Here is a 57,671-nt window from a genome sequence, read left to right as displayed (position 1 = left end):
GCCAGGAATTTAAAATTATTAAAAACTAATGCAGAATAGAATCACACAACTCTTTAAGATTAAATATCCCATCATACAGGCTGGAATGGTATGGACCAGTGGCTGGCGTTTGGCATCTGCTGTTTCAAACGCTGGCGGATTGGGGGTTATTGGCGCAGGATCTATGTATCCAACAGTGCTCTTGGAACATATTCAGAAATGTAAGTCGGCCACCAATAAGCCTTTCGCGGTTAATGTGCCCATGTTATATCCAGACTTAAAGGAGTTGATGAATATTATTATAGAGCAAGGAGTAAAAATAGTCTTTACCTCTGCTGGGAATCCGAAAACCTGGACGTCCTATCTAAAAAACAATGGTATAACTGTAGTCCATGTGGTAAGCAGTGTAAAGTTTGCCCAAAAAGCCGAAGAGGCTGGGGTAGATGCCATTGTTGCGGAAGGCTTTGAGGCAGGCGGACATAATGGAAGGGATGAGACCACCACGCTCACCTTAATTCCGGCTGTTAAGGAAAAAGTTTCCATTCCGCTTATTGCGGCGGGGGGTATTGCAACTGGTAGCGCTATGTTGGCCACGATGGTCTTGGGAGCCGATGGCGTACAGGTGGGGAGTCGTTTTGTAGCAAGTCATGAGGCTTCATCCCACCCTTTATTTAAACAGAAAGTAGTAGAGGCCGGTGAAGGGGCTACCCAACTCACATTAAAGGAATTGGCTCCCGTGAGGTTGATTAAAAATAAATTTTTTCAGGATATACAACAGGCATATGCCAAAGGTGCGGACGTGGAAGAATTAAGGAGGTTGCTAGGCCGTGCGCGAGCCAAAAAAGGTATGTTCGAAGGAGACCTGGAAGAGGGCGAATTGGAAATAGGGCAGGTAGCCGCTATTATCCACGAAATAAAACCCGCAGCCAAAATTGTGAGTGATATGGTAATGGAGTTCGAGAAGGCCAAAAAGGATATCCCGTCTTTTTAAACTAATGGAAGTTAGCTATCATTTGGCCACTCTTGGCTATTTTAAAATTAAAGGAAGTGCCTTCTCCAATATTTGATTGTACATGAATGGTACCGCCCATATGCTCTACCATTTTTTTAACCGTAGCCAATCCTATGCCATGGCCTTTTTTTCCATCCTTATCCTGACCTTGAAGTACCGTAAAAATTTCAAAAATCTTTTTTTGGTCGTCCAGGGCTATACCCGGCCCATTGTCCTGGACACGAAATTCATAAAATTCATCATCCTCCAAGATGTGTAGTTCTATGTATGTCTTTTCCTTGTCGTTGTATTTAATGGCGTTGGCAATAAGATTGATCAAAATTTGATCTATGGCGGTCCTATTGGCAAAAATACTTTCCAAACTAGAACGGACCTTAAATTCCAATGTATGCTGATAGGAAAAAAGGCTTAAAATCTCCTCTTTAATATCGTTTACACCTATCTCTGTTATTTCCTCATCAAGTATTGAAGCACTTTTACTGTATTCAAGTAAGCCGTCTACAAGTCCTTTAAGCGTTTCTGATGAACTGTTGATATATCCCAGCATGGTTTGCCCTTCATTATCCAATTGCTCCCCATAGGAGTCTTGAAGTAACATAGACAATGCGGATATGTTGTTCAATGGAGATTTTAGGTCGTGCGCGGCAATATATGCAAAGCTTTCCAGTTCCTTGTTTTTGTCCTCCAAAGCTACCATTGAATCTTTCAATAGCTCATTTTTTTTCCGGAGTTCAAGTAAGTTCATAACCTGGGAAGCAAGGGCCTTCAAGGATGTAATTTGGCTTTTGCTCAAATCCTTCGGTTTGTTGTCCGCAACACATATAGTTCCCAGGGGAGACCTTTTGGACTAACTAATGGTACCCCGGCATAAAAAACTACTCCGGGGTCACCCGTAACAAAAGGATTCTCGTTAAAGCGATCGTCGCATCTGGAATCCTGAACAATCAAAATATCCTTATCTTCTACAATGGTATGCGAGCAAAAACTAACTTCTATGGGTGTCTCTGAAATGGATAGTCCATGATGTGATTTAAACCACTGGCGATTATCATCCAGTAAGGTGACCAAGGAGATTGGGGTTTCACAGATTTCTGCAGCAATTGCAGTTAGATTGTCGTAATCTTTTTCCGGAAGACTGTCCAATATGGAATAGGATCGTAATTCCTTTAAACGTAAGGCTTCTTGAGGATGTTTGTTAGCGATTTTCATTTGGGGGGATTTTACTTCCTTTCAAAAATAGTAAATTTTTGTAAGATATTTATTACTTTTAAGCAATATAACTACTTAAGCTTGATGTTTTTTGCTCAATCAAAAACTTTATTGAAATTATCAATTTTAGGTTTAAATGCTTTGCTAATAACGTTTCAAAAAGGTATTTCGTATCAACAACTTTAAAGGACCGAAGTACTTATTTCTAAATCGGCATGTTGCCAAGCGTTTTGGAATACTTCTATGACTTCTTTGGCTTCTTCTGTTTTTCCTTGCTCCATTAAGCTTTTATGAAGCCCCATAAGCGACCAACCGTTTTGCCGGAGCGTGGCTAAATCTTCACGATATACTCTTTCGGCTTCTTTATATTTTTGTGCTTTTAGCAAAATGGCACCCATGGTTTGCCTAACGGGGATATGCCATGCACTGGGTTCACTATAGATTAAATTATCTTCCAGAGCGATCCCTTTTTCGAGGTGTTCCAAGGATTTTGGAAAATTGCCCTCGGCCGCAGCCAATTCCCCTGCAATTACCTCATGGGCCACTTTGGCAATATTGGAAGATGGATTGGTGTAATTGGCGATGAGTGTTTCCAGTTCCGTATCTTCTGTCATGAGGGCTATGGCTTCCAGTTCTTCTTTGGCTTCCTTAATGTTGTCTTTTCTTAAAAAGGCAATCCCGCGGGCATAGTGCCATATAAGTTTAAGGTGTTTATAATCGTCTCCCGGATAGGGAATGGTCAATATTTCATTCCATTTCCCAAATCTAGTGTAAGCCAGTAATGGGGTTGAGGCAAAATCTTGCAGGAAGGGGAGATTTATCATTTCGCCAATGGGTACTTTTTCCGCAGTTTTTTTGGCAGCATCAATGGCCATGTCACTGGCGCCCAACAAGCTGGAAGCAGACCATAGGAAGTGAAGGTTATGAGGGTAATAACCCAATGGGTACATACCTTGGGAGTAACATTGTGAAATATAATCCTCATCGGCCAAAATGGCTGCTTGATTGGTTTTTACGGCATCTTCATATCGCCCTACCCTAATATATATATGTGAGGGCATATGCACCAAATGGCCCGCTGCCGGCATAAGTCCAGCCAGTCTGTCCGCACTGGCAACAGCAAGGTCTGGCTTGGGCAGCTCTACCATATGAATATAATAATGGTGCGCTCCGGGATGATCTGGGTTAAGTTTCATAGCCTGTTCCAAGGCTGTTTTTCCATTGAGCGTATTGGGAGCGGGATTCCCGTTATTGTCCCAATAATTCCATGGTGTGGTATTCATTACTGCTTCGGCATATAGGGTTTGGATATCGGCATCCTCCGGATATTTTTTTACAACATCGGCCATGGCATGCATATAGTTCTTGTTTAATTCATCTATTTCAACTGAAAGGTTACTACTGTACCGCGTACTTAAAGCGTTAATGAGCGCCCGTTCCTTGGACGATATATTGGATGTTAACTTCTTGGCTTTTTCAATGGCCTCATAGGACTTTGTTTTACGTTCATCGTCTGGAAAGGGATCGTTAATATTGGGCCCCAAGGTGTAAGCTTGCCCCCAAAAAGCCATTGCTGCATTTGGATCTAAGCGAGCAGCTTCCATAAAAGACCTGTGTGCCTCGGCATGGTTAAAGGCATAACTGAGCTTTAAGCCTTGGTCGAAAAATTGTTGCGCCCTTTTATTGGTTGTACTTATGGGGTAATGATGATTTCCAAGATTTTTGAATAAGGGGGCAATTTGTTGGGTGGTGTCCACATTGGAGAGTAGATATTTTGCCACCGTACACTTAATGGAAGAAAAGCCTGCATTTTGCGGAACCTCTATTACTGTGGGCCTTTCAGATCTGTTAAAATTGTAGATCACTATCAGAAGTAGGGCTGTAAGTGCCGTAAGAATCATTTTTGTTTTCATGATGCCAAAATTTAATGCGAGGCCCCCCCAAGCTATTGCTTTCAGGAACAGGTCCTCTTGATTAAAGAATACTAGTGTTCAATTTGTACGTTGTAGGCCTCCAAGGCCCATATTTTCCAACCTGTTTTAAAACAGTTTAATGCTGTAACGGGTTGCTAGGATCCTTAAAAAACAGCATGCCTCTAAAAAAAGGTCACAACAACTTTAAAATAACATGGGGGGTAATACAGTAAACTGTGAAGTAAGCACGTTTGCAATGCCTAGTACAATTTCAATGTAAAAGTAGAAAATTTTAATGAGATATAGTGTTTAGGGAGAGGGTAAAATACTGTAGACGAGTGGTTTGTGTTTTGGTGGTAAGCGGGCTGTTTGATATACAGCAGTGAAGGTCTAATGTTAAGTACCGTAGCTTCTGCAAGCCTAAATAAGTCCTCTAGCCTTAATTTCCAGATATTTGTTAATGGTATTGATGGTCAAATTTTCGGGTTTGGTAAGAATGGTCTGTATACCGTGCTTTCTTAATTCGTTTACTATCAGTTTCTTTTCATAGACAAACTTTTCGGCAATGGTCTTTTCAAATATCCCTAGGGTGGTATTTGGAATATCCTTGGTAAATTTGATCAATTCGGTATTTTCAAAAAATATGACTACCAACAAATGTTGTTTGGCAAGTGCCTGCAAATAGGGGAGCTGTCGTTGTAAGGCGTCCAAGGTCTCAAAATTGGTATAAAGTAATAAGAGACTTCTGTGGTTTAAGTTTCGTTTTATATCAACGTACAATCGGGAAAAATCACTTTCCACAAAATTGGTTTCAATATTGTAGAGTGTTTCCAAAATAAGGTTCATTTGAGAACTTCTTCGTTCCGCAACCACCCGGTTCTCTATTTTGTTACTAAAGGTAAACATACCGGCTTTGTCTTGTTTTTTTAGGGCGATATTGGATATCACCAAACTGGAGTTAATAGCGTAATCCAATAGGCTTAGGCCATTAAATGGCATTTTCATGACCCGCCCCTTATCTATAATAGAGTAGATGGGTTGCGATTTTTCATCCTGATATTGATTTACCATCAATTGGCCTTTTTTGGCGGTTGCCTTCCAATTAATGTTTCTAATATCATCGCCTTGAACATAATCTTTAATTTGTTCAAATTCCATGGTATGACCTATGCGACGTATTTTCTTTAGACCGTATTCAAACAATCTATCGGAAAAAGCCATAAGGTCATATTTCCGAAGTTGTAGGAATGAGGGGTAAACAGGGACCGACTTATTATGGTCAAAGCTGTACTTTTTGGAAATAAACCCTATGGGAGACTTGGAGAAGACTATTAGATCCCCAAATGAATACAGGCCTCTTGTTGTGGGTCTAAGTTGATAGGTATATTGTTTTTCCATACCCTTTCCTAAGGTGGTGTTAATTACAAAGTCGCGTTTTTGAAATTGGTGTGGAATTTCGTCCAAAACTTTTAATTGCACCGGAAACAAATAGGAGTTGGAAAGGATTATTTTAATCTGGTTTTCATCCCCATTGGATAGTTTTTCGGGCAATAGGCGACTGGCATGGACACCACCCTTGGAGGCAAACATCAGAATAATATCAACCAAAAAAAACAATAAAAAGAAATATAATAATAGCTTCATTACCCCTAAAACATGGGGATACATGTATGATATTAAAAACCCAATAACCAAGCATGTTAGAACGAAGAAGAATCGCTTTGCCAAAAAGATATTGAACAGGAACTTTTTCATTATTAAAATTTAAACACTTTTAATTTTGGTCACTGGGATTGGGTGCTGGGTTATATTGGCAGCTATTTGCTGAATAGGGATATTGCCTATCGCGGTATTTCAATGGCCTCTAAAATTTGTTTTATCACTTTTTCCGTAGTAAAGCCCTCCATTTCCCTTTCTGGAGTTAGTAATACCCTATGGCCAATGATGGGGACTGCTACTTTTTTTATGTCGTCCGGGGTAACAAAATCACGACTGTTTATAGCTGCCAATGCCTTGGAAGCATCCATTATGGCGATAGAGGCCCTTGGTGAGGCTCCTAGATAAAGATTGGCATTGCTGCGGGTATTGTTTACGATGCCGGCAATGTATCGCATCAAATTATCTTCGATGACTATTTCTTTTACGATGTCCTGATAGGTAGCTATTTCTTGGGCATTGAGTACGGTGCTTACCAAGCCTTCTGCATCTTTGTTCTTTTGGTGATGCTTGTTTTCCAATATCCGTATTTCCTCTTCCAATGAGGGGTATTCTACCTTAATTTTAAATAGGAAACGATCTAATTGTGCTTCGGGCAAACGATAGGTACCTTCTTGTTCTATGGGATTTTGGGTGGCAAAGACCAAAAAAGGAGGTTGCATGGCGTAGGCAACTCCATCTATAGTGATTTGTTGCTCTGCCATAGCCTCAAAAAGTGCGGCCTGTGTCTTGGCAGGGGCACGGTTTATTTCATCAATTAAGATAATGTTTGAAAACAATGGCCCTTTTTTAAATTCAAATTCCGAAGTCTTCACATTAAAAATAGAGGTGCCTAGAATATCGCTGGGCATAAGGTCTGGGGTGAACTGTATCCTACTAAATTCAACGCTCATCGTTTTGGCAAGGAGTTTTGCGGTTACCGTTTTAGCCACTCCGGGTACCCCTTCTATTAAAGAATGTCCGTTGGCAAGGATAGAAATAATAAGTAGTTCTATCATATCTTCCTGGCCTATGATAACCTTTCCCAGTTCTTCTTTTATTCTATTTACTGAATTCTGCAGCTTGTTTAGGTCTATTCTACTTTTAAATTCCACCGGCTTGTTGCCTTCCCCTTTCTGAATATCTTCCATTCGTTAGTGTTTAAGTTTATTCAATTTTTTTTCAAGATTTATTAGATCCTGTTCACTGTGTTGTTTCTTGTTTTTAAGCTGTATCAAGAGATCTATAAGGGCTTTGGTCTCGGCTATTGGTTTTCCGGTTTTGGCCGATAGATCCCTCACGGTCTTATCGTCTAAGATTACAGTATTAATATGATAATTACTTCTAATATGCTCTAGAAAGAAGTTAATTTTTTTATAGATCAGATCGGTATAATCCCTATACTCATAATAGAGTCCACCAACTGTCTTGGCAAATTCAATGGAACTATTTTGCAAGGGTCGGATAATGGGAATGATACGTTGTTCCCTTTTGGCCTTAAATATCACAAAAAGCAAAATACCACTAATGCCGAGGTAATAGGCCCATTTTAAAGACGTTTGATTTAGTACAAAGCGCATTGGGGAGTCTATTATTTTGCGGCCCGATTTTTTGTAATTATCCCAATAGAGATCCACATTCCTTAAATAGGATAGACTGCTGCTTACATAATTCTCATTTCCTCTAAGCATATAATAGTTGGTAAAGGTCTGTGGGGTGCTATTGAGATAAAAATTTCCTTTTCCAAACTTAACTTTGATAAAATTTGGGCTTGTAATGGTATGCTGTTTTTCTGATTTTAAGGGCTGGTCTTCCGAGCTATAGGTAATATTCCCTAAAATGGTGGTGTTTAACGAGTCTACTGATGTAAAATGTGCGTTGTATGCTCCACGGGCCAAGGGATAGGTTTTGTTGGATAGTCTAGGGTTGCTAAGACGTATTTGCAGGGTGTCCTCCGAAAGTGTATACATTGTCTCCACCCTTAGATTCAAAGTGTCCGATAAAATACTCCCAAAGTTGGTGGCCGCTATAAAGCTGTCATTGCCCTGGTATACATAGTTCAGTAACTGATTGGATTCTTGCTTGTCAAGGTCCAAAATATCATTGATTATTAAATAACTGGAAGCTTTGCTACTATCCCGATGGGTTAAAACATTGTATAAACTTTGGTTTGTAGAAAATATTTTCTGATTGGGAAACAGCTCTTTAAGCTCTTGATGCAATACATAGCACCCAAACGGTATTTTGTCCGAGGAGGTATAGGACGGACTCCAATTTAGGGGTTTGGGGCGTACAATTTCTGTGGCCATGATCCCAACGAGAACGGCTATAAATATCCCTAGGATTATTTTGGAACGCTTATCCATTGGCCTTCATCTTATAGAGGCTGGTAAAGGAATGCTGAACAGCCTTGTATCTTTCTTCGTCAATCTCTTTTTCTCCGTACCAGATATGATCATACACATAGGAAACATCCCTAAAGAGTACTTTAACTTTGGGAAGGTCTATTTCCTTCTGGTAATCCAAATTTGTTTTTTCATAATCCCATGCAATAAGCTGTTGTTGAGCCAGTGTTTTCAATACTTTTAGGTATTGATAGCGTATGGCCAATCGGTAATTCCTATGTGTTTGGGCTTCGCTTATTAACGAGTCCAGATCCAAATCAGCTATATGTTCCTCTTCCAAATTTATATCCATGGAGGAGGTGGCTTTTTTTCTAAAAATGGCGGAGGCGTTTTCCCCGCTAAAGAATTTTACCAAAAGGTATATGGCCACTAGAACCAAAGCAAAGTACACTATGTATTCCAATACCTGTATGGTCCCTGGGGGAAGGTCTATTCCAAATACGTTATTTAGGACATCCAAAAGCCACGAAATTAAACGCGATAGTAAATTTTTAGACTCCCCATCCTTTAGGTTGTAATTAAATTCTTTGCCTTGGTACTTTTCCACCAAGTTTCCTTGAAAAGTACGCAACGCCATATTGGTCCTAGTGTCTACGGGCATGGCTAAGGAATCCCGTACCCCTTGCGATATACCGGAGTAGTGGACCAAAAAACAGAATATGGTGGCGTATTGGAACTTTATCACTGGTCTTGCAATCCTATTTGATCAATTTTGCTTCTGGAATTTAGGTTGTACATTTTCTCGTGCAGTGAAAAATACAGTAATCCATTAATAAATTGGGAAAGACACTGTGAATACACTGCTATTATTAGAAACATACATGTTCCCAAAGTATAGATGATGGTTGGTACTATGGAGGACCCTAGAGCAACATCGTTCTGTACCACATGAAAAGTATAGATACCTACCAAAATTCCAGGAATTATCATTACAACCATAATAAGTAGACCAATGAGAAGTCCCAGTATAAAATTGACTCCTACTGCTGTCCAAAAGTTTTTGGTAACCAGGTTCCATCCCTCCCCTAAAGCCTCTATTATCCCTCGCTTTTCCTTCAACATTACAAAAAAGGACACGCCAACCCAGGCCATGATGAAATACTGCAGAACATATTGCGCCAACATACCCACTAAGGGAATAAAGGCAAGTATAAAGGCCACTACCATTAGAAGGACAAAAAGCAGTAATATCAATAGTATAAAAAGAACTATGTTTCCTAGATTACTTTTTATTTGCTGCCATACCTCCTCTTTGTTAAAGCCCTGCCCCTTGTATTCCTCATATTTTATCATATAGGAGGTACTTAAACTATAATTTAGAATGGCAACCATTAAGAAGATAAAGAAGAAGAGTACTCCTCCCAGGCCAAAGTATATTAGATATGCATCTGTTCCAAAGCCCACCCCATCCAAGAAGGTGTTTTGTTCGTTGCTAATAAGACCTATGACCCCAGAAACCAGTAAATAGCTAACAAGTAAAAGTCCAATCAGAAAAATACCGTTGTAACCAATAAAGATATTGGTGAATTTTTTTAGGTTTTGTTTAAAAAAATCAAAGTAAAGAGTGATCATATCACCAAAGTCCCTGTTTACTCTCAGTTCTATATAATTGTCCTTATTTTCTCTTTGCATAAGATTGGTTTAATAATATGGGATAAACAACATAGTAGTATACGATCAGGGTCAGTGAACTGCCAATGATAAGAAATGCCAACCAGGGCGGCATATTGGAATATCGTGTGATAAATCCTTCTATAAAACCAGCGAGTATGAAAAATGGGATAGTGCTTACCACTACCTTTAACCCTGCTTTGGCCCCTTTCATAAATGATACCCTCCTGGAATAGGTTTTGGGGAATAATATGCTATTTCCCATAATTAATCCTGCACACCCAGCAATTATTATTACCGATATTTCAATGGTACCGTGGAGCCATATCTGTTTATTTGCCTGATAGAAAACATCCTGGGTATAAAAAAAGGTAATAAAGGCCCCCAGCATAACGCCATTACTGAACAAAATATAGGCAGTGCCAATACTGCTGATTACTCCAAAAGAAAAGGCTAAAAAGGCTACTCTGATGTTGTTTATGGTAATGCCCAAAAAGGATCCAATTTCACTGCCTCCCTTGTATATGGCAGTTGGGTCTCCCTTGGCAATATTGTTTAGGGTCTCGTTTACATAGGCATCCCCAAGAATCAACCTTACAAAGGTACTGTCGTTCAATACCGATAGGCTTCCTATAGCAGCTGCAATGGCAAAGGTCAGGAACGCTACGCCCAGAGTGCTGTGGTATTGTTTAAAGAACAGTGGAAATTCAACTTTCCAAAAATCAATAATTCTGTTCCGCTGTTCTTTTTTGTTCTTATATATTTTTTGATGTGCCTGTGAGGCCAAGGAATTTAGGTACAACAGCGTTTTACTGTCCGGGTAGTAAGTTTGGGCATAAGACAGATCATTGGTCATCTGAATATAGCCATTGGCAAGTTCATCCGGATCAATGTGTGGATTAAAGTTAATAGCCTTTTCAAATGCTATCCATTTTTCTTTATTTTGCTTCACAAAAGCTGCCTCACGCATACGGGGATAATCCTTTAAAAAATAAAAGTAGTGCTAATATGTCCAATCTTCAAATCAATACCACGCAAAATGTTAACCTAGATTATAAAATTGCTGGTATTGGCGAAAGAATCCTGGCATTTTTAATTGATGGGTTTATTTTATATCTCTACGCCGTCCTCGTACAAGTAATAGGTAGTGCCTTGGGATATGTGTTTGATGATAATTGGACTACAATAGGCTTGGTAAGTCTTATTTTTTTGCCGGCCATGTTGTATAGTTTGCTTATGCATAGTCTGTTCAACGGAAGAACGGTAGGTAAAATGATTTTGAAATTACGAGTGGTAAAATTGGATGGTTCTCCTGTGCATTGGTCCAATTTTTTGGTTCGTTGGATGTTGAGATTGGTAGATATTTGGCTGTTCTTCGGGTCCGTGGGGCTATTGACAATTTTGTTTACGGACAAAAAGCAGCGTTTGGGAGATGCTGCGGCCGGAACAGTGGTGATCAGTACTAAAAATAAGGTAAATATATCCCATACCATTTTGGAAGAGGTAGCACAGACCCATGTCCCGATTTTCACCAATGTTACGATACTGAGCGATAAAGACGTGAGGCTTATAAAGGAAACCTACCAAATTGCCAATAAAAGTGGGGATTATAGGACCATGAAGGCCTTACGCGATAAGGTGGAAAGCCTTCTAAATTCAAAGTCGGAACTATATGACCGGCAGTATATAGAAACAGTATTGAAAGATTATAATTTTTACACCCAAAACTCATAGCCCATGTTTTATTTTGTAATCGACATTTTAGGAGTCATTGCCTTTGCTATCTCGGGGGTTTTGGTAGCAATGGATAAGAAACTGGACCTTTTTGGGGTTTTCATTATAGCCTTTGTTACGGGGGTTGGTGGGGGTACCCTTAGGGATTTGTTGATTGGGAACACTCCGGTATTATGGATGCAGCAACCCTTTTATATCTATACCGTAATTGTCACGGTTATTTTCGCTATAGTATTTAGGGATAAATTAAAATATCTTAGAACATCATTATTCTTATTTGATACCATTGGAATTGGATTGTATACCATGGTAGGTATAGAAAAGGGACTCAATATTGGCTTACTACCCATAATGTGTATATCCCTAGGTACCATTACCGCCTGTTTTGGAGGGGTTATCAGGGATATTCTCTGTAATGAGATCCCTGTTATTTTTAGTAGAAAGGAAATCTATGCCACTGCCTGTATTGCTGGAGGAGTGAGTTATTTTTTAATAAGGAAATTGCCCTTGGACAATGCGTATGCCTATGTCGCCGCCATTCTTATAATTATTGGCATCCGAATTTTGGCCGTTAAGTTTAAGATTGCCCTCCCAAATATATATGGCTCCGAATCCAATAAGTAACAGTAGTGATTATTAGCGGTTAACCCCTGACTATAGGGCTGCCGTTGGCTTGTAAATTAAGATCAGTCTGGGGATTCAAAAAATGCCCTTGAAGTATAAATGATAAAAAGGGACCATCCGCCATACCCTTTGGCCTAATATGGTTACTTAACTACCTCGGCCTTGAGAATATAGATGTTTTGTGAGGGCCAGTCTCCACTGTCTACAGGTTGCTGATTAATTTCGTCCACCACGTCCATGCCGTCTATAACTTTACCGAAGGCAGTATAGCTTCCATCCAAATGATAGGAGCCGGGGTTGGTAACCACTATAAAAAACTCGTAAGGAGAGGCCAGCATATGTGGATTGTTTATTTCACTGCTGGGCATGGATATGGTACCCCTATGGTGTTTATAACCTTTTTTTGTGTCTGGCGGAAGAAGATAGCGCCCAATTTTACTTCTTTTTTTTGCGGTCTCCAAATTATCGGCATTCCCTCCCTGGATAATAAAATTCTTTACCACTCTGTGAAAGTAGGTGTTGTTAAAGTAGCCCATTCTGGTGAGGTATATAAAGTTGGCCTTGTGGTAAGGAACATTGTCATACAGCTGAATGGTTATCTCTCCAAATGTTGTAGTTAATTTAACCTTGTTCTCCTTTAGGGTTTTGTTGTAGTTGTAGAAGAACTCAATGGCGTTATCCTCGGTCAATTCAAATGCCTCTTCCTCTTTTTCCTCGGTTTCCTGTTGTTTGGGGACAGAATCGGTGATTGTGGTATCTACTTGCGTTACAATCTCAGTCCCGGTATTGTTGTTGGTGGCCTGGCGGTCTTTGCAGCCCATCAATATAAAAAAAACAAATAGTCCCAAAAATGAAATTTCTCTTACTGCCATGTACTTTTATTAAATTTAATCCTTTGTTAAAAGACCGTTCAGCCTAATAAGGTTGGTGGTTTTTAATTAATTTGCCGAAAATTACAAAAAAATCGAGTTTGTGGATTTTGATGATTTTTCCAAACGAATTTCAAAAATAGACAATCTGGAACTTCCGGGCAGGGCTTCACATTATAAAATGGTCCCGGCATTTAGGGCGCAGGAATTGGAATCGGGCAAGATTTTGAAAAAGAATCCCAGGCTCGCAGCAGTAATGGCCCTTTTTTATCCCGGCTTGGCAAATAATACTAACCTTTTGCTTATACTAAGAAATACTTACAAAGGAATTCATAGTAACCAGATAGCATTGCCAGGTGGGAAAATGGAAAAAACCGATGCTGATTTGTTGGATACAGCCTTGCGCGAAACCTATGAGGAGGTTGGGGCGGTTAGCGATCATATCACTGTGATCCGTTCCCTGAGCGAGGTGTATATTCCACCCAGTAATTTTGAGGTAACTCCATACTTGGGGCTATATAAAAAGGAAAGACCTTTTTTAATGGAATCCGATGAAGTAGCCGCTATTATTGAGGTTCCGCTATTGGATTTTATGGATGACCGGAAAATATTTCATCAAATTTTATCCACCTCATATGCTAATAATGTTGAGGTACCCGCCTTTAAATTAAATGGTTATACGGTTTGGGGGGCTACTGCAATGATGCTAAATGAAATTAAGGAACTGTTTAGACAAGTGTTATAAGGCACTTATTTTGTAATTTTGGGCATTAACCAAAAAATATGGGCTTGTTTAAGAAAAATCCGTTTGGACATAATTTGTTTTTAAAAAAGTGGCTTATTCGTATTTTGGCCGTAATTACCCATAAAAGATACCGGGGCTTTAATACTATAGAAATAGAGGGTTCCGATATAATTAGAAAATTGCCACCCGAAAATGTACTTTTTGTAAGTAATCATCAAACCTATTTTGCAGATGTTGTGGCCATGTTCCATGTTTTTAACGCCAGTTTGAGCGGTAGGGAAGATTCTATAAAAAATTTGGGGTATATATGGCAGCCAAAACTAAATATGTATTATGTGGCGGCAGCGGAAACCATGAAAAAGAGTTTGTTGACCAAGGTTTTGGCCTATGCCGGATCAATCAGCGTGGAGCGGACCTGGAGGTCCGAGGGCAAGGACGTAAAGAGGCAGGTTAAAATGAGCGATATCTCCAATATAGGCACAGCGCTTAAGGATGGCTGGGTCATTACTTTTCCGCAGGGTACTACAACACCTTGGAAACCCTTGCGAAAAGGGACCTCCCATATTATAAAAAAATATAAGCCGGTGGTTGTACCAGTGGTCATAGACGGTTTTCGTCGCTCTTTCGACAAAAAGGGATTGCGGATAAAAAAGAAAGGGATATTGCAATCCATGGTTATTAAGGAACCGTTGGATATAGACTATGAGAACGAGTCCTTTGATTCCATTATAGAAAAATTGGAATATGCCATAGAGCAACACCCTTCTTTTTTAAAGGTTATTCCTAAAAGTGAACTAATGGCCTACGAAGAGGAAAACAAAAAAAGAAAGTTCAGGGTCTAAACATCCATGTCTTTAAGCTCACGGTAATTCCTTTTTAGTTTCTTAAGTAATATTCCATACAACAAAAAGTAGATACATCCCATAACCAGGGTTATCACAACTCCTAGTATAACCACCGTGGCAAGCAAAGTGGTCTTTAATTTTTCCGGATTGATGTTTTCTACTTGGTTACCATACCCCAATGCCAACATTGGGTCATCATTAAGATAGATGCCAACGGCCATTACCATGAAGGATATAAAAATTAAGGACAAACAGAAAATCACGTAGTATTTCACTGTTTTTCTTGTCTTTAGGATGTTGGCCAGTAGTTGTTTGGCATTGTCCAAGGAGGAAATTTCCCGATATCTTTTATAAAACTGAAAAATAAAGAAGAGTACAACGGAATATTGGACCACATTGGACAACAAGAGAAAATTGCCCAACCCCAAGTCTTTCCAGACCGCCATGTTTTTACTCATGGAAGGGAGTAGGTACAAAAGGTGGGGGAGTAGAAACTCAATAATACTGATGAAAAAAATCCATTTAACAATGGAAGATGACTTTTTCCATATCATCTTATAAATCTCATCATAGGAGAGCTTTGGCAAATCCTTGCCTTTCTTTTGCCAATCCCTTTTTAATAATTCCAGTTCATCCATCATATTCTTAGGGATTTAATATCGTTTTTAATCTATTTTTTATTCTGTTCATCTTCACTCTTGCATTTACTTCAGAAATACCTAGTGTTTCCGCTATTTCTCTGTAGTCTTTGTTTTCTAGATAAAGAAAGATCAGGGCCTTGTCTATATCTCCCAATTGCCTAATGGCATTGTACATTAATTTAAGCTGTTGCTCTTGGGTAGGATCATATTCATCAGCCTTTATTTTAAAAATAACCGATTCATAGTCTTGGGTCGGGACACTTCTTTTTGATTTTCTATAAAGTGTAATAGCCGTGTTTAAAGCTACCCGGTACATCCAAGTGCTAAATTTGGAATCACCTCTAAACTTTGGATAGGCTTTCCATAACTGAATGGTTATTTCCTGGAACAAATCGTTGTGGGAATCCCTGTCACTGGTATACAAAGTACATATCTTATGCACAATGTTCTGATTGCATTCTAATTCCTTTACGAATTGATGTTCCAAATCTTTGGTCACTCGGCTCTAATAGTTAGTTATTGGTTAGTAGTCACACTTTGCGTTTTGTTACAATATAAAAATCAAAATTAATTATTTGGCATGTTTTAAACGAACGCCATCTATTGCCAGGCAATAAGCCAACGTACAGGACAGCATTAAAGATGTCTGCCAAAGGAGGTTTTTGGCTAAATGCAGTAAATCTTAGATTGCGTTTTACGGTTATATTGCGAATGGTTAATTTTACCCATATTTGTATATATGAACATTCCAAAGACCAGTTTTCCAAGAATAGTTATAATCGGCGGTGGATTTGCGGGAATATCCCTCGCTAAAAAGTTAAATAACAAGGAGGTGCAGGTAGTACTTCTGGATAAACACAACTACCATACTTTTCAACCGCTGCTGTACCAGGTTTCCACCGGCGGACTTGAACCGGATTCCATAGCCTATCCCATCAGGAAAATTTTAAAGGATTTCCCTAATTTTTTCTTCAGGTTGGCACAAGTAAAGGAAATAAAAACTGGGGATAATACCTTAGTGACCAATATTGGCAATTTGGAATATGACTATTTGGTGATGGCCACGGGTTCTACAACAAATTATTACGGGAATAGGGAGATTCAACTGAACAGTATGGCCATGAAATCCATTCCCCAATCCTTAAACCTGCGCAGTCTTATACTGGAGAATTTTGAGCAGGCTCTTTTAACAGATCAATATCATGAACGGGAAGCCCTGATGAATTTCGTTATTGTAGGGGGTGGACCCACTGGGGTGGAATTGGCCGGGGCCTTGGCCGAAATAAAAAAAGGTATCCTGCCCAAAGATTACCCCGACCTGGATACGAGAAAGGTGCAGATACACCTTATACAATCGGGTGACCGTATCCTCAAGGAAATGAGTGAAAAGGCATCTTCAAAGGCCGAGGATTTTTTAGAGGGACTTGGGGTGCAAATATGGAAACATACACGGGTTACCGGCTATGACGGTAAAACGGTGAAAACAGATACGGATACTATTTTTGAAACGGCAACCTTGGTCTGGGCAGCAGGCGTTAAGGGAGCTGGCATCAGAGGATTGGATGCCAAGGATGTTTTGGCAAGGGGAAATAGAATACGGGTAAACGAGTTTAACCAGGTAATGGACCATGATAATATATTTGCCGTTGGGGATGTGGCCTGTATGCAGACCAAAGATACGCCAAGGGGTCACCCTATGATGGCACAACCGGCCATACAGCAAGGAAAGAACCTCGGTGAGAATCTACTGCGTTTGTTGGATAACAAGCCCCTAAAGCCGTTTGTTTATAAAGACAAGGGCAGTATGGCCACCGTAGGCAGGAACAAGGCTGTTGTAGATTTGAAGAATATAAAATTCCAAGGTGTTTTTGCATGGTTCGTATGGATGTTTGTACACCTCTTCTTTTTAATAGGATTTAGAAATCGAATGGTGGTTTTTGTGAATTGGGTGTATAATTACATAAGGTTTGATAGGGAAGCCCGATTAATTATTAGGCCCTTTAACAGGAATTACAGCGCTTTTAAGGATTAGCACCTAAGTAGTTGAAGGATGCTTAATCTGGTGATATAGTACTGTTTCTGGGGTGGTAAGTATTCATTACTTCGGCCAAATGCTTTCTGTCTAAATGCATATACACCTCCGTAGTGGTAATGCTTTCATGTCCCAACATTTGTTGTATGGCCCTGAGATCTGCACCATTTTGTAATAGGTGGGTGGCAAATGAATGTCTAAAGGTATGCGGACTTATACTTTTATTAAGCCCTATTTCTTCGGCCAATTGTTTTATAATGGTGAAAATCATGGCTCGGGTAAGTTGTCCGCCCCTACGATTTAAGAAAAGAATATCTTCATGCCCTTTTTTAATGGGCAAATGCACCCGCTTTTCCTTTCTGTAAATGTTTATATATTTTTTGTTTATTTCACTAATGGGGACAAAACGCTGTTTATTGCCCTTTCCGGTAACTTTAATAAAGTCCTCCTCAAAATAAAGGTCTGATAGCCGTAAATCCAATAATTCGCTAACCCTAAGTCCACAGCCGTAAAGGGTTTCCAATATGGCACGGTTGCGCTCACCTTCGGGTTTGGAGAGGTCAATAGCTCCAATTAGGGTATTGATCTCCTTTTCTGATAAGGTGTCTGGCAGTTTTCTGCCTACTTTAGGGGATTCAATCAAATCCATGGGGTTGTCCCTCCTGTAATCCTCAAAGAGTAGATAATTAAAAAAGCTTTTTAAACCAGAGATTATCCGGGCCTGGGATCTAGGGTTAACTTTTTTGGGAAGTTCGTAAACAAAGCGCTGAATACTAGCTCTGTCTATGTTTATGGGGTTTTCCTTTAGCTTGTTGGTTTCTATAAAGACAATTAGTTTTTTAATGTCCAGAATGTAACTGTTAATGGAGTTTTGTGACAGTCCCCGCTCCAGCTTAAGGTAATGTTGATAATCCTGAAGGGCTTGATTCCAGTTCATGAGGTAAATATACAATTAGAATCAACACCATAAAAAACACCTTGACCATAAAAACATGGAATTCTACAATCATAAATATGGCAATAAACGGTTGTTCCTTGGTTTGATGAATATTTTATACGAGTAATAAATTTAGACGAAAAAGGAGGGTATTGCAGTATACGGCTTTGTTGCCTTTTATTGTGCTCCAATAAGGCATCGGTTTCACTTTTTTAATGAATTACAATTCATTACTTTTATCGCATGAAGATTATAATTGTCAACGGACCTAACTTAAACCTTTTGGGGAAGCGAGAACCCGAGGTTTACGGAAAGACTACTTTTGAGGAGTATTTTGCCAACCTACAATTTAAGTTTAAGGATGTGCAATTGGAATATTACCAATCCAATGTAGAAGGTGAGATTATTAACAAACTACATGACTGCGGTTTTGAGGGATATGATGGGATAATCCTGAATGCTGGGGCGTATACCCATACTTCCATTGGAATAGGGGATGCTATAAAGGGAATTACTGCACCGGTAGTAGAGGTGCATATAAGTAACACCTTTGGGCGCGAAGAGTTTAGGCATACTTCCTATATTTCACCAGTGGCCAAAGGGGTGATCCTAGGTTTCGGACTAAAGAGTTACGACCTTGCCATTCAAAGCTTTTTGAACAAGGACTAAGAAACTATATTGTCCATCTGCCTTATAATGACCTTTGGTTAGCGTTTACTTCCTATGCCATCTGCGGCTTTAAATACTTTTTGTCTATATAAAAAGTACCAAATGGTAGCAAGGAAGCAATAAAAAGGATAATAAATGTTTTAAGGCTCCATTTTCTTTCAACGCACACCATTACTGCCAAGGCTACATAAGCAATAAATAGAAACCCATGTGCGTACCCAATGTATATGTTGGGTTCTGGTATTTGGGCCACATATTTTAATGGCATACCAATGCCAAATAACAATAAATAGGATATTCCTTCCAAGAGAGCGGTTAAACTAAAGATTTTTAACATGTGAACTGGGGTATTTAATAAAGGTGTTTGTTTTATAAGTAGACCTGTCAGGTAATACTACCTAACAGGTCTATTGTATTTATACGAAAATGCAGTATCCTATAAGTGGATAACCTCTCCGTAGGCATCTGCAACGGCCTCCATCACGGCCTCACTCATAGTAGGGTGAGGGTGAACGGCTTTAAGGATTTCATGCCCTGTAGTTTCCAATTTACGGGCAACAACTGCTTCCGCTATCATGTCTGTAACACCTGCACCGATCATATGACAACCTAGCCATTCGCCGTATTTGGCGTCAAATATAACCTTTACAAAACCGTCTTTGGCGCCGGATGCACTTGCTTTTCCACTAGCGGAAAAAGGGAATTTCCCTACTTTGATATCGTATCCTTTTTCTTTGGCCTGTTTTTCGGTAAGACCTACAGAGGCTATTTCTGGGGAACAGTAGGTACATCCCGGAATATTTCCATAGTCCAACGGTTCAACATGCATATCAGCTAATTTTTCCACACAAAGTATCCCTTCTGCCGAAGCAACGTGGGCCAATGCCTGTCCTGGGGTAACATCACCTATGGCGTAGTATCCGGGAATATTGGTTTGGTAATAATCGTTCACCAATATTTTATCCCTGTCCGTGGCGATACCAACCGCTTCCAAACCAATATTCTCTATATTGGTCTTTATACCTACCGCAGAAAGTACTATATCGGCTTCAAGAACCTGTTCTCCTTTGGCGGTTTTTACGGTGGCCTTGACCCCTTCTCCAGAGGTATCCACTTTGGTTACTTCCGAGGAGGTCATAATTTTTATTCCGGTTTTCTTAAGGCTGCGCTCCAATTGCTTTGAAACTTCTTCATCCTCTACCGGTACTACATTTGGCAAAAATTCCACAACCGTAACTTCGGTACCCATGGCATTATAGAAATAAGCAAATTCTATGCCTATGGCACCACTACCTACAACAAGCATTTTCTTGGGCTGTTTTGGTAAGCTCATGGCTTCGCGGTAGCCAATTATTTTTTTGCCATCCTGGGGCAGGCTGGGTAATTCCCTGCTACGTGCCCCTGTAGCTATGATAATATTATTGGCGGTGTATTCGGTTTCTTTGCCATCCGCATCCTTGACACTTACCTTTTTGCCCGGCTTTAGGGTTCCAAAACCTTTTATGACCTCAATTTTATTTTTTTTCATCAAAAATTGAACGCCCTTGCTCATACCGTCCGCGACACTTCGACTTCTTTTTACCACGGCGCCAAAATCCTTGTCAACACCTTCGGCTTTTAATCCGTAATCGCTGGCATGCTGCAGATATTCAAATACCTGAGCCGATTTCAATAGTGCCTTGGTAGGTATACACCCCCAATTTAAACACACACCACCTAGATTCTCCTTTTCTATAATGGCAGTCTTGAATCCTAATTGGGAAGCTCTGATTGCAGTTACATAACCTCCTGGGCCACTACCTAATACAATAATATCGAAATTGCTCATTTATAATTTTTTTTGATAAATAAATCATGAAGTCGCAAAGTTACAAAACCAGACGGAATTCCTACCGCTGGCATTTTAAATTAATTGAATAATTGAAGCCCGTACTTGCACGGCACTGACCTACCATTGTTTAGGGAATTTTGGTGTGCGGCAGGGAAGTAGCTCACTTTTTAGGGACAAATTTTAGGGCGGCACCGTTAATACAATGTCTTTTTCCAGTAGTATTTCTGGGACCGTCATTAAATACATGTCCTAGGTGGCCCCCGCAGGTAGCGCAGTGCTCCTCGGTTCGGGCATATCCCAAAACATAATCTACATCAAAGGCCACATTGCCTTTTATTTCCCTGTCAAAACTGGGCCAGCCCGTTCCGGAATCAAACTTGTGCTCACTCTTAAAAAGTTCCGTTCCACAGCCTGCACAGGTATATACGCCTTTTTCTTTGTTGTGCAACAATGGGCTGCTTCCCGCATTTTCGGTACCCGCTTTTCTAAGTACATAGAATTGCATGTCTGTAAGCTGTTTTCGCCATTCGGCCTCCGTTTTGGAAACTTTAAAATGTTCTTTCTTATCCTGGGCTCCCGCCTTGGATTCTGCCTTTTCCTGTGATGTGCCTTTGCAACCAATCAATACAACGCAAAGGATAAATAATAATTTTTTCATGTCAATAGTTTTGTGGTTAGACGTCTCGTAATGGGCTTACTTTCAACTTATCCTGCCTTACATGCCGAACCAGCTAGTAATAATATACCAAGTAGCCCCTATTGTCTTGTTGGGAATAGGGGCTGCTTTGTCCAAGGGTTAATCTTAGTCAATTTTATATCGAGGCACCTCCTTTTCTTCTACTCCAATGCTGTTCATGACGGCCTTGAGGTTTGATTTGTCCAATTTAGATTGTGCAAATTCACTGGGAAGGATGACAATTCTAAATAACTGATCGTCTGTAAAAGCAGGGTCCAAATTGGATAAATCAAAATTCCCGTCAATAAAGATTTCCACATCTATAAAATTATGTGCATTGGTATATTGAATAGTACCTTCCGGTAAAAAGAAATTTTGCGGTATTAAGCTCCAGGCGTCTGCCGTGGTGTTGTCATCGTATTCCACGGTGCCATCAAACCTGTAGACCAAAACGGCATCCGATTCAAAAACTTCAAAACTGGTGAAGTCCGAAAAGGTAATAATGTAGGAGTAAATGTCACCGCCGGCATCGTAGTTAAAGTCAATGTTTTCCACTTCAAATACTTGGCCTTGAATGCCATCTGCACCGTCTAGGCCATCCAGACCATCCAAACCATCAAATCCAGGAGGGCCCGCCGGTCCTTCACAGGAGATAAAGAATATAGCTATTAATGCGCCGAACAATAAGGTTACTTTTTTCATATTATTTATTTTAGAGATTAGCAGTATGTAATGAATAAATGTTATTGTATTTTTATAGAGGTTTCAAAAAGCGTTCCAATTTTTATATCTATACTTGCAAAGTTAGGTTTTAACTGGAACTTCGGTTTTCAATAATACAATCACCGGAGCAAAGTTGGCCTAATAGCACAATAAATAACATAATCATGACCAAAGTAATTGCCCATAGTTTATTTTCAGATTTTGATATCGACCTTTTTAAGGCAGGTAAACATTTTAAGTTGTACGAAAAATTAGGGTCACATGTAATTGAAGTCGATGGGGTAAAAGGTACTTATTTTGCTGTCTGGGCCCCAGCGGCAAGATCGGTATCCGTAGTAGGCGATTTTAATAACTGGTACGAAGGGGAACACCATTTAAATGTAAGATGGGACGGAAGCGGTATCTGGGAAGGATTTGTTCCGGAGTTAGGTGCGGGCACCTTGTACAAATATCTAATCCATTCTACCAATCACGGGGTAGTAACAGAGAAAGCCGATCCTTTTGCCCGATGTTGTGAGCACCCTCCTATGACGGCTTCCATTGTTTGGGAAGCAGATTACAAGTGGAAAGATGCAGAGTGGATGCAGACAAGAAAGGATAAAAATGCTTTGGACAAGCCCTATGCTGTCTATGAAGTGCATTTAGGATCATGGAAACGCACAAATAACAACGATTATTTAAGCTACGCAGAATTTGCTAAGGATCTGGTACAATACGTAAAGGAAATGAATTTTACCCATGTAGAATTTATGCCTATTATGGAATACCCATACGACCCTTCTTGGGGATACCAATTAACGGGTTATTTTGCTCCTACTTCCAGATTTGGAAAGCCCGAAGAGTTTAAACTATTGGTAGATGCCCTTCATCAAAATGGAATAGGGGTTATACTGGATTGGGTACCCTCGCATTTTCCCGAGGACGCCCACGGACTTGGCTTTTTTGACGGTTCGCACCTATATGAGCACCCAGATAGTAGACGGGGGTATCACCCAGACTGGAAGAGTCTAATTTTTAATTATGGTAGAAACGAGGTTCGTGCATTTCTGATCAGTAATGCCATGTTTTGGCTAGATCAATTTCATGCCGATGCCCTGCGTGTAGATGCCGTGGCCTCTATGTTGTACTTGGATTATTCCAGGGAAGACGGCCAGTGGGAACCCAATATTTACGGGAATAATGAAAACTTGGAGGCGATATCCTTTATTAGGGAACTGAACGAAACCGTTTATTCCAACTTTGAGGGAATACAGATGATCGCCGAGGAATCTACTTCCTTTTCAATGGTTTCCAAGCCAGTAAATATGGGGGGGCTTGGTTTTGGAATGAAATGGATGATGGGCTGGATGCATGATACCTTGGAGTATTTTAAAAAAGAACCCATATATAGAAAACATCATCAAAACGATCTGACCTTTAGTGCAACCTATGCCTTTACAGAGAATTTTATGTTGCCCTTTTCCCATGATGAGGTGGTGTATGGAAAACAATCCCTGCTATATAGAATGCCCGGTGATGAATGGCAGCGTTTTGCAAATCTTAGATTGTTATTTGGGTATATGTACACCCACCCAGGGACAAACTTAATTTTTATGGGAGGCGAATTTGGCCAATCTTCCGAATGGAATTTTCAAAAAAGCCTGGATTGGCATTTGTTGGAATATGATTTTCATAGCGGGATCCAAAAATTGGTCAAGGATTTAAATAAACTATACCAAAGCCACCCGGCATTATACGAGAGACAATTTAGCGCTGACGGATTTCAGTGGATAGACTACGGGGATGCCGAAAATTCTGTTCTAACCTATATTAGAAAGGGACACGATAGTAAGAAAGACTTGTATATAGCCTGTAATTTTACGCCTGTGCCCAGGGAGAAATATAGAATGGGCATACCCAAAACCGGACAATTAAAAGAGGTTTTTAATAGTGATGATGTAAAATATGGCGGAAGTGGGATGAAAAATGGAGTGCTAAAAACAACCAAAAAGACCTGGCACGGGTATGAGAGGTCTGTTGAAATTACTATTCCGCCACTGGGAATAGTGGTTTTTAAATAATTTTATAGGGTTTAAACGTAATTGTTGGTAATTGCATGAATATCATTTTATTATTTGGATTGAAAGTAGTTTTTTTGTATTCCCTAAAATAACACAGCATGATTACCAATACTGAGCTTGAGTATAAAGGAAATTTATATCCCAACACCATAGTAGATTTCTACCGGGATACCGATAAACTTTATTTTACCACTTCCAATGGCGTTATTTTGGAAATCACCATATTGCGCGATAGTATTATACGGTTTAGATATGCCACTGAGAATATATTTGAACCGGACTTCTCTTATGCTATAAGCGAGGACGTTAGTCTGGGATATAACGAACTGGAAGTAAATGAGACGCCTACCGAGTATTTGGTGGAGACAGCCAAACTTCGATTGCTTGTAGATAAAAAGACCATGAGGACCCAGATTTCGGATTTGGACGGAAAGATTATTAATGAGGATGAACTTGGTTTTCACTGGGAAGAGAATTACGAGCACGGGGGCAATACGGTAAAAATGAGTAAAATAACCCAAAGTGCCGAAAGTTTCTATGGTATGGGGGATAAGGCTACCCATTCTAACCTAAAAGGAAAGCGCGTTAGCAATTGGGTAACCGATCAATATGCATATGGCAAGGATCAGGATCCGTTATACAAGGCAATTCCATTTTTTATAGGATTGCACAACAATAAGTCCTACGGTATTTTCTTTGATAATTCCTTTAGGACTTATTTTGATTTTGCACATGAGCGTAGAAATATTACAAGCTTTTGGGCAGATGGGGGAGAGATGAACTATTATTTTATCTACGGTCCCCAAATGGACCAAGTGGTGAAATCTTATACCAACTTAACCGGTACTCCTGAACTGCCTCCAATGTGGGCCATGGGGTACCATCAATCCAAATGGAGTTATTATCCGGAAAGTAACGTACGGGAGATAGCGGCCAATTTTAGAAAGTTAAGAATACCCTGCGATGCCCTTTACCTTGATATAGATTATATGGACGGCTTTCGCTGTTTTACTTGGGATAAGTCGCGTTTTCCGGATCCTAAAAAAATGATATCTGATCTGGAAGACGATGGATTTAAGACTGTGGTCATGATAGATCCGGGTATCAAGATAGATAAGGATTATTGGGTGTATCAGGAAGCGGTAGAGAATGATTACTTCTGTAAGCGTGCTGATGGCCCTTACATGAAAGGAAAAGTCTGGCCAGGGGAGTGTAACTTCCCTGATTTTACCAATCCTCAGGTAAGGGAGTGGTGGGCAGAGCTATATAAGGAAATGATGTCCGAGACCGGGGTGCACGCCGTATGGAATGATATGAACGAGCCAGCGGTTATGGAGGTGCCTACCAAAACGGCCCCTTTGGATACCAGACATGACTATGACGGACACCCCTGTTCGCATAGGAAGGCGCATAACATATACGGTATGCAGATGGTAAGGGCAACCTATGACGGAATAAAAAAATACGTATACCCAAAAAGACCATTTGTTATAACTAGGGCCGCCTTTGCCGGAACCCAGCGGTTTGCTTCTACCTGGACAGGTGATAATGTGGCAACATGGGAGCATTTATGGATAGCCAATGTACAGGCCCAGCGCATGTGTATGAGCGGATATTCGTTTGTAGGGTCTGATATAGGTGGATTTGCAGAACAGCCCAATGGGGAATTGTTTGCCAGATGGATACAACTTGGTGTTTTTCATCCCTTCTGTAGGGTGCATTCCAGTGGTGATCACGGAGATCAGGAGCCTTGGTCTTTTGACAATGAGGTGACTGATATTGTGCGGAAATTTATAGAGATTCGGTATCAATTGCTTCCCTACCTCTACACCATGTTCTACAGGTATTCCAAGGACGGGATCCCAATGTTAAAATCATTGGTACATTATGATCAGGAGGATCATCAGACCCATTTTAGGACTGATGAGTTTATTTTTGGGGAACAAATATTGATATGCCCAGTGCAGGAACCAAATGCCCAAGGTAGGAGGATGTATATTCCTAGGGGAACTTGGTACAATTATTGGACCGATGAGGTAGTTAGTGGGGGTATGGAGAAATGGGTTGTGGCCAGTTTGGACAAAATACCCTTCTTTGTAAAGGAAGGTGCTATAATCCCCAAATACCCTATTCAACAGTATGTAGGGGAATTGGATATAGAAGAACTGCAATTGGATGTCTATTATAAGAACGGCGTGGAGACCTCTACTGTTTATGAGGATGCCCAGGACGGTTATGATTATAAAAAGGGTAGGTACAGTCTTAGGAACTTTAATTTTAAGGGGAAAGAGAAGGAGTTGGTAATCAATCAATTTAAGGATGGTAGCTTTATAACTTCCTATAAAACCTTTAGGTTAAACTTTCATGGATTGCCCTTTAAAATGAAAAAAATACAGGTAGACAACGAAACGGTTGACTTGAAAGATGTGAAGTTAAACGGTTCCAATAATATTCAAATAAGCAAGGATTTTACCGTTTTGCACATTATTGGAGCGTAATTTTTTTGTAATTTTCGTTGAACAAACACAAAATGAAAAGATGAAAAAAGTTGTAATGATATTGCTGGTTTTTATGGGGGTTATAGCCTGTAAGACCAATCCTTTCACGGGGCAGAAAGTATTGAACTTCTATCCCAATAGTCAAATTTTCCCAACTGCTTTTGCCCAATATGATCAATTTCTTGAAGAGAATAAGGTCATTACCGGTACAGAAGATGCCAGGATGATTACCAAGACAGGCCAACGCATTGCGGCGGCTGCTGAACGTTGGTTAACGGCCAATGGCTATCCGGGCTACCTACAAGATTATAAATGGGAATACAACCTTGTGAACGATGAAACGGTCAACGCTTGGTGTATGCCAGGGGGTAAGATTGTCTTTTATACCGGAATCCTTCCCATTTGTCAGGGAGAAACTGGTGTTGCCGTGGTAATGGGCCATGAGGTGGCGCATGCTTTGGCCGATCATGGGGCCCAGAGAATGAGCGCAGGTACCTTACAGCAATTGGGGGCCGTGGCGGGCAACGTGGCCATTCAGGATGAGCAAAAAAGAAATATCTTCAATCAGGCCTATGGTATTGGATCACAGGTAGGGGTAATGTTGCCCTTTAGCCGTAGCCATGAAACAGAAGCGGACAGAATAGGCTTGCAGATCATGGCTATTGCAGGATATAATCCTGATGAGGCTGCGGAACTATGGAAAAGAATGAAGGCCAATAGTGGCGGTGCAGCTCCTCCTGAGTTTTTAAGTACCCACCCTTCCAACGATACCCGTATAGCCAATCTTAGCCAATGGGCGCCCTTGGCGAAAGAGGAAGCGGCCAAATTTGGTGTTACTTCTTTTGAGTAATGATCCATACGTGTAACTAATAGCATTAAAAGCAATGGGGAAGCTGTCCTAAAAAGACAGCTTCCTTATTTATATATGGCCAAAGCATTTTTAAATAAGGGTAGCAAGAAATTATTAAATGCCTGGGCATTTTATGACTGGGCCAATTCTGTGTACAGCTTGGTAATTACCTCTGCTATATTCCCCATTTTTTATGGAGCCCTTTTTAGGGTGGCCAAGATAGAGAAGGTGGTGGTTTTTGGAGGAGAAATTGCTAGGGCGCCACTCATTAGTTACGTTACCTCGGCAGCCTTTTTGTTGGTGGCTCTTATTACGCCACTTTTGTCTGGTATAGCCGATTATTTAGGAAATAAAAAGGTCTTTATGAAACTGTTCTGCTATCTGGGGGCCATATCCTGTATTGGGCATTATTGGTTTTCTTTGGAGCATATTTACTATAGCCTTATTTGTTACTTTCTTGGATTGGTAGGGTTTTGGGTCAGTATGGCTTTTTATAATTCCTATTTGCCCGATGTGGCCAATTATGAACAACAAGATGCCATTAGCGCCAAGGGGTTTTCCCTTGGGTATATTGGAAGCGTTATTTTACTGCTTTTTAATTTGGCAATGGTTATGAAACCTGGAATATTTGGTTTGGAATCCGATGCTGATGGGGTGGCCGAAATAAAGGCAATGAAATACTCCTTTATAACGGTTGGTATTTGGTGGATAGGGTTTGCCCAATACACTTTTTATATACTGCCCAAAGGCTATAAAAAGGAGGGGGCCAGAAAGAATATTATTCTCAATGGTTTTAAGGAATTGTACAGCGTATGGCAAGAGCTGGGGGAACAAAGACGTTTAAAGCGTTATTTAGGGGCGTTTTTTGTATATAGTATGGCACTGCAAACCGTTATGCTCATAGCCACTTATTTTGGGGAGGAAGAAATAAAATGGAATTCGGATTCAGAAAGGACTACTGGACTTATTGTTAGTATTTTGCTTATACAGTTGGTGGCTATTTTGGGAGCAACCCTTACGGCAAAAGCCTCCAAGTCCTTTGGTAATATTGGGACGCTGATTGTCATCAATATACTTTGGGTGTTTATCTGTGTCTATGCCTATTTTTTAATTACACCTTTGGATTTCTATATAGCCGCTGGTTGTGTGGGCATGGTAATGGGAGGTATACAGGCACTTTCACGCTCTACTTATTCCAAATTTTTGCCAGAAACCACCGATACGGCCACTTTTTTTAGTTTTTATGATGTGGCCGAAAAAATAGGTATTGTCATTGGTACTTTTCTCTATGGATTTGTGGCGCAATATTCAGGTAGTATGCGATACGCTATCATCTTATTGGGCCTGTTTTTTTTGATTGGAGCCTTTTTGTTGACGCGAGTGAACAAAGGAAACTCTATTTGAATACCTAAAAATTAAAAGCCAATAAATGGCGTAATTTTTTATATTGAAACTAAGAACAACGGTTTCCTAACTGTGCTTTTGAGCATCTATTCGCATGTTTGTATGCCGGTTTCCATGAAGATCGCGCTAAGCATGGTCAATAGTATTTTTCCTGCCCAAAAAGGCCTTCATGCTACCTAAGATTAACAGGGCAGGGGTTTATAATTTTGTTTCCATGGTTTAATATTGTTTCTTGCTAAACGATATGCCACCATATTCACTGTTCAGGTATACCATATTTTGACTGTCCCTGTTGCCATGGTAGCCTTTATAATAGTTTTCGTTGGATTCTTCCTTGTTTACCAGTATGTTAAAATGATCTTTACCGTTAACTCCGGCATATTCGGTCTGTATTTCAAAATTAAAATGATACTCTGGTGAATAGCCAATCTTTATACCGGTATATTCTGTTTTAATCTGTAGGTTTTTGGCATCATAAGCCATTTCATCAATTTTTACAGATCCGTAGCTGGCCTTGATATCTACATTGCCGTGTATTATTCCCAGCCTTACGTTAATATAGTCGCCATTACCTTCTACATTTCTGGCCTCGCCAATTTCCAATTTTCCATAATCACTAACGTAGGACAGATTTTGCATTTTCATGACAGTGGCATCGGTGTAATCGGCATTGATATCCAAATTCCCGGCCTCTTCTACGGTAAAACCGGAATAGTCTGCAGTGATACGTCCGCTATTGATGTAGGCTATGGTAGATTTGGAGGTATAGTCAAATGATAGTTGGTTATTTCTGCCGTGAAGCTCCCCTATGTTTAACCTACCATAATCACAACTAATATTTGCATGTCCGTCTATTCTGTCCAAGAAGATGCCTCCGTAGTCGTTGCTTAGGTTTACACTATTCTTTATGGGGAGTTTTACGGTGTAGTTCACCTGCATGTTTACCTTACCGCTTCGGCCCCAATTCCAACCCCAGCTGCTTTTGTCCTTGCTGAAGATTGTGGTGGCGGAAACTAGGTGGCTACTCCCTTCAAAATCTACTGTAATACCCTCTAATTTACGTGCCACCTTTTCTTCATTATCACCAGTGGTTTTAATATGGACCTCTATGCTTATCTTATTTTGGTCCCAGGAAGATATGTTTAGGTTGCCATAGCTATTTTTGATTTTTAATAAGGCATCGGCATTTACCATGAACTCCTTTTTAATGGTCTTTTCCTTAGTGTGTTTTCCACGAGGTAGCGTATTGGTGGCCCATGACATTACAGGTATAAGCAATATAAGGGCGATAATATATTTAAATGGTACTATTTTCATTTTCGTAGTTTTTTAAAATTTTAATTTCTTCTATATCTTCCAATACTTCGTTTAATAGGTCAATTCTTGTTTGGAAATTTGTGATCATGGCACTTAGAATAAGTTTGCTATTGCCGCCCTCCAGTAGGTCCTGCTGCATTTTTTTGTAGTCCTTGTCCAGTGTTTCTAGCTGAAGCATGGTGTCAGCGATTATTTTTTCAGTTTCGGGAGTGCTTTCATTGTGCAATTTTTTCACCTGCTCTTCAATGATATTTGCAAAATAATACTCGGTGTTGGCCGCTTCCGGGGATATATTGGATAATTGCTCATTAATATTGGCGGGCGCACTTAAAAAATAAAGGGCTATGGAGCAAAACAATAACAGGCAAGCGGCAACAGCCAGCGATTTCCACCAAATGAAACTTTTGCTAGCGTAGGATTTGGTGGGGCTGCGGGACTCCAATTTGGCCAAGAACCTTGATTCATGTCCATCCTTTGGTTCTTCAAAGTCAAAATTGCCTTCCAGCTGTTTAAATAAATTTTCTATCGGGTCATTATGCATTGTACACCATATTTAATTTTTTCCTTAAACTTTCTTTTGCCCTGGATATCATGGTTCTGCAATTGGCATAGCTAATATTCATAATCTGGCTTATTTCTTCATAATCATAGCCTTCAATAAGATGTAGGGTCAAAGAAATTCTATAATTGTCCTTTAGCTGCTTCATAGTATCCATTACCTTTTGAGCCTTTAATTGGGCTTCACCATTATCTGCGACATATGCTTTGTTGTCCTCTACCTTATACATAATGTTCTGTATGTCCACTTCCTGTCGTTTTTTTTGTTTTCGGTATTCTTGGATGCTATTGTTTACCACAATTCGCTTTAGCCATGCACCAAACGATACTTCTCCCTTAAAGGAATCCAATTTGGTAAGGGCGCTCAAAAAGGATTCTTGCATTACATCTTCGGCTATGGCACTATCTTTTACAATCCTATGGGAAACATTGTACATTCCCCGGTAATAGCGGTTGTAAAGTTCCAGTTGTGCGTTTCTATTGCCCTCTAGACACAGCGGTATCAATGCGTTGGTATGTAATTTCTTTTGACTCAAAAAAGGGATTACTTTGCTTAATAGATACAGTAATTTAGGGAATGTTACAGTTTATTTATAATAAGTTTTTCCTGGTTGGCATAGGAATTGCCCATTAAAAGGTGAATAGGAAGTAGTAGAATCCATAAATTCCTGAATTTAAAGGGGAAACAAAGGATTTCAACAATAAAAATAAACATAGTTTCTGTTTTTAAATGACAGAATGACCGAAATTAGAATATGAGTAAAATAAAAAACATACAATTTGACACTATGTCACTGCATGGAATTGATGAGGATGCAGAGTTAATTCCGTTGATGACCCCTGAGGATGAGGAGGAAATTAACAATGAAAAGTTGCCCAATACGCTGCCTATATTGCCATTGAGGAATACGGTGCTCTTTCCGGGCGTGGTGATTCCCATCACTGCGGGTAGGGACAAGTCCATTAATCTTATCAAGGATGCCAATAATGGCACCAAAGTAATTGGGGTGGTGTCGCAGAAGGATGAAGAAACCGAAAATCCCGGTGTGAAAGATATCAATACTCTGGGAACCGTAGCTAGGATACTAAGGGTTCTTCAAATGCCAGATGGTAACACCACGGTGATTATTCAGGGTAAAAAGCGTTTTGAGGTTGCTGAGGTACTAACGGAAAAACCTTATATCACTGCAACAGTGAGGGAGACCAATGAGGTAAGGCCACCAAGGGACGATAAGGAATTTAGGGCCATTATAGACTCTATAAAAGAGCTGTCACTTCAGATTATTAGGGATAATCCAAATATTCCCAGCGAGGCCTCCTTTGCCATAAAAAATATTCAGAGCGATTCTTTTTTGATAAACTTTGTTTGTTCCAATCTCAATTTAGGTGTTCATGACAAACAGGAACTCCTGGAGATAGAAAGTCTTCAGGATAGGGCCTTGGCTACCCTGAAATATATGAATATTGAGCTTCAGAAATTGGAGTTGAAAAATGATATTCAGTCCAAGGTGCGTAGTGATATGGACCAGCAGCAAAGGGAATACTATCTTCATCAGCAGATGAAAACTATCCAAGAGGAATTGGGTGGCCTGTCCTATGAGGAAGAGGTGGATGAGATGAGGGCAAAGGCCAAAAAGAAAAAGTGGAGCAAGAACGTTGCAGAGCACTTTGAAAAGGAATTGGCAAAAATGCAACGAATGAACCCTCAGGTTGCGGAGTATTCTATTCAGCGCAATTATTTGGACCTTTTTATAGATCTTCCCTGGAACGAATTCTCCAAGGATAAGTTCGACTTAAAGAGGGCTCAAAGAATATTGGATAGGGATCACTATGGCTTGGAGGATGTTAAAAGGAGGATAATAGAGTATTTGGCCGTTCTAAAATTGAGAAATGACATGAAATCGCCCATCCTTTGTCTATATGGACCTCCAGGGGTAGGTAAGACTTCCTTGGGCCGTTCGGTGGCAGAAGCGCTGGGAAGAGAGTATGTTCGTATTTCCCTAGGTGGATTACGCGATGAGGCGGAGATACGGGGGCACCGTAAAACGTATATTGGCGCCATGCCGGGAAGGATAGTCCAAAGCCTTAAAAAGGCCGGTAAGTCTAACCCCGTTTTTATACTTGATGAAATTGATAAGCTTTCCAATAGCCACCAGGGAGACCCCTCTTCGGCTATGTTGGAGGTTTTGGATCCGGAACAGAACAATGAGTTCCACGATAACTTTTTGGAGGTAGGTTACGATCTGTCTAAAGTAATGTTTATTGCCACAGCAAATAACCTGTCCCAAATACAGCCGGCATTAAGGGATAGGATGGAGATCATAAATGTTACGGGCTACACTATTGAGGAAAAGGTGGAAATAGCCAAAAGACACCTTTTGCCAAAACAATTGAAGGAGCATGGTTTAACCGTGAAGGATCTTAAGATAGCCAAGCCACAATTGGAGAAAATTGTAGAAGGCTATACCAGGGAGTCCGGTGTTAGATCACTTGAGAAACAAATAGCCAAAATGGTCCGTCATGCCGCCAAATCCATTGCCATGGAGGAAGAGTATAATTTAAAAGTATCCTTTGATGATGTGGAGAAGGTGTTGGGGCCTGCCCGTATGGAAAGGGATAAGTATGAGAACAACGAAGTGGCAGGAGTAGTAACGGGATTGGCCTGGACCAGTGTTGGGGGTGATATTCTCTTTATAGAGTCTATCCTATCCAAGGGAAAAGGGAACCTTACTATTACGGGTAACCTAGGTAAGGTAATGAAAGAATCGGCCACCATTGCCATGGAGTATATTAAATCCAATTCGGATAGGTACGGTATTGAATCTGAGGTTTTTGATAAATATAATGTGCATATCCACGTACCGGAAGGCGCTACACCAAAGGATGGTCCCAGTGCGGGAATTACTATGTTGACCTCCTTGGTATCACTATTTACACAGAGAAAGATTAAAAAGAGTTTGGCCATGACCGGAGAGATCACCCTAAGGGGCAAGGTGCTGCCTGTTGGAGGGATAAAAGAAAAGATACTGGCTGCCAAACGGGCTAAAATAAAAGAGATTATTCTTTGTGAGGATAATAGAAAGGATATTTTGGAAATTAAAGAAGACTATTTAAAAGGTCTTACCTTCCATTATGTTACAGATATGCAGGAGGTGATAGATATTGCTATTACCGATGAGGCGGTTAAAAACCCTAAAGAGTTGTAACGGATTTTTTTAATATGTAGAACCAAAATACCCACAGCATTCAGGCGTGGGTATTTTTTTTTGTGCTTTAATTAACAGCTATTGGTTATTGTATCAAAGGGAAGCTATTTCAAATCCTTTATATTTGTGCTTTTAAATTTGTAATTATAGATTGGTAGTGAAGCTGTTGCGGAAGGCCAATTTTTATCAATTTAAGCCCATGGGAAAGATTATTATTGCAATTGATGGCTACTCATCAACAGGAAAGAGTACCATTGCCAAACAATTGGCAAAAGCCTTGAATTATATTTATGTAGATACCGGAGCCATGTATAGGGCGGTTACCCTTTTTGCCATGCGCCATGGGTTTATAGGGGGCGAGAAGGATGATTTGGAAAAATTGGTCCAAAGCTTGCCGCAGGTAGACCTAAAGTTTGTCTATAATAAGTCCTTAGGCTTTTCGGAGATGTATCTTAATGGGGAGAATGTAGAGAATGAAATTAGGGCCCTGCCCGTTTCGCGACAGGTGAGCAAGATTGCCACCTTGGAGCAGGTACGTATAAAATTAGTACAAATGCAACAGAAAATGGGTGAGGATAAAGGCATTGTCATGGATGGCAGGGATATAGGTACCGTGGTTTTTCCGGAGGCCGAATTTAAGATCTTTATGACGGCATCTCCTGAAACGCGGGCCTTTAGACGTTATAAGGAACTTTTGGACAGAGGGGAGAAAGTAAGTTATGAAGAGGTGCTAAAGAATGTGCAGACCAGGGACTATGTAGATTCGCACCGGGAATTTTCTCCTTTGAGAAAAGCACCGGATGCTATTGAGTTTGACAATAGTGATATGGGGCTAAAGGAGCAGTTGGAGCGAATTCATAATTTTGCACTTCGTAAAATAGAAGGGTAGCAAATTGATTCCCTAAAAAACTAAAGCCTATGGAGTATCCATAGGCTTTAGTGTTTAATTTTGGTAAAAATGTGATTGTTCAAGGGAAATACAGTAGGGAAATTAAAATGGCCCTTTGCCTATATGAACAGTTTGTTTCAATCATTAATTAGGTATTACCAAAACCTGATCCGGATGAATAATATCAGGATTTTTTAGGATATTGGTATTGGCTTCAAAAATTTTCTTGTATTTCATAGGGTCTCCGTAATATTTCTTGGCAATCTTACTAAGCGATTCTCCACTTTTAACAGTGTGTCTGTGGTATACACTTTGGTCAGCAACCGTGATATTCGCCATGATATCCGAAGGATTTTCGCCACCTATTTCCTTTATTTTATCCCACAATATATTCTTTTCATATTGGGTTTTGGCTTCGCCTTTTACTTTTAGGACGCCATTTTCTTCCTTGACATCGCCATTTTGTATGGCCAATTCCTCGCCAAGATCCAAGACAGGTTGATATTTTGCTTTAACACTCATGCTTATTTTTTTTTAAACGGTTAATATTTATCACTTGAATATAGGGAATATTGGGGTGATTCTCCTTAATTTTTACAAAATACTTAAGTAATTGGCACTCATGTCATTTTTAGGTTTGTAAAACCATTTTTAAGTTGTATTTTTGCACTCCTTTTTTAGCAAAGCATCAAGAGGAAAAAGGGAATAGAAAGAAAATCAATATAACTTCTTCTATGTTAATTGTTAACTCTTGTAATTCATAGAATACAAATAATAATCAGCAAATGGCTGAAGAAAAAACAACAGCTCAGGTAGAAGAAACTGCCGAAGCTAAACAAGAAACAAAAGTAGAGGCCCAAGTACAGGATCCAAAAGAGTTTTTGGAGAATTTTGATTGGGACAAGTACGAGCAAGGTATTGAGCGTGTAGAGGATTCCAAACTAAAGGAATTTGAAGACTTGGTAGCTGAAAACTTTGTAGATACAGCAGACGAAGAGGTTGTTCAGGGAACTGTAGTTTACCTAACTGAGCGTGAGGCCATCATTGATATCAATGCCAAATCTGAAGGTGTTATTTCATTGAACGAATTCCGTTACAATCCAGATTTAAAAGTTGGTGACAAGGTAGAGGTGTTGATCGATATCCGTGAGGATAAAAGTGGTCAATTGGTTCTTTCGCACAGAAAGGCAAGAACAATCATGGCTTGGGATCGTGTTAATGCGGCCCATGATAAAGAAGAGATTGTTAGTGGTTTTGTGAAATGCAGAACCAAAGGTGGTATGATTGTGGATGTCTTTGGAATTGAGGCATTCTTACCAGGTTCTCAGATAGACGTTAAGCCTATCCGTGACTACGATCAGTATGTGAACAAGACTATGGAATTCAAGGTGGTTAAGATAAACCACGAATTTAAGAACGTAGTAGTTTCCCATAAAGCGTTGATCGAAGCTGATATTGAAGAGCAGAAGAAAGAGATCATCGGTCAATTGGAAAAAGGACAAGTATTGGAAGGTGTTGTTAAAAACATTACTTCTTATGGTGTCTTTATTGATCTTGGTGGTGTTGATGGATTGGTACACATTACCGATCTTTCTTGGAGCAGGATCAACCATCCAAATGAAGTGGTGGAATTGGATCAGAAATTGAATGTTGTTATCCTTGATTTTGATGAGAACAAATCTAGGATCCAATTAGGTCTTAAGCAGTTGGAGAAACATCCTTGGGATGCTCTTAGCGAGGACATTAAAATTGGAGACAAAGTTAAAGGTAAGGTAGTTGTTATTGCAGACTACGGTGCATTTATCGAAGTTGCCGAAGGTGTTGAAGGATTAATTCACGTATCCGAAATGTCTTGGTCTACCCACTTGCGTTCTGCACAGGACTTTGTAAAAGTTGGGGATGAGGTAGAGGCAGTAGTATTGACCTTGGATAGGGAAGATCGTAAAATGTCCCTTGGTATCAAGCAATTGACTCCAGACCCATGGACAGATATTACTACCAAATATCCTGTTGGATCCAAGCATAAAGGTATTGTACGTAACTTCACTAATTTTGGTGTGTTTGTAGAATTGGAAGAAGGAATAGACGGATTGATCTATATCTCCGATCTTTCTTGGACCAAGAAAATTAAACATCCATCAGAATTTGTGACTGTTGGTGATACTTTGGAAGTAGAGGTATTGGAATTGGATGTTGATGGTCGTAAACTAAGTTTGGGACACAAGCAGACTACCGAGAATCCTTGGGATAAGTATGAGACTGAATTTGCTTTAGGTACCGTTCATAAAGGAGCTATAGCAGAAATAGTGGATAAAGGAGCAACTATCGATTTCAATGAGGATATCGTTGCCTTTGTACCATCTCGTCATTTGGAAAAAGAAGATGGCAAGAAGTTGGCAAAAGGTGAAGAGGCCGAATTCAAAATCATTGAGTTCAACAAAGAATTCAAGAGAGTAGTGGCCAGTCATACTGCTATCTTCAGAGAAGAAGAGCAACGTAATGTAAAAGCTGCCGTTAAAAAGGCTGCAGCATCTGCAGATGAAGCTAAGCCTACCTTAGGTGATGCCAACGAAGCTTTGCAAGCGTTGAAAGATAAAATGGAAGCTAACGATAAGAAGAAGAAATAAGCTTCTTTCGTATAGAGTATATTGGAGCCCTGACCTTTGTGTCAGGGCTTTTTTTGTTTAAGAATATTCACCTTAAGGGCAGTGGGAAGACTTGGAGAATTTATAAATAGTGTGAGTTGTTCTGTTTCAGTGAATTGCATTCCAAGTAGGGTGTAGGACAAGTAGTCTAAACTGGTCTTTTGTATTTATGGCATTATTATTAAATAGAAATCCCTACTTTTGTAATTCAAAAGCATGGGCCAAATTAATCTATGAGTCAAAAAGTATTACTTTCTTCCAAAGAAATCAATATTATCCTGCATCGCCTGGCTTGTCAATTATTAGAAAATCATCTGGATTTTAAGAATACCGTCCTCATTGGCATTCAGCCAAGAGGGATATTTTTGGCATCGCGCCTAGCCAAAATTCTTGGCGAGGAATATGGTGTAAAGGATATAAATCTAGGGTTTTTGGATATTACATTTTATAGGGATGATTTCAGGAGAGGAGAAAAACCCTTGGAAGCCAACAAAACCAAGATAGATTTTTTGGTAGAGGATAAAAAGGTTGTTTTTATAGATGACGTCTTGTATACGGGAAGAAGTATCAGGGCTGCTTTAACGGCCATTCAGTCTTTTGGACGACCAATGGAGATTGAGTTGTTAACCTTGATAGATCGTCGCTTTAGTAGGCATTTGCCTATACAGCCCAACTACAGGGGGAGGCAGGTTGATGCCATTAATGGAGAAAAAGTAAAGGTAATGTGGGAGGAGAATGATGGTGAGGATGTTATATATTTAGTAAAGACATAGCGCATGGGCGAATTAAGTGTAAATCACTTGTTGGGGATAAAATATCTGAATGAGTCGGATATTGAGCTCATTTTTGAAACTGCAGATCATTTTAAGGAGGTAATTAACAGATCCATCAAAAAGGTACCTTCTTTACGTGATATTACCATCGCAAACATCTTTTTTGAAAATAGTACCCGTACAAGGTTGTCATTTGAATTGGCAGAAAAACGATTGTCGGCAGATGTAATAAACTTTTCAGCAGGTCAATCATCGGTTAAAAAAGGGGAAACCCTTATAGATACGGTAAACAATATACTTTCCATGAAGGTAGATATGGTGGTTATGCGCCATCCAAATCCCGGTGCCGGGATATTCCTTTCCAAACATGTTAAGGCGGCTATTGTAAATGCAGGTGATGGGGCGCATGAACACCCTACCCAAGCCTTGTTGGATTCGTATTCCATAAGGGAAAAACTGGGTGACGTAGCAGGTAAGAACGTTGTAATAGTGGGTGATATTCTGCACTCAAGGGTTGCCTTATCCAATATTTTTGCCCTAAAATTGCAGGGCGCCAATGTAAAGGTATGTGGACCAAAAACCCTATTGCCAAAATATATAGAATCACTTGGTGTTGGTGTGGAGACCAACTTGAAAAAGGCTTTAAATTGGTGCGATGTAGCCAATATGCTCCGCATTCAGAACGAACGTTTGGATATTAGCTATTTTCCAACTACTAGGGAGTATACACAACAGTTTGGGGTAAATAAGGCCATGTTGAACAGTTTGGATAAGGAGATCGTGATAATGCACCCAGGACCAATTAATAGAGGCGTGGAGATTACCAGTGACGTGGCCGATTCAAAACAATCCATTATTTTGAACCAAGTAGAGAATGGGGTCGCCATACGTATGGCGGTGATATATTTATTGGCATCAAAAATTAAATAACGAGCGTATGATTTTGGACAAAGAAGGGAACGTAACTACTGTATTACAAGAAAATATTTCATTGGAGAAATTTGTTTCCAACCTAAAAGAAGTATATCCTAAAATAGAAAAAGATCATATAATTCTAAATCTTTTTTCTTTTACAAAACTCACTTCGGACGATATATTGGAATTTTTACAGCTTTCCGATGCGCACCGTAAGGCCAACAAATCATTTGTATTGGTAACCAATAAGGTTTCTTATGCCGATGTGCCGGAAACTATCTGTGTGGTGCCAACAATACAAGAGGCAAAGGATATTGTAGAAATGGAGGAGATAGAGCGGGATTTGGGAATATAAATATTCTACTGTGGTAGGAATATAACTGTAGAGGGGCTTGTTTTATAAGAGCTTAACTATGTAATGTCCACAACTGTTGTTGCTCGCTATAAGGATATATATATGAAAAGGAAGGTTTTAGGTCCTATTGAGGTTTTTTTATAGGGTTAAATAGCCAGTATAACGTATAAATAGTACCCAGGAATTAGAATAAATAAGGCGTGTTTTTCCATTTTTTTTATTTCCATTGTCAATATTAGCCATTTATGAAACTAACCGTATTGGGTTGTTATGCCGCAACACCTAGATCACTTAACAATCCTACTTCCCAGGTACTGGAGATGAAAAACCGTTTGTTTTTGATAGACTGTGGAGAGGGTACTCAAGTGCAGTTGCGAAAAAGCAAGATTAAGTTCTCTAGGATCAATCATATTTTTATTTCGCATTTACACGGGGACCATTTTTTTGGGCTACCCGGTTTAATATCTACTTTTCGATTACTGGGACGGCAAACTGAACTGCATATTTATGGACCTAAAGGTATTAAGGAAGCCATTACCCTTTTTTTGAAATTAGGAGATTCTTGGACCAATTATCCACTCCTATTTCACGAATTGAGTGCTAACGAGCCTCAGGTGATATATGGGGATGAAAAGGTAACCGTTAGTACTATTCCCCTGGAGCATCGTATATATACCAATGGCTTTTTGTTTAAAGAACGATTGGGGGAACGTAAGCTGAACATCGCTGCAGTAGAAGGCTACAAGATAGATAGGTGCTATTATCAAAATATAAAAAATGGGAAAGATATTACTTTGGAGAGTGGCAAGGTAGTTTCAAATAGCGAATTGACATTTGACCCCCCTGCGCCAAAAAGTTACGCATTTTGTAGTGATACGGCCTTTAGTGAAGCTATTATTCCTTGGGTATGCGGGGTAGATGTACTATATCACGAAGCTACTTTTTTGGAATCCGAAAAAAAACTGGCTCCCAAAACAAAACATGCCACAGCCAAAGAGGCCGCGACAATCGCCAAAGAAGCCAATGTAGGGAAACTTATTTTAGGGCATTTTTCTACCAGATATAAATCCTTGGAACTTTTTAAGGAAGAGGCCCAAACCATATTTGACAATGTGGACCTTGCCGACGATGGTAAGGAATTTGATTTCAGTTGATTTTTTTGCATAGGGGTAAATGTATGGCTTGCCATATGAATTTACCTAAAAGAAACAGTTCTGTGCTTTTATCGGGAAGTCGTTAACAAAGCCGCGGCAGTTTTCAATTTATTTTGTTGAACAAGGTTATTGTGTACTTACGGTTATTACTGTCCATTGCCACGCTTTGAACAGCTAAAAGAAATTATAAAAAATTATACTTAGTTTTCGTGTTTATGTTTGTTTTGTGCAATTTTGTATAGTAACTTTTCAAGGTATTAATATCCAAGCTTGGGCATGCAAAAAGATTTAGGGAATTACAGGAAATCATACGAAAAAAGTTCGCTTACAGAGGATGTTATCCCTGAAAATCCTATGGAATTGTTCCAGAAGTGGTTTTATGAGGTAGAAGCTTCCGATGGTTTGGACGAACCTAATGCCATGACAGTTTCTACCATTGGTCTGGATGGCTTTCCCAAGAATAGGGTGGTACTTTTAAAAAAGTACACCTATGAGGGTTTTATTTTTTATACCAATTATGAAAGTGAAAAGGGTAAGGCTATTGCCAATAACCCCAAAGTCTGTATTTCTTTCTTTTGGCACAATATGGAAAGGCAGATCATAATCAAAGGGAGTGCGGAGAAAATAGCGGAAAACTTATCGGACGGCTATTTTGAATCCAGGCCTGAAGGCAGTAAACTGGGGGCAGTAGTTTCCAATCAGAGCCAGGTGATTCCGAATAGGGAATATTTGGAGGGTAAGTTGCAGAAACTGGAAAAGGAATATGAAAGTAAGGAGATTGAACGACCTGCTTACTGGGGAGGATTTATCGTAAAACCGGTATCTATGGAATTTTGGCAGGGAAGGCCAAACAGGCTGCACGATCGTATCCGCTATAGTTTACAGTCTAATTACGAATGGAAGATAGAAAGATTGGCCCCCTAAAAAAGTAGTTCCTATTTGAATAGCAGAACGTTATCAATAATTAACAGCAAGGAAATGAAAACGATAATCTTGGTAAGGCACGGAAAATCGTCCTGGGAATACAGTGTTTCCGATAAGGATAGACCCTTAAAGGAAAAGGGTATAAAGGATGTACATAAGGTGGTAAAGGCCTTTATGGCCAATTCAATTCATTTGGACGCAGCCTATTCCAGTCCGGCCAATAGGGCGCTGCATACGGCCATGATTTTTTTGAGGACCCTAAACTTTCCTTTGGATAATTTTGAGCTTTCAAATAAACTGTATGATTTTTCAGGGGAGGCTGTAGGCAGCTTTATTAAACAATTGAACAATAATTATGATACTGTTGTGATTTTTGGCCATAACGAGGCCTTTACCCATATTGCTAATTCCTTGGGAAACCTGTATATTGACAACGTTCCCACAAGTGGATTGGTACAAATAGATTTTGACACAAACGATTGGAGTGCTGTAGTTAAAGGAACAACAGTACGGACACTTTTTCCAAAACAAATAAAAGAATGATTAAAAATAAAAATCAATATGTAAATAGAGAAATAAGTTGGTTAAGTTTTAATGAAAGGGTCTTGCAGGAAAGTGCGGACAAGAATGTTCCTTTAATAGAGCGACTGCGATTTTTGGGTATTTTCTCCAATAATCTAGATGAATTCTTCAAAGTTAGATATGCTACGGTAAAGCGTATAGTAGAAGCCGGTAGAACAGGTAAAAGTGTTTTGGGAGGTGAGACTGCAAAAGATCTGCTCGAAGAAATTACTGATATAGTTATTAAGCAGCAGACCAAAAGTTTAAAAATACTGAGTGATATTGAAAAGGAATTGGAGACCCAGAATATTTTCTTGGTCAACGAATCTAAAATAACGGAATCCCAGTGTGCCTTTATCAAGAATTATTTTATAGAAAAGGTTAGCCCGGTCCTTATGACCATAATTTTAAATGATCTTGTGGGCTTTCCCATGTTAAAGGATACGGCCGCTTATTTGGCCGTAAAATTAATTTTAAAGAAGCAACCAGGTGACGCCTCGGCCGAAACCGAAAAGCGCTATGCCCTGATAGAGATACCCAAAGGGATAGATCGGTTTGTTGTTCTGCCCAAGGAGGGTGATAAAAATTATATAATCATATTGGATGACCTCATTAGATACAATTTGGGGAGCATATTCAATATGTTCGATTATGAGTCTGTCTCGGCCCATATGATCAAAATAACAAGGGATGCGGAGTTGGACATGGATAACGATCTTAGTAAAAGTTTTATTGAGAAAATATCCTCTAGTGTAGAGCACCGTAAGATCAGTGATCCAGTTAGGTTTGTCTATGATAAAAGTATAGGTAAGGATACGTTGGACTTCCTAAAGGAAAAAATGGACATAGAGGATACCGATAGCGTTATTCCTGGAGGAAGGTATCATAATCGAAGGGATTATATGGGCTTTCCCAGTTTAGGAAGAAATGATTTAATGTACGATAAGATAACCCCTTTGCCTATAAAAGGCATTTCTAAGGAGGGGAGCCTTATTGAAAAGGTTTCCGAAAAGGACTTTTTGCAGTATACTCCGTATCAAACTTTCTCTTATATAATTAGGTTCTTAAGGGAGGCGGCCTTGGACCCCAAAGTAAGAAGTATCAAGATTACCGTATATAGATTGGCAGATAATTCGCAGGTGGCGGCCTCCTTGATCAACGCCGTAAAAAACGGAAAGCAGGTAACGGTACAAATAGAATTACAGGCCAGATTTGATGAACAGGCCAATATTGAATATGCAGAATTATTGCAGTCCGAAGGGGTGAAACTTATTTTTGGAGTGCGCGGGTTAAAGGTACACAGCAAAATATGTCTGATAGAAAGGGAAGAGGATAACCAAATTAAACGCTACGGTTTTGTTAGTACGGGGAACTTTAACGAAGCTACCGCCCGAATATATACAGATTATACTTTGTTCACGGCCCATGATGGTATTTTAAAGGAGCTTAATAAGGTTTTCGATTTCTTTGAAACAACTTATAAGATCAATAAGTACAAGCATCTCATTGTATCTCCCCATTATACCAAAAATGTATTTAAAAAATTGATAGATAAGGAGATTCAAAATGCCAAAGCTGGTAAAGAGGCGTTTATAAAAATAAAAATGAACAGTTTTACCTCCTATAAAATGGTAGATAAACTGTATGAAGCCAGTAATGCAGGGGTCAAGATCCAACTGATAATAAGAGGTGTCTGTTGTTTGATACCCGGAGTGAAAGGGATGAGTGAAAATATTGAGGCCATAAGTGTGGTAGATAAATTTCTGGAGCATCCACGGGTATTTATTTTTGGTAATGACGGAGACACCAAAGTGTATATTTCCTCTGCGGATTGGATGACCAGAAACTTGGACTATAGGGTAGAGGTTGGTGTGCCCATATACGATGAGGATGTGAAGCAGGAATTGTTGGATACCTTTGAAATTTCCTGGCGTGATAATATAAAGGCACGGGTCTTTTCCGATAAGCAGGATAATGCCTATAGGAAAAATAATAACACCAAGGTGAGATCGCAATTTGCCACTTATGATTACTACCTTAATAAATTGAATTCATAAACTTGCCCTGATTTGAAAGTTAGGAAATATGCTGCAATAGATATTGGATCCAATGCCATAAGGCTGTTGACACACAATGTTATAGAAGAAGAGGGCAAAGAGACCCTTTTTAGAAAAAGTGCATTGGTCAGGTTGCCCATACGCCTGGGAGAGGATGTTTTTAAGAACGGAGGTATTTCACAGCGCAATGAGGAACGCCTATTAAGTGCCATGAAGGCTTTTAAGCTGCTTATGGAAGTGCATGGTGTTGAAAAATATATGGCCTGTGCCACTTCGGCCATGCGAGAGGCCCAAAATGGTCTTGAGGTGATACATAATCTATACGAAGCTTCCGGAGTAGAAATACAGTTGATAGATGGGAAGCGGGAGGCTTCCATTATAGCTTCTACAGATCTTAAGAAGCTTATTCGGAAAGAGGAGTCCTATCTTTATATAGACGTAGGTGGAGGCAGTACGGAATTTACTGTTTTTACGGAAGGAAAAATAAAAATATCACAATCCTTTAAGATTGGAACGGTAAGGCTTTTGAACGATATGGTGAGTGAGGAGCTTTGGCAAGAATTGGAGAACTGGTTAAAGAAGAACGTAAAAGGTCTGCCCAACCTGTCCATTATAGGTTCTGGGGGAAATATCAATAAATTGCATAAGATGTCCGGGAGAAAAGAAGGTGAGTCCCTGTCTTATATATGGCTAAAGGCCCAATATCATTTTTTAACCAGTCTCACCTATGAGGAGCGGATCTCTGAACTGGGACTTAATCCGGATAGGGCAGATGTTATTATTCCGGCAACCCAGATATTTGTTTCCTCCGCAAAATGGATAGGGGCCAAGAAAATCCATGTTCCCAAAATTGGCTTGTCCGATGGCATCATAAAAACCCTCTACCAATCAGATAATTGAGAAATTTGGTTTTATAAACCCTGTTTCCAAGCTATGACCAAATTACTTTATCCGTGTACAGTTTCCTTGTTGCCCAAATCCTCCATAATAGAGGCTTCATAGGTCAGCAATTCATCCCATTTTTTGTCCACTTCCTGTCGGTCTCCATATTTACGGGCAAAATTTAAGAACATGGTGTAATGGCCGGCTTCGCTTACCATTAATTTATGATAGAATTCCGCAAGTTCTTTGTCTTGCAATTGTTCCGATAAAAGTCTAAAACGTTCACAGCTACGGGCTTCTATCAAAGCGGCATATAAAAGTCTGTGTATCAATTGTGTTGTTCTACTGCCCCCTTTTGGAAAGAATTTTAACAGGGCAACCACATATTCATCCTTTCTATCCCTACCAAGGGTTTTTCCCCTTGCTAAAATACGGTCGTGTACCATCTTAAAATGGCCCATTTCCTCACGGGATAGTGCTATCATTTCTTGAGTGAGTTCTGTGTATTCAGGAAAACTTACGATCAAGGAAATAGCAGTACTCGCCGCCTTTTGTTCACAATAGGCGTGATCTGTCAATATTTCGTCAATATTCTTTTCTACAATATTGACCCATCTAGGGTCTGTGGGCAATTTTAAACCTAACATAGTATTTATCTTAATAATACCCCTCCGGCAGCGTATACATTTTAAGGGGTAGGCCGCATTAAAAAGGGCTAATAGTATTTTTTCCACTTCAAAAATAGAAAGAATAGTATAAACCCACATAAGATATTAATGATATAGTTTTATATTTAGGGCGTGGCGCGGGAGGCATAGGTTTTTTTAAGGACCTGAGGAACTGCTCTGCTGTCATTAAATATTGGCTAACAATAAATAAATTAATAGTAATATGTTATTTCAAAATGTAGGTTCCAAACTGTTAAAAATTTTGGAGGATAATGTAAGTGAGGAAAATAAGGCTTGGTTGTTGTCTAAAATTAAGAGCATTGTGGAAACCGAATCCACTAAGGATTTGTATCTAACCTATAGTCTAGTACCTACTAAAATCAATACAACGGCCAAACTGTCCCTTCCAGAGGACAGTGATAGCTTAAGGAATTACCTGGGTATTCAGGAGGCCAATTTACAGCAGATAGGTAGAATTTATTTGCTCTTTAAGGTATTGAAAGCCAAGGAGGAATTTTTTAAGCCCAAGGTGGCCAATATAATTGAGGTTGCGGACAAAAGTGAGATGGAGACTTTTTTAAAGTTTTTGGTCTTGCTTCCCAACCCTGAAAATTATAAGGCCCAGGCGGTAGAGGCCCTAAGAACAAATATTTCAACTGTTTTTGATGCCATTGCCTTGAATAATCCTTATCCGGCATTGTATTTTAACGAACAACAATGGAATCAAATGTACCTTAAGGCGGCCTTTATGCAGCAAGATCTTACCGCTATTGAGCAGGTAGATAAAAGGGCGAACAAGGAGTTGGCGCGTATCATCTCGGATTATGCCCATGAGCGCTGGGCGGCATCACGGGAAATCGACCCACATTTTTGGAGGCCGGTGAGCAATTATATGGACCAAGGTCTTTTACAGGATATGAAAAAGCTACTGGCAAGTGATAATATGGCCGAAAAAAAGGCAGCGGCATTATGTTGTTATAATTCCAATTTGTCCGAGGCAAAGGATTTGCTACAGCAATTTCCAGAACTGGAAAAGGGAATTCAGGAAGGTTCCATTACTTGGGAGCAAATAAAAGAATAGGTTTTATGCCTTTACATAGAAAAAGCGGTTCAATAGATAAAATCTTGTTGAACCGCTTTTTTTATACATATTAGGTAAGTGTTACTTTAAGGAGTTGATCCAGCCTGCAATTTTTAAGGCTTCTTCCTTGGGTACATGGGGCATAGGCGCCATGGGGGTGGCATACTCCGGCCAGTTTTTCGGCTGGGGATTATATATAAGGGATACTATTTCCTCATTGCTATAGCCCCGTTTTGCAACTTCGGTAAAGGAAGGCCCTACAACCCTTTTGTTTTTATGGTGACAGGCAACGCAGGTGTTGGTCATCAATAAAGGCTGTACTTCCGCATCGGATAATACCGTTTTGGTCTTACTTGCTTTTTTAGGGGCTGCTTTTTTTACAGCTACGGCTTTCTTAAGCAGGCTGCTGCGTTTGGTAGAAAGTTCGGAAACCGGTACTGTGGCCCCTTCAGGAATATTGTTGAGTGTATAATATAATGTTGGGTGCAGGATGGTATTTCCAGATTCCTTGGCCTTTACTCCGGGCAATATTATTTCGTGTACGTAGTATTGTCTAAGATTGTCTATTACAACCCTTACTTTCATTCCGTCTTCACTAACCTTGACCCCTTTTATCTTTATTTCTTCAATATTGGTCTGTGGGCTGCCGTAGGCGGCATGGTATTTATAAATGTAACTTTTGCCAAAATAGGAATCCAGATCTTCGGCAGATGCCTTATCTACTGGAAGGGTGAATTCTATTTCAAAGCCATCTGGCATGGCGCTTACCGTTTTCATTTCAAATGGCGTTTTACCTGTCCAGCTTAAGTATTCCAAACCAGAATTGGTGGTTCCGGCAGATCCCCAGCCCCTATTGGTTTCACCAACAAAAAGCCTTCCTTCGTTGTCAAAATCCATACGCATTACCCCAGATTGGAAACCGGTACGGAAATCGAAGGCTACACCTTGGTATTCTCCTTTTACTTTTTCGAGAACAACTCGCATAATCTTGCTCTGTCCCATATCCCCAACCAGTAATTGGCCGCTAAAAGGTCCAAATTTACCTTGGGTCTTGTCTACCTTAATTTCTGAATTGGATATACCTAAGATACCATGCGGTAATATTACGGCCGGTAATTGTAATTCGGGAAAAGATTTTTTTAGTTCATAAGCAAAATCGGGGTTCTCCTCGTCCCTGATATTTTCGGGTTTTACATATCGGCCATTTTTCTTGACTTGCCTTTTGTCTAATTTGCTATAAAACACCTCCTCTGTTAATTGGATGGGGGAATCTTTATGGCCTGTCCATCTTAGGCCGGCGGGATGCCCGGTAAAGGCGCCTTTGGGAAGGTGCCAAATAGCTCCGGAACCTACCCAGTCGCCTTGGTTGTCCGTATAGAAAAGTTCGTCTCCAACCATACCATAGCCAGCAGGGGAACGCATCCCGGTAGCCCACGGTTCCATTTTTCCATCCTCTGTGATCTTCATGGTCCACGCTCTCCATGGCACTCTACTTTCACCTCTCCACCATTCTTCGTTTCCAAAGGCAACATTGGCCGTTACAAAAAATGAATTGTCAGGGGCCAATATGGGGCCAAAGGAATATTCGTGATAATGGGTAGAAAGTGGCCAGGCGTATATGGTTTTATATTCGTCTGCAATGCCGTCGCCATTGTTGTCCTTTAGTTTGGTCAACTCCCCCCTTTGGGCGGTATATAAGGCTTGGTCATGGAACACAAGACCTAAAGGTTCATGTAATCCCGAGGCGAATTTTGTAAAGGTGGGCTGTAGGCCGTTGGACATGGCTGGGTTTTCAATGATCCAAACATCGCCCCTTCTGGTGCATACTGCCAATTTCCCATTGGGAAGAGATAATACCCCTCCTCCTTCTAACTTAATTCCTTCCGGAGTGGGTATAGTGGTTAATCTGTAGTAGTCGTCCTCTGTTACGGTTTGTTGTGCCGTTAAAAGGGTTGATAGGAACATACATGTGATGAACACAAATGTTTTTACCGATATGATTGTATTGTTGTGTATGCTTTTCATTTTATTACCAAATTATTTCGTATTTAATAGTGCTTCCATCTACTGGAATCAAAAGCTCGGATTCGTCATTGACCCTTCGCATAATAGGCTCTTGTCCTGAAAGTACATTTATGTAGAACTGGTGATCGTTTATGTCAAAAGACCCATCTGCCAATTTAGTGGCCTTGCCCGAAGCAATTTTATAATACCCGGAAGGCACCATGTTGTTTGAAAAATTAATTTCATTGACTAAATGGGTGTTTTTGTCATTTGGATAGACTTTGTTGCTGACCTCTACGCCATTGTAGGTGTATTTAAAGACAGGTAGTTTGTCTACAGGGTCTATGGAATAGCCTAGTGTTTTAAAATCTTCCTTATCACTACTTTTCGGGAAAGGGGTGTTAAGGTCTTTGAGACTTGCCAATGGTTGGTTTAAAAAGGTCCATTGTACCGATCCATTGGGTTTAAATGACCCGTTGCCCCGGCTATGCCACATAGGGGTAGCATCAACAAACTGTCCGCGCCACATGCCCAAGAGATTTCCTGCTCCCAGATCATAGACATAATTCAGCCCTTGAGGTGTACCTACTCCAATGGTGTGGGATAAACGCTCTTGGTCACCTTTAAAATTTACAAATCCCCTTAACAAACGAGGAGTGGCTTCGGCCTTCACCAAAATAGGGGACACCCTACTAATACTTGGAGGGTAGGAATCGTAGGTATGAAAGGTTTTTGGGTTGGTGCTAGAGGTTGCTATTGATAAACCTAGCCTTGGTGCCCTCCAACCAGCGTTTTTTATGTTGGCTAAGGTAAAAGAATGGTCGCCCGGTGTTAGGCTTATGGTTTTTTCCATGTTCCCTTGGGCACTGGAAGAATTGTTCTCGGCAATCACTTTACCATCTAGGGTAAATTTAATGCCACCGGTATACCCAACGGAAAAGGTGTATTCATCTGCCGTAGGAATATTGATCTTACCGCTATATACAATGCCATAACGGTCTTCTTCGTTGGTAGCATTGATATCAATTAACTTGGCATTTTTTCTTTCACTGCCTTCTGCAGTTTCCAAATCTTCCAAGCCTTTAAAATCCCCTTTATAGCTAATGTAGTCTAACTGCTTCAAGGCAACATCGGAATCCTTTAATAGTTGATATTTTATGTTCCTAAAAGCCATTGGACCATGGTCTCCTTGGATCATTAAAGGACCCATTGCGGTCTCAACCTTGGAAATGGGGCCGCCGGTAGGCAAGGGAACCTCTACATTGGTGTGTATCAATTCTCCGTTTAATTCAACCGTTACAAATTTGGCATTGGCAATTTTTTGTCCGGCCCCATCAAATTTTGGGGCCTCAAAATGAATTTTTAGTTTTTGCCATAATCCCGGGGCCTTGGCGGGATTGCTTAGAGGGGTGATACCCAAAAATACTTGGGAAGGTTCTTCTTCCCAGTTTCTGTGAATACCTCCAAAATCACTGGAAGTAGGGTGCAATGTTCCCCAGCTGTCCTTAATTTGTAATTCGTATCTGCCCTGTAAATAAATACCGGAATTGGAGCCTTTAGGAATTAGAACCTCCAATTCCAATTTGATATCCCCATGTTCCCATTTGGTCAACAAATGGTCTTTTTGTGTAGGGGAATAATTGTTGAACAAAATACCGGTGCCGGCTTGGATACTTACCGGATGCGGTATTTCCTTAGCCTTTCTGCGTTTTTTTCTTTTGGATTTTTTTTCGGGCTCCGTTTCATGATGTATGTGGACCGCGGTGTTGCGGTCCGCAACAACTTCGCCAACAATTTGCCAGTTTCCGACCTGCTCTTGAAAGTCGTTTAAATTTTTCAGGGATAACTGTTCTTGAGCGAACAGGCTACATCCGAAAAAAAGTAATAGAATAGATAGTTTGAGTTTCATTGAATTTATAATATTTCAGAATTAATTTGAGGCTAAAAATATCACATTAATAAATTATGGGAGATCATACTTTTGATATTTAACATTTTGGGATGTTAAGATTATAATGTGGACAAACAATCACAACTTTTTGTTTTTTTTAGAGAAAATAAACAATGCTGGATTTTTGTACCTGATAACCAGTTAGTTGTTGGATTTTAGGGCAGTGTTGTTTTGGTAGGCCCACAAAACTTGCTTGTTTTTCACGGTTGGAAGCAGGGAAATATTAAATTTCATTTTTAGTATAAAGAGGAAATTAAATACCTTGCCGCTCAATCCCAAGGAGATGCTATTGTTTCTAAGTCTATTTTGTTGCTTTGAAATGCGATAAACAGGCTTTTTGTAGTGCCAAAGATAGCAACAAATGGGCTGTTTTTTTGTTGAGTAGATAGAGTGTATATAAATAATAAAACAATGAGTGGTATTAAAAGATCAATTGTAGCAATTGTATTACTGGGGCTTTTGGGGTCCTGTGGCCAAAAAAGCGAAAAGATATTAGTGTTTAGCAAAACTGAAGGATTTAGGCATGGTTCTATAGAGGCTGGAGTTTCTGCTGTGAAAAAATTGGGAGTGCAAAATGGTTTTGAGGTCCATGCTACTGAGGATGCTACTTATTTTACTGAGGAAATACTACGCAATTATTCCGCAGTGGTGTTCATGAATACGACTGGTGATGTTCTGGACAATTCACAACAGGCAGATTTTGAGCGATATATTCAAGCAGGAGGTGGATTTGTTGGGGTACATGCCGCCACAGATACGGAATATGGTTGGCCCTGGTACAATAAATTGGTGGGGGCTTATTTTAAAAACCATCCTAAAGTGCAGGAAGCGAAGTTGCGGATAGTGGATAAGGGCCACGAGGCCACGGTAGGAATGGCCGACACTTGGATGAAAAAGGACGAGTGGTACAATTTTAAGGATATCAACCCAGATATAAAGGTGTTGTTGGAAATTGATGAAACAAGTTATCAGGGCGGGGAGAATGGCGAGCACCACCCCATATCCTGGTATCATGATTATGATGGGGGTAGGGCATTCTATACCGAAATGGGTCATACCGATGTAACTTTTGAAAATCCAGATTTTTTAAAGCATCTCTTAGGTGGACTTAACTACGCTATGGGAAATGGCAATTTGGATTATACCAAGGCCAAGACCGAAAGAATACCGGAAGAAAATAGGTATGTACGCAAAGTGTTGGATTTTAATCTGAACGAACCCATGGAGCTGGAGGAATTACCAGGCAGGGGAATATTATTTGTGGAGCGTAGGGGGGCATTGAAATTGTATGATTTTAAGGAGGAAAAAACAAAGGTAATTGCTCAGTTGGATCTATTTTATGGTAATGAAGATGGACTGTTGGGAATAGCGGTAGATCCAAATTACGCAAAAAATAATTGGATCTATTTGTTTTATTCCGCCCCTGGAGAAGAATCCAAACAACGTATTTCAAGGTTTACTTTGGAAGGGGACAACTTGGACCTGGAATCGGAAAAAATTCTACTCACTGTTCCTACCTTGCGCCAATGTTGCCATAGTGGTGGAGCGTTGGAATTTGGGCCCAATGGGAATTTATTTATAGGTCTGGGCGATAATACCAATCCCTTTCAGTCTTCCGGATTTGCACCTATAGACGAAAGGGAAGGAAGGGCCTTGTGGGACGCACAAAGATCGGCAGCCAATACCAACGATCTTAGAGGGAAGATTTTGAGGATTAAACCGGAGGATGATGGTACATATTCCATTCCGGAGGGCAATCTATTTCCTGAAGGCACCCCCAATACAAGACCGGAGATCTATGTGATGGGAAGTAGAAATCCGTTTAGGTTTTCCATAGATAGCGCAACAGGTTATCTCTATTGGGGAGATGTGGGGCCAGATGCCGGTAAGGGTAAGCCAGACCGGGGGCCACACGGGATGGGCGAATTTGATCAGGCAAGGCATGCAGGGAACTGGGGATGGCCTTATACAAGAGGGAACAACCAGCCGTATAACGACTATAATTTTGCGACCGAAACATCGGGTGAGAAATTTAATCCGGAAAAGCTGATCAATGATTCTCCTAATAACACTGGTATAAAGGAGCTTCCGGCCGCCCAAGAGTCTATGATATGGTTCTCTTATGGGGAATCAGAAGAATTTCCATGGTTGGGTTCTGGAGGAGTAAACCCTATGGCGGGGCCAATTTTTCACGCCTCCGATTACCCTAATGCTACCAACCATTTCCCGTCGTATTTTGAAAATAAGATTCTTTTGTACGAATGGATGAGAGATTGGGTGTATGTGGTAACCTTGGACGAGGACTACAACTATGTAAAAGCAGATCCTTTTATGCCCAATAGTGAGTTTTCACATCCTATGGATATGCTTTTTGCTTCTGATGGAAATCTCTATGTATTGGAATATGGGCAAAAATGGAATACTCAAAATATGGATGCCCGCTTAAACAGGATTAGTTTTGTAAATGGCAATCGCAAGCCTGTATCCAGAATTACAGCCGATAAAATTGTTGGTTCCCATCCCTTTACCGTTAAATTTTCAGGGAGTGAATCTGTAGATTTTGACATGGATCCACTTACCTATGAATGGTACTTTAATTCTGACGAGGTTCAGGATACCGCTGAGAATCCTAGCTTTACTTTTAACGAACCGGGCAACTACACCGTCCGCTTAAAAGTAACGGATACCCAAGGGAATACGGACGAAGCTACTACTAAAATACTGGTTGGTAATGACGTGCCTGAATTGAGTATAGAACTGGATACCAAAAATAAAACCTTTTGGAAGGGTAGAAAAGTAGGGTATAAGGTTGTTGTAACCGATAAACAGGATGGTATTACCCTGGAAGGTAGCATTGACCCCAAAGACGTTAAGGTTACCTTTAATTATATTCCCGAAGGGGAAGATATGGTGAAGGCCACGGTTGGCCATCAACAAAACACGGTGCCGGAAGGGCGATTGCTTATGGATGATACGGACTGTAAAGCCTGCCATGCCGTTAATGTAAAAGTGAACGGACCTTCCTATGAGGAGGTTGCCCAGCGATACTCCCAAAAAGACAAAAACTACCTAATTGATAAAATTATCAAAGGTGGATCTGGCGTATGGGGAGAAAGTATGATGTCTGCACATCCGCAATTAAAGGTAGGTGAAGTAGGTAAGATAGTAGATTATATCCTATCACTAGATTCCAAAGCCGGTGATGATGAGACCTTCCTGCCCGTTGAAGGGCACCTGGGCTTTACAGATCATAAGGCCAAGGAGGTAGATGGTAAATACGTGTTAATGGCCTCATATACGGATAAAGGTAGTGACCGGCAGCCAGAAGCAACTCTTTCTGTAAGGGATCAAATTGTGTTTAAGTATCCTAGATATGCTGCTGCGGATGTAAGGGGTAAAAGTGGAGGATTAAGCGTTTGGGAGGCAAATGGCCATAAGTTGATAGGGTCTATCAAGGACAATTCTTTTATAAAATTTAGTGATATAGACTTGGAAGGAGTAAAAAGTATAGATCTGTCCATGTATTTTGGTGCGGACCACAATTATGAAGGTAAGGTAGAGATCCGTGAAAATGATGCCAAAGGAAAAATCATTGGAGAAGCTGCTTTAAAGTACTTTGATAAAGAAAAAGGAAGTGAAAAGAAATATAAAGTTCAGATGAAACCTACTACTTACAATGGTGTTGTTTGTCTGGTATTCAGGGGAGCTGGCGATAAGGAAGATGTTGTGGCCAATTTTATGGCTATGAAATTAAACCATTGAAAGTTGGGTGAAATTAAATAATAGGTTTAATGGCGGGTATTTTGGGCTAAAGTGCAGGGATACTGTTAAAACACTTTTAAAATGGTGTCTTTAATATCATTATGACCCATTAATTATATAACTTTATCAGTTGGTGTTACTAATCAGAAAAACGTGTTCGTATTTTAGTGAAGGGCGTTTGTTATAGGTAGCCAGCATATTTTTTTTAAGATATTAATCAATTTAAGCATACAGCAAAGTATTATGGAAGAGAAAATGATGATTATAGATCCTCACGTACATATGACATCCAGGACTACCGATGATTATGAGGCGATGGCCGCAGCAGGGGTAGTAGCCATTATAGAACCCTCATTTTGGTTGGGTCAGCCGCGTACCCAAGTAGGTTCTTTTCAGGATTATTTTAGCAGTTTGGTAGGTTGGGAGCCTTTTAGGGCCAGCCAATTTGGGATATGTCATTACTGTACAATTGGATTAAATTCCAAGGAGGCCAATAATGAAGCCTTGGCAGAGCAGGTTATTGAGTTGTTGCCGCTGTATGTGCACAAGGAAAATGTTGTAGCCATAGGGGAGATTGGGTATGATGATCAGACCCCGGCAGAAGATAAATATTTTAGAATGCAGTTGGAGCTGGCCAAGGAACTGAATATGCCGGTGCAGGTACATACGCCCCACAGGGATAAAAAAGCAGGGACCATAAGAAGTATGGAAGTGTGCCTGGAGCACGGCTTGGACCCTTCTATGGTGGTTATAGACCACAATAACGAAGAAACTGTCAAGGAAGTCTTGGATCGTGGTTTCTGGGCGGCCTTTACCATCTATCCAAAAACCAAGATGGGAAACGAAAGAATGGTAGAGGTAGTGCGCAACTATGGCAGTAACAATATTATAGTGGATAGTTCTGCAGATTGGGGGGTAAGTGATCCGCTTGCCGTGCCAAAAACGGCTTCACTAATGTTAAAAAGAGGGATTGCGAAGGCCGATGTGGTGAAGACCTGTTATCAGAATGCCTTGGATATCTTTGGTGTAAATGGTAAAATGAAGGAGAGCGATTGGTTAAGGGCAGAGGGTATCAATCAAACAAAATTATATAACGATAATAGTGTTTTGCGAGGGCAGGAGCCTAAGGTAGATTCGGATAAAATAGTATGATGAATCCTGTAGTTAAAGGATATTTGCGCCTTGCTAGACCAGCAAATTTACCTACTGCCGCTGCGGACATTTTTGCGGGAGCGGCTATTTCCGGATATTTTGTCAATGTACCATTGGATGGATTATGGGACTCCAGTAGGCTATCCGTATTATTGTTATTGGTCTTTGCTTCCATTTTTATTTATGCGGCAGGGGTAGTGCTAAATGATGTGTTCGACCATAAGTTGGATAAGATTGAACGCCCCGAAAGACCTATTCCGTCTGGTTTGATACCATTAAGGTCAGCTGCTATTTTTGGAGGGATTTTACTCAATATAGGCGTTTTGCTTGCTTTTATGGTAAACCAGATGAGCGGGATTATAGCCTTTGTATTGGGGATTTTTATATTGTTATATGATGCGGTAGCCAAACATCACGGCATTTTTGGACCTCTTACTATGGGAATCTGTAGGGGATTGAATCTTTTGATGGGGATAACCCTTTTAGGTAGTTTGGATAATTGGTGGTACTTGGTACTTCCCATTGTTTATATTGCCGCCATTACCCTAATCAGTAGAGGGGAGGTTCATGGGGATAATAAGAGTCATATCATTTTTTCCGGTAGTCTATATGCCTCCGTCATTTTGGGGCTTGTCTTACTTTTTTTAACATCGGACCGTAATTTGTTGGAAGCCCTTCCCTTTTTATTGCTCTTTTCCTTTTTTGTTTTCAAGCCTTTGATCGGGGCTTATAAGGACAATTCACCTAATAATATTAAAAAGGCCGTTAAGGCAGGGGTAATAGCCATTATACTGCTGGATGCCGCCATGGCCGTAGGGTTTTCCCATTGGTGGGTGGGATTGGTAACCTTGTTATTACTGCCATTATCAATTTATTTATCCAAACTGTTTGCAGTTACTTAACCTTATAGCATATGTCACATTATAAGCCAATAGAACAATCGTTTAAAGTTAACTATGAGTACAAGCTCCATTTTACCGAACATCTTTTTGGGCTTAATAACCCTTTGTTCAAGGAACTTATCCATGGTTATGACCCTAAGGGTAATGTAAAGGTGCTATTTGTGATAGACAGTGGTGTTCAGGAATGTCATCCAGAATTAGTGGGGCAGATTACTGCCTATTGTAGGGAATATGGTTCAGTGATGAATTTAACCCAAGTAATCCCGGTTCCCGGCGGTGAGCAGTGTAAAAACGATTATAAGAATGTAGAGACCATCTTAGAGGCCGTAAACAACAATGGTATATGTAGGCATTCATTTGTCGTTGCCATTGGCGGAGGAGCAGTAATAGACATGGTTGGTTATGCTGCAGCCATAGCTCACAGAGGGGTAAAACTTTTAAGGATACCTACTACGGTATTGTCGCAGAACGACTCTGCTGTGGGGGTGAAAAACAGTATAAATATATTTGGGAAAAAGAATTTCTTGGGCACCTTTGCCCCGGCCTATGCCATTATAAATGACAGACATTTTTTAACCACATTGGAAGAGCGCGATTGGATTTCGGGTATTGCAGAGGCGGTAAAAGTGGCACTGATCAAGGATGAAACATTCTTTGGGTTTTTGGAGGAACATAGTGCAAGACTACAGGCCAGGGATATGGAGTCTATGGAGTATTTGATCTACCGTTGTGCCCAAATGCATATGGAGCATATAGCCCAAGGGGGCGACCCTTTTGAAAGTGGTTCCTCCAGGCCGTTGGATTTTGGCCATTGGGCGGCCCATAAATTGGAGTATATGACCAATTACCAGTTGCGCCATGGAGAAGCTGTGGCCATTGGTATGGCAGTAGATCTGGTATATGCCCATTTTACAGGACTTATAGATAAGGTTACCCTAGACCGTATATTAAAG

General features: G+C 40.1%; 52 protein-coding genes (2 of these 52 running past the window's edge). 28 read left to right on the top strand and 24 right to left on the bottom strand.

Features of this window, described 5'->3' with window-relative positions; all coding sequences use genetic code 11:
* On the top strand, positions 1 to 29 hold the 3' portion of the coding sequence (locus EHW67_RS10485; RefSeq protein WP_126162336.1) for a S8 family serine peptidase. Its footprint begins 1,600 nt before the window's first position; 29 of the gene's 1,629 nt are visible here — the last part of the coding sequence; its start codon lies beyond the left edge, outside the window; the stop codon is at positions 27 to 29.
* Positions 29 to 970, top strand: coding sequence for an NAD(P)H-dependent flavin oxidoreductase (locus EHW67_RS10480; protein ID WP_126162335.1), 942 nt, complete (start codon positions 29 to 31; stop codon positions 968 to 970). The genes EHW67_RS10485 and EHW67_RS10480 overlap by 1 nt, the downstream gene beginning before the upstream one ends.
* Position 971: 1 nt before the next feature.
* Here the strand turns inward: EHW67_RS10480 and EHW67_RS10475 are convergent, their stop codons facing one another.
* From EHW67_RS10475 to EHW67_RS10440, 9 genes are all read right to left on the bottom strand, one after another.
* On the bottom strand, positions 972 to 1,784 hold the full coding sequence (locus EHW67_RS10475) for a sensor histidine kinase (protein ID WP_238389895.1): 813 nt from the start codon (positions 1,782 to 1,784) through the stop codon (positions 972 to 974).
* A complete protein-coding gene (locus EHW67_RS20690; protein ID WP_238389894.1) occupies positions 1,781 to 2,200 on the bottom strand; it encodes a GAF domain-containing protein in 420 nt (139 codons plus the stop codon). Before EHW67_RS20690 ends, EHW67_RS10475 begins: the two co-directional genes overlap by 4 nt.
* Before the next feature lie 182 nt (positions 2,201 to 2,382).
* Positions 2,383 to 4,113 (bottom strand): tetratricopeptide repeat protein, encoded by a 1,731-nt coding sequence (locus EHW67_RS10470; RefSeq protein WP_126162334.1) that lies wholly within the window; start codon positions 4,111 to 4,113, stop codon positions 2,383 to 2,385.
* A gap of 420 nt (positions 4,114 to 4,533) precedes the next feature.
* Positions 4,534 to 5,868: a DUF58 domain-containing protein gene (locus EHW67_RS10465; protein ID WP_126162333.1), complete on the bottom strand. Its 1,335-nt coding sequence runs from the start codon at positions 5,866 to 5,868 to the stop codon at positions 4,534 to 4,536.
* Between the two features lie 86 nt (positions 5,869 to 5,954).
* Positions 5,955 to 6,959, bottom strand: a complete 1,005-nt coding sequence (locus tag EHW67_RS10460) for an AAA family ATPase (RefSeq protein WP_126162332.1) — start codon at positions 6,957 to 6,959, stop codon at positions 5,955 to 5,957.
* 3 nt (positions 6,960 to 6,962) lie between these two features.
* Positions 6,963 to 8,174 carry a DUF4350 domain-containing protein gene (locus tag EHW67_RS10455; RefSeq protein ID WP_126162331.1) on the bottom strand — a complete coding sequence of 404 codons (1,212 nt, stop codon included), beginning with the start codon at positions 8,172 to 8,174 and terminating at the stop codon, positions 6,963 to 6,965.
* Positions 8,167 to 8,898: a DUF4129 domain-containing protein gene (locus EHW67_RS10450; RefSeq protein ID WP_126162330.1), complete on the bottom strand. Its 732-nt coding sequence runs from the start codon at positions 8,896 to 8,898 to the stop codon at positions 8,167 to 8,169. The genes EHW67_RS10455 and EHW67_RS10450 overlap by 8 nt, the downstream gene beginning before the upstream one ends.
* Positions 8,895 to 9,845 (bottom strand): hypothetical protein, encoded by a 951-nt coding sequence (locus EHW67_RS10445; RefSeq protein WP_126162329.1) that lies wholly within the window; start codon positions 9,843 to 9,845, stop codon positions 8,895 to 8,897. Before EHW67_RS10445 ends, EHW67_RS10450 begins: the two co-directional genes overlap by 4 nt.
* Positions 9,829 to 10,794, bottom strand: coding sequence for a stage II sporulation protein M (locus tag EHW67_RS10440; protein ID WP_126162328.1), 966 nt, complete (start codon positions 10,792 to 10,794; stop codon positions 9,829 to 9,831). The genes EHW67_RS10445 and EHW67_RS10440 overlap by 17 nt, the downstream gene beginning before the upstream one ends.
* A gap of 38 nt (positions 10,795 to 10,832) precedes the next feature.
* On the opposite strand from EHW67_RS10440, the gene EHW67_RS10435 reads away from it, so the two are divergent.
* Positions 10,833 to 11,558 carry an RDD family protein gene (locus EHW67_RS10435; RefSeq protein WP_126162327.1) on the top strand — a complete coding sequence of 242 codons (726 nt, stop codon included), beginning with the start codon at positions 10,833 to 10,835 and terminating at the stop codon, positions 11,556 to 11,558.
* A gap of 3 nt (positions 11,559 to 11,561) precedes the next feature.
* A complete protein-coding gene (locus EHW67_RS10430) occupies positions 11,562 to 12,182 on the top strand; it encodes a trimeric intracellular cation channel family protein (RefSeq protein WP_126162326.1) in 621 nt (206 codons plus the stop codon).
* A gap of 143 nt (positions 12,183 to 12,325) precedes the next feature.
* Here the strand turns inward: EHW67_RS10430 and EHW67_RS10425 are convergent, their stop codons facing one another.
* Positions 12,326 to 13,054: a peptidylprolyl isomerase gene (locus EHW67_RS10425; RefSeq protein WP_238389893.1), complete on the bottom strand. Its 729-nt coding sequence runs from the start codon at positions 13,052 to 13,054 to the stop codon at positions 12,326 to 12,328.
* Between the two features lie 100 nt (positions 13,055 to 13,154).
* Between EHW67_RS10425 and EHW67_RS10420 the strand changes: the two genes are divergently transcribed.
* Together EHW67_RS10420 and EHW67_RS10415 are read left to right on the top strand one after the other, a co-directional pair.
* Positions 13,155 to 13,796, top strand: a complete 642-nt coding sequence (locus EHW67_RS10420) for an NUDIX hydrolase (protein ID WP_126162325.1) — start codon at positions 13,155 to 13,157, stop codon at positions 13,794 to 13,796.
* 38 nt (positions 13,797 to 13,834) lie between these two features.
* A complete protein-coding gene (locus EHW67_RS10415; protein ID WP_126162324.1) occupies positions 13,835 to 14,638 on the top strand; it encodes a lysophospholipid acyltransferase family protein in 804 nt (267 codons plus the stop codon).
* Here EHW67_RS10415 and EHW67_RS10410 read toward each other — a convergent pair.
* Both EHW67_RS10410 and EHW67_RS10405 read right to left on the bottom strand, forming a co-directional pair.
* Positions 14,635 to 15,282, bottom strand: a complete 648-nt coding sequence (locus EHW67_RS10410) for a hypothetical protein (RefSeq protein WP_126162323.1) — start codon at positions 15,280 to 15,282, stop codon at positions 14,635 to 14,637. The genes EHW67_RS10415 and EHW67_RS10410 overlap by 4 nt on opposite strands.
* Positions 15,283 to 15,286: 4 nt before the next feature.
* The gene (locus EHW67_RS10405; RefSeq protein ID WP_126162322.1) at positions 15,287 to 15,781 is read right to left on the bottom strand and encodes an RNA polymerase sigma factor; all 495 of its coding nucleotides are present in this window, start codon (positions 15,779 to 15,781) and stop codon (positions 15,287 to 15,289) included.
* A 240-nt stretch (positions 15,782 to 16,021) separates the two neighbouring features.
* Here EHW67_RS10405 and EHW67_RS10400 point away from each other — a divergent pair, with 240 nt between their 5' ends.
* Positions 16,022 to 17,314, top strand: a complete 1,293-nt coding sequence (locus EHW67_RS10400; protein ID WP_126162321.1) for an NAD(P)/FAD-dependent oxidoreductase — start codon at positions 16,022 to 16,024, stop codon at positions 17,312 to 17,314.
* 22 nt (positions 17,315 to 17,336) lie between these two features.
* Here EHW67_RS10400 and xerD read toward each other — a convergent pair whose 3' ends face one another.
* Positions 17,337 to 18,251, bottom strand: coding sequence for a site-specific tyrosine recombinase XerD (xerD, locus tag EHW67_RS10395; RefSeq protein WP_126162320.1), 915 nt, complete (start codon positions 18,249 to 18,251; stop codon positions 17,337 to 17,339).
* A 243-nt stretch (positions 18,252 to 18,494) separates the two neighbouring features.
* Between xerD and aroQ the strand changes: the two genes are divergently transcribed.
* A complete protein-coding gene (gene aroQ / locus EHW67_RS10390) occupies positions 18,495 to 18,920 on the top strand; it encodes a type II 3-dehydroquinate dehydratase (protein ID WP_126162319.1) in 426 nt (141 codons plus the stop codon).
* Positions 18,921 to 18,972: 52 nt separating this feature from the next.
* Here aroQ and EHW67_RS10385 read toward each other — a convergent pair whose 3' ends face one another.
* From EHW67_RS10385 to EHW67_RS10370, 4 genes are all read right to left on the bottom strand, one after another.
* Positions 18,973 to 19,257, bottom strand: a complete 285-nt coding sequence (locus tag EHW67_RS10385; RefSeq protein WP_126162318.1) for a DUF3817 domain-containing protein — start codon at positions 19,255 to 19,257, stop codon at positions 18,973 to 18,975.
* Positions 19,258 to 19,356: 99 nt separating this feature from the next.
* Entirely contained in the window at positions 19,357 to 20,748 is a 1,392-nt protein-coding gene (gene lpdA, locus EHW67_RS10380) for a dihydrolipoyl dehydrogenase (RefSeq protein ID WP_126162317.1), read from the bottom strand.
* 163 nt (positions 20,749 to 20,911) lie between these two features.
* Positions 20,912 to 21,409, bottom strand: a complete 498-nt coding sequence (msrB, locus tag EHW67_RS10375; protein ID WP_126162316.1) for a peptide-methionine (R)-S-oxide reductase MsrB — start codon at positions 21,407 to 21,409, stop codon at positions 20,912 to 20,914.
* Between the two features lie 144 nt (positions 21,410 to 21,553).
* Positions 21,554 to 22,129, bottom strand: coding sequence for a collagen-like protein (locus EHW67_RS10370; RefSeq protein ID WP_126162315.1), 576 nt, complete (start codon positions 22,127 to 22,129; stop codon positions 21,554 to 21,556).
* Positions 22,130 to 22,314: 185 nt separating this feature from the next.
* On the opposite strand from EHW67_RS10370, the gene glgB reads away from it, so the two are divergent.
* From glgB to EHW67_RS10350, 4 genes are all read left to right on the top strand, one after another.
* Positions 22,315 to 24,210, top strand: a complete 1,896-nt coding sequence (glgB, locus tag EHW67_RS10365) for a 1,4-alpha-glucan branching protein GlgB (protein WP_126162314.1) — start codon at positions 22,315 to 22,317, stop codon at positions 24,208 to 24,210.
* A 98-nt stretch (positions 24,211 to 24,308) separates the two neighbouring features.
* A complete protein-coding gene (locus EHW67_RS10360; RefSeq protein WP_126162313.1) occupies positions 24,309 to 26,708 on the top strand; it encodes a glycoside hydrolase family 31 protein in 2,400 nt (799 codons plus the stop codon).
* Positions 26,709 to 26,748: 40 nt separating this feature from the next.
* Entirely contained in the window at positions 26,749 to 27,558 is an 810-nt protein-coding gene (locus tag EHW67_RS10355) for a M48 family metallopeptidase (protein ID WP_126162312.1), read from the top strand.
* A 75-nt stretch (positions 27,559 to 27,633) separates the two neighbouring features.
* A complete protein-coding gene (locus EHW67_RS10350) occupies positions 27,634 to 28,962 on the top strand; it encodes an MFS transporter (protein WP_126162311.1) in 1,329 nt (442 codons plus the stop codon).
* Positions 28,963 to 29,181: 219 nt separating this feature from the next.
* Here the strand turns inward: EHW67_RS10350 and EHW67_RS10345 are convergent, their stop codons facing one another.
* The 3 genes from EHW67_RS10345 to EHW67_RS10335 are packed head-to-tail and all read right to left on the bottom strand — an operon-like array spanning position 29,182 to position 31,373.
* Positions 29,182 to 30,279 carry a DUF4097 family beta strand repeat-containing protein gene (locus EHW67_RS10345; RefSeq protein ID WP_126162310.1) on the bottom strand — a complete coding sequence of 366 codons (1,098 nt, stop codon included), beginning with the start codon at positions 30,277 to 30,279 and terminating at the stop codon, positions 29,182 to 29,184.
* Complete coding sequence (locus EHW67_RS10340) at positions 30,260 to 30,820, bottom strand: hypothetical protein (RefSeq protein ID WP_126162309.1); 561 nt, start codon at positions 30,818 to 30,820, stop codon at positions 30,260 to 30,262. The genes EHW67_RS10345 and EHW67_RS10340 overlap by 20 nt, the downstream gene beginning before the upstream one ends.
* Positions 30,813 to 31,373: an RNA polymerase sigma factor gene (locus EHW67_RS10335; protein WP_126162308.1), complete on the bottom strand. Its 561-nt coding sequence runs from the start codon at positions 31,371 to 31,373 to the stop codon at positions 30,813 to 30,815. Before EHW67_RS10335 ends, EHW67_RS10340 begins: the two co-directional genes overlap by 8 nt.
* Before the next feature lie 219 nt (positions 31,374 to 31,592).
* Here EHW67_RS10335 and lon point away from each other — a divergent pair, with 219 nt between their 5' ends.
* Positions 31,593 to 34,043, top strand: coding sequence for an endopeptidase La (lon, locus tag EHW67_RS10330; RefSeq protein ID WP_126162307.1), 2,451 nt, complete (start codon positions 31,593 to 31,595; stop codon positions 34,041 to 34,043).
* 199 nt (positions 34,044 to 34,242) lie between these two features.
* Positions 34,243 to 34,932, top strand: coding sequence for a (d)CMP kinase (cmk, locus tag EHW67_RS10325; RefSeq protein WP_126162306.1), 690 nt, complete (start codon positions 34,243 to 34,245; stop codon positions 34,930 to 34,932).
* A 144-nt stretch (positions 34,933 to 35,076) separates the two neighbouring features.
* Here cmk and EHW67_RS10320 read toward each other — a convergent pair whose 3' ends face one another.
* Complete coding sequence (locus tag EHW67_RS10320) at positions 35,077 to 35,454, bottom strand: LysM peptidoglycan-binding domain-containing protein (RefSeq protein ID WP_126162305.1); 378 nt, start codon at positions 35,452 to 35,454, stop codon at positions 35,077 to 35,079.
* 263 nt (positions 35,455 to 35,717) lie between these two features.
* Here EHW67_RS10320 and rpsA point away from each other — a divergent pair, with 263 nt between their 5' ends.
* The 9 genes from rpsA to EHW67_RS10275 all read left to right on the top strand — a co-directional run bounded on the left by rpsA (position 35,718) and on the right by EHW67_RS10275 (position 45,216).
* Positions 35,718 to 37,559: a 30S ribosomal protein S1 gene (gene rpsA / locus EHW67_RS10315; protein WP_126162304.1), complete on the top strand. Its 1,842-nt coding sequence runs from the start codon at positions 35,718 to 35,720 to the stop codon at positions 37,557 to 37,559.
* Between the two features lie 251 nt (positions 37,560 to 37,810).
* Positions 37,811 to 38,350, top strand: coding sequence for a bifunctional pyr operon transcriptional regulator/uracil phosphoribosyltransferase PyrR (gene pyrR / locus EHW67_RS10310; protein ID WP_126162303.1), 540 nt, complete (start codon positions 37,811 to 37,813; stop codon positions 38,348 to 38,350).
* Positions 38,351 to 38,353: 3 nt separating this feature from the next.
* Positions 38,354 to 39,280, top strand: a complete 927-nt coding sequence (locus EHW67_RS10305) for an aspartate carbamoyltransferase catalytic subunit (protein ID WP_126162302.1) — start codon at positions 38,354 to 38,356, stop codon at positions 39,278 to 39,280.
* A 7-nt stretch (positions 39,281 to 39,287) separates the two neighbouring features.
* The gene (locus EHW67_RS10300) at positions 39,288 to 39,620 is read left to right on the top strand and encodes a ribonuclease Z (RefSeq protein ID WP_126162301.1); all 333 of its coding nucleotides are present in this window, start codon (positions 39,288 to 39,290) and stop codon (positions 39,618 to 39,620) included.
* Positions 39,621 to 39,865: 245 nt separating this feature from the next.
* Complete coding sequence (locus EHW67_RS10295) at positions 39,866 to 40,774, top strand: ribonuclease Z (protein WP_126162300.1); 909 nt, start codon at positions 39,866 to 39,868, stop codon at positions 40,772 to 40,774.
* A 276-nt stretch (positions 40,775 to 41,050) separates the two neighbouring features.
* Complete coding sequence (gene pdxH / locus EHW67_RS10290; RefSeq protein ID WP_126162299.1) at positions 41,051 to 41,698, top strand: pyridoxamine 5'-phosphate oxidase; 648 nt, start codon at positions 41,051 to 41,053, stop codon at positions 41,696 to 41,698.
* Positions 41,699 to 41,752: 54 nt separating this feature from the next.
* Positions 41,753 to 42,241 (top strand): SixA phosphatase family protein, encoded by a 489-nt coding sequence (locus tag EHW67_RS10285; protein WP_126162298.1) that lies wholly within the window; start codon positions 41,753 to 41,755, stop codon positions 42,239 to 42,241.
* Complete coding sequence (ppk1, locus tag EHW67_RS10280) at positions 42,238 to 44,316, top strand: polyphosphate kinase 1 (protein ID WP_126162297.1); 2,079 nt, start codon at positions 42,238 to 42,240, stop codon at positions 44,314 to 44,316. The genes EHW67_RS10285 and ppk1 overlap by 4 nt, the downstream gene beginning before the upstream one ends.
* A 12-nt stretch (positions 44,317 to 44,328) precedes the next feature.
* Positions 44,329 to 45,216, top strand: coding sequence for a Ppx/GppA phosphatase family protein (locus EHW67_RS10275; RefSeq protein WP_126162296.1), 888 nt, complete (start codon positions 44,329 to 44,331; stop codon positions 45,214 to 45,216).
* 47 nt (positions 45,217 to 45,263) lie between these two features.
* On the opposite strand, the gene miaE is transcribed toward EHW67_RS10275, so the two are convergent.
* Positions 45,264 to 45,845, bottom strand: coding sequence for a tRNA-(ms[2]io[6]A)-hydroxylase (gene miaE / locus EHW67_RS10270; protein ID WP_126162295.1), 582 nt, complete (start codon positions 45,843 to 45,845; stop codon positions 45,264 to 45,266).
* 244 nt (positions 45,846 to 46,089) lie between these two features.
* On the opposite strand from miaE, the gene EHW67_RS10265 reads away from it, so the two are divergent.
* Positions 46,090 to 46,947, top strand: a complete 858-nt coding sequence (locus EHW67_RS10265; RefSeq protein ID WP_126162294.1) for an EboA domain-containing protein — start codon at positions 46,090 to 46,092, stop codon at positions 46,945 to 46,947.
* Between the two features lie 81 nt (positions 46,948 to 47,028).
* On the opposite strand, the gene EHW67_RS10260 is transcribed toward EHW67_RS10265, so the two are convergent.
* On the bottom strand, positions 47,029 to 48,972 hold the full coding sequence (locus EHW67_RS10260; protein ID WP_202911955.1) for an auracyanin family protein: 1,944 nt from the start codon (positions 48,970 to 48,972) through the stop codon (positions 47,029 to 47,031).
* Positions 48,973 to 48,976: 4 nt separating this feature from the next.
* Complete coding sequence (locus EHW67_RS10255) at positions 48,977 to 50,860, bottom strand: family 16 glycoside hydrolase (protein WP_126162293.1); 1,884 nt, start codon at positions 50,858 to 50,860, stop codon at positions 48,977 to 48,979.
* Positions 50,861 to 51,313: 453 nt separating this feature from the next.
* On the opposite strand from EHW67_RS10255, the gene EHW67_RS10250 reads away from it, so the two are divergent.
* From EHW67_RS10250 to EHW67_RS10235, 4 genes are all read left to right on the top strand, one after another.
* Positions 51,314 to 54,664, top strand: a complete 3,351-nt coding sequence (locus EHW67_RS10250) for a ThuA domain-containing protein (protein WP_126162292.1) — start codon at positions 51,314 to 51,316, stop codon at positions 54,662 to 54,664.
* A 243-nt stretch (positions 54,665 to 54,907) separates the two neighbouring features.
* A complete protein-coding gene (locus EHW67_RS10245) occupies positions 54,908 to 55,816 on the top strand; it encodes a TatD family hydrolase (protein WP_126162291.1) in 909 nt (302 codons plus the stop codon).
* On the top strand, positions 55,813 to 56,718 hold the full coding sequence (gene eboC / locus EHW67_RS10240) for a UbiA-like protein EboC (RefSeq protein ID WP_238389892.1): 906 nt from the start codon (positions 55,813 to 55,815) through the stop codon (positions 56,716 to 56,718). The genes EHW67_RS10245 and eboC overlap by 4 nt, the downstream gene beginning before the upstream one ends.
* Positions 56,719 to 56,729: 11 nt before the next feature.
* Positions 56,730 to 57,671: the 5' portion of a 3-dehydroquinate synthase gene (locus EHW67_RS10235; protein WP_126162290.1), read on the top strand. It continues 240 nt past the right edge of the window; the window shows 942 of its 1,182 coding nt (coding positions 1-942); the start codon lies at positions 56,730 to 56,732; its stop codon lies beyond the right edge, outside the window.

Origin of the sequence: Arenibacter aquaticus (assembly GCF_003957295.1) — a bacterium.
Classification (GTDB): domain Bacteria; phylum Bacteroidota; class Bacteroidia; order Flavobacteriales; family Flavobacteriaceae; genus Arenibacter; species Arenibacter aquaticus.
The sequence above is the reverse complement of the archived record's forward strand: the minus strand, read 5'-3'. Positions and strand labels throughout refer to the sequence as shown.

Bases quoted from the DNA above. Each gene is read 5' to 3' on its own strand.
- EHW67_RS10445 (WP_126162329.1), bottom strand. From the start codon at position 9,845: ATGCAAAGAGAAAATAAGGACAATTATATAGAACTGAGAGTAAACAGG.
- EHW67_RS10245 (WP_126162291.1), top strand. From the start codon at position 54,908: ATGGAAGAGAAAATGATGATTATAGATCCTCACGTACATATGACATCC.
- eboC (WP_238389892.1), top strand. From the start codon at position 55,813: ATGATGAATCCTGTAGTTAAAGGATATTTGCGCCTTGCTAGACCAGCA.
- EHW67_RS10250 (WP_126162292.1), top strand. From the start codon at position 51,314: ATGAGTGGTATTAAAAGATCAATTGTAGCAATTGTATTACTGGGGCTT.
- EHW67_RS10355 (WP_126162312.1), top strand. From the start codon at position 26,749: ATGAAAAAAGTTGTAATGATATTGCTGGTTTTTATGGGGGTTATAGCC.
- EHW67_RS10350 (WP_126162311.1), top strand. From the start codon at position 27,634: ATGGCCAAAGCATTTTTAAATAAGGGTAGCAAGAAATTATTAAATGCC.
- rpsA (WP_126162304.1), top strand. From the start codon at position 35,718: ATGGCTGAAGAAAAAACAACAGCTCAGGTAGAAGAAACTGCCGAAGCT.
- EHW67_RS10400 (WP_126162321.1), top strand. From the start codon at position 16,022: ATGAACATTCCAAAGACCAGTTTTCCAAGAATAGTTATAATCGGCGGT.
- EHW67_RS10480 (WP_126162335.1), top strand. From the start codon at position 29: ATGCAGAATAGAATCACACAACTCTTTAAGATTAAATATCCCATCATA.
- EHW67_RS10265 (WP_126162294.1), top strand. From the start codon at position 46,090: ATGTTATTTCAAAATGTAGGTTCCAAACTGTTAAAAATTTTGGAGGAT.
- EHW67_RS10285 (WP_126162298.1), top strand. From the start codon at position 41,753: ATGAAAACGATAATCTTGGTAAGGCACGGAAAATCGTCCTGGGAATAC.
- EHW67_RS10455 (WP_126162331.1), bottom strand. From the start codon at position 8,174: ATGGATAAGCGTTCCAAAATAATCCTAGGGATATTTATAGCCGTTCTC.
- EHW67_RS10320 (WP_126162305.1), bottom strand. From the start codon at position 35,454: ATGAGTGTTAAAGCAAAATATCAACCTGTCTTGGATCTTGGCGAGGAA.
- ppk1 (WP_126162297.1), top strand. From the start codon at position 42,238: ATGATTAAAAATAAAAATCAATATGTAAATAGAGAAATAAGTTGGTTA.
- EHW67_RS20690 (WP_238389894.1), bottom strand. From the start codon at position 2,200: ATGAAAATCGCTAACAAACATCCTCAAGAAGCCTTACGTTTAAAGGAA.
- EHW67_RS10370 (WP_126162315.1), bottom strand. From the start codon at position 22,129: ATGAAAAAAGTAACCTTATTGTTCGGCGCATTAATAGCTATATTCTTT.
- EHW67_RS10345 (WP_126162310.1), bottom strand. From the start codon at position 30,279: ATGAAAATAGTACCATTTAAATATATTATCGCCCTTATATTGCTTATA.
- EHW67_RS10425 (WP_238389893.1), bottom strand. From the start codon at position 13,054: ATGGCAGTAAGAGAAATTTCATTTTTGGGACTATTTGTTTTTTTTATA.
- glgB (WP_126162314.1), top strand. From the start codon at position 22,315: ATGACCAAAGTAATTGCCCATAGTTTATTTTCAGATTTTGATATCGAC.
- EHW67_RS10460 (WP_126162332.1), bottom strand. From the start codon at position 6,959: ATGGAAGATATTCAGAAAGGGGAAGGCAACAAGCCGGTGGAATTTAAA.
- EHW67_RS10340 (WP_126162309.1), bottom strand. From the start codon at position 30,820: ATGCATAATGACCCGATAGAAAATTTATTTAAACAGCTGGAAGGCAAT.
- EHW67_RS10300 (WP_126162301.1), top strand. From the start codon at position 39,288: ATGATTTTGGACAAAGAAGGGAACGTAACTACTGTATTACAAGAAAAT.
- lon (WP_126162307.1), top strand. From the start codon at position 31,593: ATGAGTAAAATAAAAAACATACAATTTGACACTATGTCACTGCATGGA.
- EHW67_RS10385 (WP_126162318.1), bottom strand. From the start codon at position 19,257: ATGTTAAAAATCTTTAGTTTAACCGCTCTCTTGGAAGGAATATCCTAT.
- EHW67_RS10465 (WP_126162333.1), bottom strand. From the start codon at position 5,868: ATGAAAAAGTTCCTGTTCAATATCTTTTTGGCAAAGCGATTCTTCTTC.
- EHW67_RS10360 (WP_126162313.1), top strand. From the start codon at position 24,309: ATGATTACCAATACTGAGCTTGAGTATAAAGGAAATTTATATCCCAAC.
- EHW67_RS10440 (WP_126162328.1), bottom strand. From the start codon at position 10,794: ATGCGTGAGGCAGCTTTTGTGAAGCAAAATAAAGAAAAATGGATAGCA.
- lpdA (WP_126162317.1), bottom strand. From the start codon at position 20,748: ATGAGCAATTTCGATATTATTGTATTAGGTAGTGGCCCAGGAGGTTAT.
- EHW67_RS10260 (WP_202911955.1), bottom strand. From the start codon at position 48,972: ATGAAAAGCATACACAACAATACAATCATATCGGTAAAAACATTTGTG.
- EHW67_RS10430 (WP_126162326.1), top strand. From the start codon at position 11,562: ATGTTTTATTTTGTAATCGACATTTTAGGAGTCATTGCCTTTGCTATC.
- EHW67_RS10305 (WP_126162302.1), top strand. From the start codon at position 38,354: ATGGGCGAATTAAGTGTAAATCACTTGTTGGGGATAAAATATCTGAAT.
- EHW67_RS10295 (WP_126162300.1), top strand. From the start codon at position 39,866: ATGAAACTAACCGTATTGGGTTGTTATGCCGCAACACCTAGATCACTT.
- EHW67_RS10415 (WP_126162324.1), top strand. From the start codon at position 13,835: ATGGGCTTGTTTAAGAAAAATCCGTTTGGACATAATTTGTTTTTAAAA.
- pdxH (WP_126162299.1), top strand. From the start codon at position 41,051: ATGCAAAAAGATTTAGGGAATTACAGGAAATCATACGAAAAAAGTTCG.
- EHW67_RS10410 (WP_126162323.1), bottom strand. From the start codon at position 15,282: ATGATGGATGAACTGGAATTATTAAAAAGGGATTGGCAAAAGAAAGGC.
- msrB (WP_126162316.1), bottom strand. From the start codon at position 21,409: ATGAAAAAATTATTATTTATCCTTTGCGTTGTATTGATTGGTTGCAAA.
- xerD (WP_126162320.1), bottom strand. From the start codon at position 18,251: ATGAACTGGAATCAAGCCCTTCAGGATTATCAACATTACCTTAAGCTG.
- aroQ (WP_126162319.1), top strand. From the start codon at position 18,495: ATGAAGATTATAATTGTCAACGGACCTAACTTAAACCTTTTGGGGAAG.
- EHW67_RS10255 (WP_126162293.1), bottom strand. From the start codon at position 50,860: ATGAAACTCAAACTATCTATTCTATTACTTTTTTTCGGATGTAGCCTG.
- cmk (WP_126162306.1), top strand. From the start codon at position 34,243: ATGGGAAAGATTATTATTGCAATTGATGGCTACTCATCAACAGGAAAG.
- EHW67_RS10470 (WP_126162334.1), bottom strand. From the start codon at position 4,113: ATGAAAACAAAAATGATTCTTACGGCACTTACAGCCCTACTTCTGATA.
- miaE (WP_126162295.1), bottom strand. From the start codon at position 45,845: ATGTTAGGTTTAAAATTGCCCACAGACCCTAGATGGGTCAATATTGTA.
- EHW67_RS10435 (WP_126162327.1), top strand. From the start codon at position 10,833: ATGTCCAATCTTCAAATCAATACCACGCAAAATGTTAACCTAGATTAT.
- pyrR (WP_126162303.1), top strand. From the start codon at position 37,811: ATGAGTCAAAAAGTATTACTTTCTTCCAAAGAAATCAATATTATCCTG.